Source organism: Bradyrhizobium sp. USDA3010 (assembly GCF_056429065.1).
The window spans coordinates 226,501-281,075 of record NZ_JBWJZD010000006.1; the positions used below are offsets into that span (position 1 = coordinate 226,501).

The window sequence follows — 54,575 nt, forward strand, 5'->3', positions numbered from 1 at the left end:
GGATACCTGATCCCCGGCCGCGATGCGGAATATCAGGCCGTGACCGTCTCGCGCTGCTCGATGGTCTGGCCGCCACGATAGACGATCAGCGCGGCGATGATGCCGAGAACAGCGCCGAACATGAGCCAGTAGGCAGGCGAGGCCTTGTCCTGGCCGGTCATCGCGATCAGCTTGGTTGCGACAAAGGGGGTCGATGTGCCGAAGATGCCCGCCGCCAACGCGAACGCGATCGAGAAGCAGGTGGTGCGGACATGCGCCGGCACGATCTCGACCAGGCATCCCAGCATCGTGCCGCTGTAGACGCCAAAATAGAACGAGAACATCATCTGCACGGCCAGCAGCTTCCCGAGCGTGGGCTCATGCGAGAGCCACGACAGTGCCGGGTAGGCGGTCACGAACGACAGGCTCGCGATCGCGATCAGCACCGGCTTGCGGCCGATCCGGTCGGACAGCGCACCGCCGACCGGATTCCAGATGAAATTCGTCATCGCAACGAGCAGGGTCACCAGCAGCGTCCCGGAGGCCGAAAGGTGCAGCTCCTTGCCGAAGCCGGGCGCATACACCGTGATGAAATAGAACGTCGTGGTGGTCAGAACCGCGATCATCATGCCGAGAATGACGATGCGCCAGTTCTCGATCGCCGAGGCGAACACTTCTCTCGCCGTCGGATGCTTTTTCATGGCCAGGAAGGCCGGCGTTTCCTCGAGCGAACGCCGCAACATGAAGATCACGGGAATGATGAGGCATCCAATGAAGAACGGGATGCGCCATTTGGCGACGCCGCCGCCGATCGCATCCAGGAAGGTGTCGCCCGGAATCGCCTCCCTCAGGACGAAGCCGATCACGGCCGCAACAAAGATGGCGACCTGCTGGCTCGAGGATTGAAACGAGGTGTAGAATCCCCGATTGCCGGGCGTCGCGATCTCGGAGAGATAAACGGAGACGCCGCCCAGTTCGACGCCGGCGGAGAAGCCCTGGATCAGCCGGCCAATCAGCACGATGATCGTTGCGGCAATGCCGATCGATGCGTAGGACGGACAGAACGCAATCACCACGGTGCCAAGTGCCATCAGCGCGAGCGTCACGATCAGGCCCTGGCGGCGGCCGATGCGATCGATGTAGGAGCCGAGCACGATCGCGCCCACGGGGCGCATCAGCGCGCCGAGCCAGAACACGCCATACGCATTGAGCAGGGCCGCGGTCTCATTCTGGGCGGGGAAGAACGCCTTCGCGATGTCCTGCGCATAGAAGCCGAACAGGAAGAAGTCGAATTGCTCGAGGAAATTGCCGCTGGTCGCGCGCAGGATGGCGCCGAGACGCGACTTGATCTGCGGGACTTGCGATGAACTCGACTGCGACATAACGCCCTTTCCTCCCCGTGACAAAACGGCCGGCGCAAATTGTGTCGCCGGCCAAGGCAGTTAACTGCCATATGCGGCAATTTGGCACGGCTGTCCGGCGCGACCAACCCGAAATCACGCCGCCGCTATGGGAAAAAAGCCGTAGGCGGGAATTTGCTGAGAGCGTTTTCGAGCGAAGTGGACACCGGTTCGCGTGGAGAAAACGCGTCAGAACAATAGTCTCGTGCCGCGTGCGCCGCATCAAGCCGTCGTATGCGCCGCGGCGCCGAGCCAGGAGCGGAACGCAGAAAGCTTCGGGGAATCGGCGCGTCCCTGCGGCGTGACCAGATAGAAGCCGGCGTCCGCCGGCAGCGCGATCTTGAAGGGAACCACGAGGCGCCCCTTGGCGATGTCGTCCTGCACATAGGAGGTGCGGCCCATCGCGATGCCGATACCGTCGATCGCGGCTTGGATCGTCACGAACAGCAGGTCGAAGGTCACGCCCGGCTGCTTGGAAATGTCGGTCGGCAGACCCGCCGCGGTCAGCCACAGCCGCCAGTCGTCGCTGTTGGCGTTGCTGGTGTGCAGCAGCACATGGTCCCTGAGGTCTTCGGGGCATTTCAGCGGCCTGGTTCCATCCAGCAGCGACGGGCTGCACACCGGAAACAGCTCGTCCGCCATCAGCCAGTCCGCGCGCAGGCCCGCCCATTGTCCGCGGCCATAGCGGATCGCCGCGTCCACCTTGTCGCGCTGGAAGTCGACCAGGCTGGTCGAGGTGGTGATGCGGACATCGATGCCGGAATGCGCCTCCTGGAACGCCGACAGCCGCGGCAGCAGCCATTTGGCGGCGAGCGATGCCAGCGTCGAGACGGTCAGCACATGATCGTCGTCCCGGCGCAGCAGGCGGTCGGTCGCGAGCCTGAGGTCATTGAAGGCCGCGCGGACGCCGGGAAGGTATTCGGCGGCCTCCGGCGTCAGGCTCAACGAGCGGTTCTGGCGGACGAACAGACGAACGCCGAGCTCTTCCTCGAGGCGCCGGATCTGATGGCTGATCGCGGTCTGCGTCACATTCAATTCGGACGCCGCGACCGTGAAGCTCATATGCCGCGCGGCGGCCTCGAACGCCCTCAGGCCGTTCAACGAAGGCAGGCGGCTGGTCATCTCAGGATGGTCTCCAAATACATGACTTTAATTCATGCGAAGCGGTACAAAGTGTCGTTTGTGAACAGGCCGAATAGCTCCGATATTGCCGCCAACAGGTTACCGATAGGAGCCGCAGATGTCCATTTTCACCCATGAATCGATGACAAATCATCATACGCCTGGGTTGCTGAACCAGGTCAGCGACACGCTGCATGTCTGGTGGGATCGCTATGAGCGCCGCCGCGAGCTGTCGCAGTGGACCGAGCGCGACCTGCACGACATCGGCATGTCCCGCAGCGACATCGTTTTCGAGACCGACAAGCCGTTCTGGCGGGCCTGACAAGGACGCCGTCGCCGGCGCCGCCTCGACCGGGGGGCGCCGGCCAATTCCTTCACCCGAGGAGCGTGTCATGACTGCGCTGCATCTCGACGATCTCAAGCAATACTCTGATGTGCTGCGCGCCAAGAACGGCAGCGAGATCAAGGTGCGCTTCGTCGAGCCGCGCGACCGCGAAGAGCTGCAGGCTTACATCCGCTCGCTCTCCGCCGCGTCCCGTTATAACCGCTTCCTGGGTGCATTAAGCGAGCTGCCAAAGATGGAGCTCGAGCGTTTCATTCACGTCGGCGAGGCTGACCGGTTCACGGTGGTCGCGACGATGGTGGTCGATGGATTTGAGACCATCGTCGGCGAAGCCCGCTACGCCTTCCATGCCGATACGTCGAGCGTCGAGTTCGGCCTGTCGATCGATGACCGGTGGCAGGGCCACGGCATTGGCAAGGCGCTGCTGAAGAATCTTGAATGCCGCGCGGCGTCTTTCGGAGCCGAGCGCATCTTCGGCGACACGCTGCGTTCCAACGCGACGATGATCGGTCTCGCCCGCAAGTCCGGCTATGCCTTCACTGCGAGCCCCGGCGATTGGAAGCTGGTGCGCTTTGCGAAGGAGATCTACGTCGAACCGCAAGACATTCCCTGTGCCAGCTGGCGGCTTGCCGCCACTTCCCGCTCGGCCACGATGTCCTCGCTTGCGGTTTGACTGACTAGGCCCGGTTCTGGCCCCTCCAGAACCGGGCCCTTTTCTTTTTGATTGTTCCGATCCCGTAGCCCGGATGAAGCGGAGCGCAATCCGGGATCAGCTTTCGCCGCGGATAGTCTGCCCCGGATTTCGCTTCGCTCCGTCCGGGCTACGCGCTTGGTTCGCCTCTCCCACGAGGGGAGAGGTGACTTGAAGGGCGCTACGCGCTCAATTGCCCCTAAACACCGGCTTGCGCTTCTCGATGAAGGCCTGCACCGCCTCCTTGTGATCGGCCGTCGTGGTCAGGCGGATCAGCCGCTCGGCCTCGTGGTCGCGCGCGGTGGCGAAGTCGAACTGCAGCGCCTCGTCGAGATTGTCCTTCATGTAGCGCAGCGCCAGCGTCGGGCCTTCGGCCATCGACTTCGCCAGCGCGAACGCTTCGTCCTGCAGCGTCTCGTCCGGTACCACGCGGTTGACGAGGCCGATCTGCTCGCATCTTGCGGCATCGACCTTTTCCGATGTGAACATCAACTCGCGGGCGCGCGAGGTGCCGACCAGACGCGTCAGCAGCCAGGCCATGCCGTAGTCGCCGCTCAGCGCCACGCGCAGATAGCCGGTCGAGATGAAGGCGGATTGCGCCGCGATCCGGAGGTCGCAGGCCATCGCGATCGCAAGGCCGGCGCCCACCGCCGGGCCGGGCAGCGCGGCAATGGTCGGCTTGCGGACCGAGGCCAGCGCACCGGTCAGCAGGCGCTGGCGCTCCTGCAGGTCGGCGACCTTGTCCTCATAGGACATTTCGAGCTTCTTCGGGGCGCGATTGGCGCCCATGCCCTTGACGTTGCCGCCGGCGCAGAACGCCTTGCCCGCGCCGGTGACGAGCAGCACGCCGACCTCGGGATTCTCGCCGCAGGTCCGAATCATCGTGCGCAGCGCCGGCGTCAGCGTGTCCGACAGCGAGTTGCGGGCATCCGGGCGGTTCAGCGTGATGACGGCGACGCGGTCGCGGATCACGCAGAGCAGTTCGTCGGTGCCGGTCTCGATCTTGATTTCAGCGGTCATGGTTCCTCCGGAGGCAATCGTTGCCGTCATTGCGAGGCGCTGCGCCGAAGCAATCCATTTCGCCGCTTGTGGTGGCATGGATTGCTTCGCTCCGCTCGCAATGACGGATGCGGCGGACCAGGTGCGCAAGTTACGCCGCTTGCATGATCTCCGTCATCTCAAAACTTCTCAACCCAGGGCCGCAATTCCAGCTCCCAGCTCCAGGCGCTGCGCGGCTGCTGCAGCACGTTCCAGTAGCTCAACGCGATCGCGTCGGGATCGAGCATCGAATCCGGGCGGTCGGCGGGCTCGGCGCGCGCGGCGCTGCGGATGCCGCCGTCGATCACGAAATGCGCGACATGGATGCCCTGCGGCGACAATTCGCGCGCCATGCTCTGCGCCAGCCCGCGTAATGCGAACTTGCCCATCGCGAACGGCGCCGATTGCGCATAGCCCTTGACGCTGGCGGAAGCGCCGGTGAACAGGATCGCGCCCTTCTTGTTGGGCAGCATGCGCTTCGCCGCTTCCTGCGCGACCAGGAAACCGCCGAACGCTGAGACTGCGATCGCCTGCTCGACCTCGGAGGGAACGAGTTCAACGAAGGGGCCGCGCGAGCGCCCGGAGGCGTTATAGACCACGAGGTCCGGTGTTCCGATCTCGCGCTCGACCAAGCCGAACAGACGCTCGACGTCTTCCGCCTTGGTGGCGTCGCAGGCATAGGCGCGCGCGCCGGTTTCCGTGCAGAGCGCACCGAGCTTCTCGATGCTGCGCGCGCCCAGCGCGACGCGAATTCCCTCCCGCGAAAATAGCCGCGTCAGCGAGGCGCTGAGGCCCTCGCCGGCGCCGACGATCAGGGCGATCTTGTACTTCGGAATATCCATTGGGCTTTCCTTTGCTCGGCCGGAGGAGGATAGTCGTGCCCAAACAAATGAGCACCGCAATCGGGAATTCAATGCAGCCGCACAAGCAGGATCCGAAAACGCCATCCGCCAGCCAGCCGGGCCTGCTCGCGCCCGACACGACGGGAATGAATTTCTACCGGGCCGATCCCGCGCTGACCGATCTTCTGAAGCTGCATCTGCCCGAGGCGTTGTTCCGCCACATCGAGCCGCATCTCGATCGGCTCGGCGGATTGGCCGGCGGCGCTCTCGACGAATGCGCGCGGCTTGCCGACCGCCATACGCCGGTGCTGCACCAGCGCGACAAGTTCGGCCGCGACGTGCAAACAATCGAATATCATCCGGCCTATCGCGAGATCGAGAAGGCCGCGTTCGGCGAGTTCGGCATTCACGCGCTGTCGATTCGCAAGGGCATCATGGGCTGGCCCGACAAATATCCCGTGGTGGCCAAGCACGCCTTCACCTTCCTGTTCAACCAGGCCGAATTCGGCATGGGCTGCCCGATCAACGTCACCGACGGTTGCGCAAAGCTGCTGGCGAATTTCGGCAGCGAGGCGTTGAAGGCGAAATATCTCGACGGCCTGACGCAAACCGACATGAGCAAGCTGACGCAGGGCGGCCAGTTCATGACCGAAAAAGAAGGCGGCTCCGACGTCGGCACGCTGACCACGCGCGCGGTGCAGGAGGGCGACCACTGGCGGCTCCATGGCGAGAAGTGGTTCTGCTCGAACGCCGACGCCAAGGTGGTGATGCTGTTGGCGCGCCCCGAGGGCGCGGGGCCGGGCACCAAAGGTGTCGGCCTGTTCCTGATGCCGCGTTTCCTCGACGACGGCTCGCAGAACCACTACCGGATTGTGCGCCTCAAGGACAAGCTCGGCACCCGCTCGATGGCCTCTGGCGAGATCAAGCTCGATGGTGCGATCGCGTACGCCGTCGGCAAGCTCGACCGCGGCTTCGTGCAGATGGCCGAGATGGTGAACTCGTCGCGGCTCTCCAACGGCGTGAAGTCGACCGCGCTGATGCGCCGTGCCTGGCACGACGCGATCACGGTCGCGAAGGGGCGTGTGGTGTTCGGCCAACGGATCATCGACCTGCCGCTGGCGCGGCGCCAGCTGATGAAGATCATGCTGCCGACCGAGCAGGCGCTGTCGATGAGCTTTTTGACCGCCGATGCGCTCGACCGCGCCGAGGCCGGCAGCCAGGACGCCGCGGCGCTGCTCCGCATCCTGACGCCGACTCTGAAATTCCGCGCCACCCGCGACGCCCGCAAGGTCTGCGGCGATGCGATGGAGATGCGCGGCGGCATCGGCTACATTGAGGAATTCGTCACGCCGCGGCTGCTGCGCGATGCGCATCTCGGCTCGATCTGGGAGGGCACCGGCAACATCGTCGCGATCGATGCGCTGAAGCGCGCGGTCGGACGCCATGGCGCCGACAATGCGCTCGCCGCCGATCTGCATGCGCGGCTCGACGACAGCCCGAACGTGCCCGAGGCCTGGCGCAACCGGCTGCGTGATCTCGGCGACCGCGCGATCGGATTTGCGCGCGAGGTCGCGAGCCGCATCGACAATGAGGGCGATGCGCGGCGCGCCACCAGCCTGCTGTATCACGTCGCGAGCGCCGTAGCGCTGGCTTGGGAGGGCGGGCGTATCCACGAGATGCGTGGCGACGCGCGCCGGCTGCTGCTGTCGCGGATGGTGGTCGATCACCGCGTGACGCCGGGCGATCCGTTCCGGCTTACGGAAAATACCGTTCAGCGCAGGATGACCGAGCACCTGCTCGGCGATCGCGCCGTCGGCATGGCCGAGGTTGGCGAATTGCTCATCGCAGCGTAGGCTGCCGCGCGAGCGCACTTTTCAAACAAACAAGAACGTCAAGGGAGACCCCGATGAAGGCCGCCGTCCTGCATGAAGTCAATCAGCCGCTGGTGATCGAGGATGTCAGCGTACCCAATCCGGGGCCGCGCGAGGTCCTGATCCGCACCGCGGTCGCGGGGCTCTGCCATTCCGACCTGCACTTCATGGAAGGGCTTTATCCGCATCCGCTGCCGGCGGTGCTCGGTCACGAATCGGCCGGCGTGGTCGAGAAGGTCGGCTCAGACGTCAACTACGTGAAGCCGGGCGATCACGTCGTCACCTGCCTGTCGGTGTTCTGCGGCACCTGCGACAATTGCACCACCGGCCGCACCGTGCTGTGCACCGACACTACGGTGAAGATGCTGCCCGGGGCCTCCAACCGCCTGTCGTGGGGCAGGAAGGAGAAGCTCAACCAGTTCCTCAATCTGTCGTCCTTCGCCGAGCAGATGCTGGTGCACGAGAACGCGATCGTGAAGATCAAGAAGGAGATGCCGCTCGATCTCGCCGCGCTGATCGGCTGCGGCGTCATCACCGGCTATGGCGCCGTGGTGAACACCGCGAAGGTGACCGCGGGCGAGACCGTGGCTGTGATCGGCTGCGGCGGCGTCGGCATGGCCGCGATCAACGGCGCGCAGATCGCCGGCGCCGGCCGCATCATCGCGATCGACACCAATCCGGCGAAGCTGCAGCTGGCGACCAAGCTCGGGGCCACCGACATCGTCGATCCTGCGCGCGGAGACGTGGTCCAGCAGGTGCGCGAGCTGACCGGCGGTGGCGTGCAGCACTCCTTCGAGGTGCTCGGCCGCAAGGAAACCGCCGAGCAGGCCTTCGCCATGCTGGCGGCGGGCGGCACCGCGACCATCGTCGGCATGATCCCGTTCGGCCAGAAGATCGAGCTGCACGGCTTCGACTTCCTGCGCGAGCGCCGCATCCAGGGCTCGTCGATGGGCTCCAACCACTTCCGCGTCGACATGCCGCGCCTCGTCGACTTCTACATGCGCGGCAAGCTGCATCTGGAGGACTGGATCTCGGCCAAGCTGAAGCTCAGCGAGATTAACGAGGGTTTTGCCAACATGAAAGCCGGCAAGACGCTGCGCAGCGTGATCATGTTCGATAGTTGAAGTTTCGGCCGTCGTCGCCCGGCTTGACCGGGCGACCCAGTACGCCGCGGCGGAAGTTGTGTGAATCAACTGCGGCCGCGGAGTACTGGATGCCCCGCATGAAGCGGGGCATGACAGCGGAGGGTGAGGCTGCGAACGTCGCCCTCACCGCGCGACGTGCGCGGAGACCGCGAGCCATTTCCCGTTCTGCCTCGCCCAGCAGTCGGTGTAGCGGCCATGCGCGGGCTCACCGTCCGCGCCGGTGTAGCTGGTTTGGGCGTGGATGATGGCGAAATCGCCGAGGATGCGGATCTTGACGTCCTCGGCTTTCAGTCCCTTGATCTTCACCGGAATCGCCGTCTGCTTCAGGAAGGCGGCGCGGTCGACCAGGCTCTTGTCGGGATTGGTGCAGTAGAAGTCCTGCGCCAGGATTTCATCGAAGCGCTTGACGTCGCAGTTCTGAACCGAGTCGACGTAATCCTTGTTGAGCTTCGTCAGCTCTTCGAGGTCCTTGCTCATTGGTGTTCTCCCTGTTGTTCGTCATTGCGAGCGCAGCGAAGCAATCCATCGCCGTGCTCGCTGATATATGGATTGCGTCGTCGCTGCGCTCCTCGCAATGACGGCAGCAGCTCACCTAGTCATCGAACATCTTCGGCGGCACGAAGCCGCCGAACTCGCGCTCGATCAGCTCGGCGAGCTTCAGCGGCGTGCGGTCTTCCAGCATGGGGCCGACGATCTGCACGCCGACCGGCAATCCGTCGGGCGCAAAGCCGGTCGGGATCGCGGTCGAGGGCAGGCCGGGCAGCGTGGCGATGCCGGGCCAGGCGAGCTGGTCGGTATACACATGCGGCTCGCCGTCGATCAGAATTCGCCGCTGCTCCTGGTCGGGCGAATGATCGTGCGGATAGGCCGGCGTCGGCATGATCGGGCAGATCACGGCGTCGAACGATTTGAACAGCTCGCGCCATTGCGCGCGCAGCCGCGCGCGGCCGCCGTCGGCGATCACCCAGTCGCGGTGGCTGAGCGCGATGCCGCGCAGCCGCTCGGCTTGCAGGCTGGTGTCGCTGGCCGGCAGCGTAGCTGCCGCCGCGCAGGCGCCGGCATAGACCTCGGGCGGGAAGGTCGCCCCAAGGAACGACAGCAGGATCCGCATGTAAAGCCGCGACGACGCGGCGAAGTCCGGCAGCAGCGGGCTCGAGCGGGACACCTTCGCGCCGGCCTTGTCGAGATTGCTCGAGAGCTTGTCGATGCTTCCGCGGATCACCTTGTCGGTCGGCAGCACCGGATCGCTGTCGATCACGAGGACGCGGAAATCCTTCAGGGCGGTGTGGCGCGCCGCCGGCAGGTCCAGCCGGTACGCCTTGCCCGCTTCGAGCGGATCGGGACCGGCCATCGCGTCGAGCACGAGTGCGAGGTCGGCCGCGCCGCGCGCCATCGGGCCGATCACGGACAGGTCGCGATCGAACGGCAGCGGCGGCAGCGGCGGCGGGGTGTGACCACGCGACGGCAGCAGCGCGAAGGTCGGCTTGTGCGCATAGATGCCGCAGTGGAATCCTGGCACGCGCAGCGAGCCGCCGATGTCGGAGCCGAGCGACAATGCGCCGTAGCCCGCGGCAAGCGCCGCCGACGATCCGCCGGAGGAGCCGCCCGGCGTGCGGCCGAGGTCGTAAGGGTTGTTGGTGGTGCCGTAGATCTCGTTGTAGCTCTGCCAGTCGGCGAGGGCGACCGGCACGTTGGTCTTGCCGAGGATGACGGCGCCGGCGTCCTTTACCCGCGTGATCGAGAGCGCGTCTTCCGCCGGCACGAAGTCCTTTTGCGGCGGGAAGCCCCAGGTCGTCGGCAATCCCGCGACGTTGAAGGATTCCTTCACCGTCATGGGAATGCCGAGCAGCGGTCTGTGCTCGCCGCGCGCGATCGCGGCATCGGCAGCGCGGGCCGCAGCGAGGCCCCGCTCGAAATCGCGCACGCAAACTGCGTTGATCTTGCCGTCATGGCGCTCGATGCGGCCGATCGCGTCTTCCGCGAGTTCGACTGCCGAGACCAGCTTGTTGCGCAGCGCCTCCGACAGTTCGACGGCGGTCTTGAAACTCCATTGCGATTTGGCCACGGCGTGCTCCCTTGTTCTGGCGGCGATCATGCGCAGAATGGAACGGGCGGGCAAGCCCGGCTTGATCGCAATTGCGCTGGCCGCCTAGCCCGGAAGCATGCGCTGCATGATGCGGTCGCGGTAGATCAGCAAGTGCACCAGCGCGGTCGCGACGTGGAGGCAGATCAGCACCAGCAGAGACCATTCTGCAGCCTGATGCAGGCCGTCGATCGCCTTGCCGGCCGCGGCATTGTCCGAGGCCAGCATCGGCAGCGGCATCACGTAGAAGAACGAGACGGTCCAGCCGCGAAACGATGCAAACAGCCAGCCGCTGATGGTCGTTGCCAGCACGAGAACATAGAGCATCCAGTGCACGGCTTCCGAGCTCAGCCGTTGCCACGCAGGCAGCGAGCTTTCCGGCGCGACCGGGTGCGTCAACCGCCAGATGAACCGCAGCATGATGAGCGCAAGGATGACGATGCCGAAGGAAATATGGAACGTCATGGCGGCGCCGGGTGCCTGACCGCGATGAATGTCCGGCATCAGCCAGCCGATCGGGTATTGCACCGCCAGCAGGGCGACGATCACCCAATGCAGCAGCTTCGCGGTGGTGCCGTAATGCAGACGACCGGTCATAAACTTTCGAGCCGTTTCTGAGATTGTCGAGCTCATCTAATACGGCGTGCTGCGCGCCGACAGATGCGCCATTGGATTGATGGGGCCGCTCGCGCTGGCGCGCTCGCTGCTCTCCTTGGTCCCGGGCACCGGGAAGGCGTATCCGATGATGGTCTTGACCACGAGCCGGTCGGATGCCCGCGTGAGGCCGTAGCCGACGCCGAAGTCGATGTCGACATCACCCACCTTGAAGTCGGTCACCGCGAACAATGTGTGTTGCTGCTCGGCGAGCGGGCTGAAGGCGCCGATCTTGCCGAAATCGGCGTAGTATTCGAGGCCGACATACACATCGTCCTTCAGCTTGCGCGCCACGCGCGCGGCAGGCGCGAAATCCGCCTCGCCATATTTGCCGAAACCGACGTCGACAATCGGGTTGACGATGAATTCATAGTCCGCGTTGCGCATGCCGATGATCGGCCGGATCTCCAGGCCCCAGCGGGTCTGCGCGAATTTCGGCATCTGGTAGCTCAGCTCGAAATTGACGCCGTAGAACAGATTGCGCTTGTCGGCGTTCGGCGAGACGAACAGCGTGCGCAGCTTGAAGGCGTCGGACAGGAATTGCCGGTCCTGCACGGCGAACGGCAGATAGAGCCCGAGCTCCCACCAATCCGTCATGCCATAGGCAAACTCCGGCGTGCCGTTGAGGCTGTGATTGGACGGGAAGCCGCCCGGGAAGGGCGGATCCTTCTGGCCGATGCCGACATAGTTGAGATGCTGCTGGATGGTGAACTGGCCGACCGCCGCGATGCCGGCATTGTAGACCTGGATCTCGTCGGTCGCCTGCGCATGGCTGCTGTATCCGACCGCGGCGAGCGCAATCAGCGCTGCGCGGGCCTTATCTCGACATCGGCGCCGGGATCGCATCGGGAGGCCTCGCCGTCCTACGCCGCGCCAATCAATATGCCGACCGCGAGCACGATCGCGCCGCCGAGCACGATCTGGAACACCGCCTGCAGGAACGGCGTGTCCATGTAGCGCGAGCGGATGAAGGCGATCGCCCACAATTCGAAGAACACGACGATGCCGGCGATCGCAGTCGCGATCCAGAATGCGTTCGGCCACGCGTCGGGCACCAGATAGGGAATGGTGTGGCCGAGACCGCCGAGCGTCGTCATCAATCCGCAGGTGATGCCGCGCAGCCAGGGCGAGCCGCGCCCGGTCAGCGAGCCGTCGTCGGACAGCGCTTCGGCAAAGCCCATGCTGATGCCGGCGCCGATCGAGGCGGCGAGGCCGACCAGGAACGTCTGCCAGTTGTGATGCGTGGCGAAGGCGGCGGCGAACAGCGGCGCCAAGGTCGAGACCGAGCCGTCCATCAGTCCGGCGAGGCCCGGCTGCACATATTGCAGCACGAACATCCGCCGCCGCGTGCGGTCTTCCTCTGCGCGCACATCGGGCTTGAGGATGTCGCCGGTCAGCTTGACCGCGAGTTTCTCGTGGCCCTTCTCCTCTTCGGCGAGATCGCCGAGCAGCCGGCGTACGCCGGTATCCTCAGCCTTTTCTGCAGCCTTGGCATAGAAGCGCTCGGCCTCCAGTTCCATGGTCTCGACTTCCTTGCGGATGGTGTCGAGCGGCAGGTTCTTGGTCAGCCAGATCGGACGCCGGCGCAGAAAGCCTTTGACGTCCTCGCGCCGGATCGGCGGCAGATGCGGGCCGAAGCGCTGCTCATAGGTCTCCAGCAGCCGATGGCGATGGCCGCGCTCTTCCTCCGCCATCTCCTCGAAGATCTTTGCGGTATCGGGATAGCGGCCGGCGAGGTCCTCGGCGAAGGACATGTAGATGCGGCTGTCCTCCTCCTCGGAGGCAATCGCGACCGCCAGCACCTCGCGCTCGGTCAGATCGGCGAAATTCTTCACGGCAGACGCCTTGTTTACAGAGTTTAGAATTAGAATAATTCTAATATTTGTTCGTCGGGCCGAGGTCAATCCTGGATGGGTGCGTCTCTGCCCGTTCGTGATCAAGATCAGGGGAACTAGGCTGTGCTACGTCCGTTCGAGTTCCTGCTGTGCACGAGAGGATGCCATGTACACCGTCAAATTCCGCCTGAACGACGCGCGACTGGCGCCGCGGCGGACGAAACTCGAGATTCCGGGCTGGGCCGGCAACCGTGAGCCGCGCAGCGATGGTTCGCGCGAGCAGGTCTGGCATTGCGTGCCGTTCTCGGAAGGCGCGCAATACGGGATCGAGCTGTTCTATCCCTATGATTTCGAGCTGCGCGTCACCACGAAGGACGGAAGGCTACAACTCGACGCCGATTGGGGTGAGCCGCCGGACAGCGGCGTGCAGTGGCCGCCGTTCCGGAATTTCGGCGACGCGTTCTACACCTATCAGATATTGCTCGATCTCAAGGTCGAGAAGGGCATGGCGATCCGTACCGAACCGCATCCGCGCTTCTACACCGATCGCTCCGACACCGTGCCGATCGCCGTTCCGGCGCTCGTGCGCAATTGGTGGCCGATGATGTTCTTCACGGTGTTCAAGGCGCCGGCGGAAGGGCGCACTCACATTTTCCGGCCGAACGAGCCGTTCGCCCAGATCATCGTGATTCCCGAGGAAGCGAACTTTCAGCTCGAGCAGATGGGCGAGGAGGAGGCCGCCGAACGCGAATTGCAGGCGCGCCGCATCTACAACAATCGCCCCAAACTGGCCGCCGGAACGGAATGGACGTCGTCATCGGACACGGTGTTCGACGGCACATATCGCCATCTGCACCGCGCCGCAAAGGAGAAGGCGCGCAACGATTGAGCGAGATGCCGCATCATAGTTGACGAAACAACGGGGCCCGCGGGCCCCGTTGTGGTATCGCCGATCGGTCGCCATCGCTCAGTAATCGCGACGGTAGAAGCTGTGATGATGATGGTGGTGATGATGGTGATGGTGGTAGCGCCGATAGCGCGGCACCACGATGACCGGGCGCTCGTAGTAGCCGCGGCGATAGTAGCCGTGATGATGGTGGTGGTGGTGGTGATGGTGGTGGTAGTAGTACTGTGCAAGCTGCACGTTCTCGCGGACCGGAGTGGGCGCAGCCTCGTCGAGCGCCTGCAGCTTTGCGGAGGCGTTCGAGATCGGCTCCAGCAGGTCCGCGTATGAGTTCGCCTGCAGAACGTCGGCCGGGTTCGGCCCAGGCGCAGCTTCGGCGGCACCGACCGCACCGAACGCGGCCACCGCTCCCAGAAGTCCAGCGATTTTCCTATCCATCTTTGCTTTCCTCAAAAAGTCGCCGGACCGAGCGCCGGTTTCTAGCAACGCCAATCATTGCCCAATGTTTCGTGAACCGCGCATTAACGCCCTGTGACGGGATCGTGGCGGCAAGCATCCGCATCTGACGCGGGAACGGATGCCGGTTCGCGCGAAGAAAACCTGCCAAGACAAGAATCTAGAGCGACTGATTCGATCAGAACCGAAGTGGCTCTAGCTTGCGCGATCGAGGAACTGCAGCAGCAGCCGGCTCACTTCGTCCGGCTGCTCCTGCTGCACCCAGTGGCCGGCGCCGTCGACCAGATGGCAGCCGATCATTTTGGTACAGGCCCTGGTCTGCATCGTCTCGAACACGCCGGGCCGCTGATAGGTGCCCCAATCCTGCTTGCCCGAGATGAACGCGGATGGTTGTTCGATGCAGCGGCCGCTCCAGGTCTGCAATTCCGGAGTGAACGCGCCTGACGTCCCGCAGCGATACCATTGCAGCCCGCCCTGGAATCCCGTGCGCTGATACTCCGCGCTGTAATAGGCGAGGTCGCGGTCCGGCAGCCATGCGTTGGCGGCGATCGCCTCGCGCGACGGCATCTCCTCGGCCACCGTCGCAGCCATGTCCTTGGCGAGGTCCATCACATAGTAGGTCGGCAGTTTGGCCAGCTCCCCGGCCGACCAGGATTGCAGCGGATACGGCTTGTTGTCTTTCCAGTCCGCGCTCTTGTGATGATAGTAGGCGCGCAGGAAGTCGTGCACGCCCTGTGGGGCGCGATGCATGTCGGCATTGGCCTGATACGTCGAATAGTACCATTGGTAGTGCTTGCGCGGACGCGGCAGCGCCGCCAGCTCGCGATGCACGGGGTCCTCGCTCACGGGTTTCGCGGGCTCACTTGCGGTGTTGAACGGCAGCGACGGCGTTCCTCCGAACGGCGCGCTCATCATGACGACAGCGCGGAACACGTCGGGGCGGATCAGCGCGCACCATGCCGCGACCGACGAGCCGAAATCATGCCCGATCACGGCATCGACGTGCGTGTAGCCGAACGCCGCCACCAGCCCGAGCGCATCGCGCACCAGATTGGGCAGGCGAAACGCGGCGAGATCGCCGTCATACTCCGCGCTCCAGCCTGTGGTGCGGCCATAGCCGCGCTGGTCCGGCGCGATCACGTGGTAGCCGGCAGCGGCCAGCCTCGGCATCACCTTGCGCCAGGAGAACCCCAGCTCGGGAAAACCGTGCAGCAGCAACAGGCAGGGCCGGCCGGCTGTTTCGAAGCCGGCCTCCAGCACATGCATGCGCAGGCCGTTGATCCCGTCGACATAACGCGAGCGGATGGTGGAGGGCAGCGGGACGTCGGGGAGCGTTTCCATCGTGCAGATCACCTGTTGGGCCTCGCCGCACAACCAGCGCATTTTGCTGTATGCTGGCGGCCATTGATTCACGATAGCAACTTTGGCCACGGGATGCATACCGCATGCGCCACGCGAGGATTGCAGAGCTGCCCGGCCGGATGTCGCGTCTTGGCGTGATGATTGTGGCCGCCAGCCTGGTGCTGATGCATGCGGTCCGTGCGGCCGACATCAAGGAGCTCACCGAAAAATTGCCGCGCGCCTATATCGGCGAATTCCTGTGGGATGGCGACAACACGGTGCAGAACGTCGTCATCACCTTCGACAGGGTGCAGGTCCTGAACGAGCAGAACGCGGAAGCCCGAGAGGCTGCGGTTCGTATGAGGTCGGCCGTCTTGTGACCAGGATCGGCGTGCAGATGTTCATCAGGCTGTCCGATCTCGAGGTCGAGATCTTCGAACGGTCGCCCGATGGCAACGGAGCGTTCGAGACCGACGGCAGCCACCGCGGCAAGCTGTCGGAAGATTTTCAGCACATCGACGCGCAATGGACCAGCACGGCATCAGGCAAGCACGGCCAACTGCATCTGCGCGCCGCGGCGTCGGTGGCATGCGGACCGGCGGAGGATTTGTAGGTCGGTGGGTTGGGCGCAAGCGGCGTCCCGCATGCGCTCTTCATCCTCCTGGAGGGCGGGTTCGGATCGCCGCGCGATTTCGGAATATTAGAAATATATCCCCGAGTTGCCCGACGTGTCAAGTTGCCTTGTCGAACGCCGGCAACCGCCAGCTCCTTTGCATGGGGTTGTTTTCGATATTTTGGCCGCGCGCAGTCACGCCCTGGCGGGCGCCTTCGGCCAGTATCTGTCGCGCAGATGCCGCTTCACCAGTTTCCCGGTCGGGGTCCGCGGCAACTCTTGCTCGAAGTCGATGCTCTTCGGGCATTTGATCGGCGACAGATGCTGGCGGCAGAACGCGATCAGCTCGGCCTCGAGCTCCTTGCCGGCCCTGGCGATGTCGTGCGGCTGCACCACGGCCTTGACCTCTTCGCCCATCTCCTCGTTCGGCACGCCGAACACCGCGACGTCGGAGACCGCGGGATGCGTGATCAGCACGTCCTCGGTCTCCTGCGGGTAGATGTTCACGCCGCCGGAGATGATCATGTAGCTCTTGCGGTCGGTGAGATAGAGGAAGCCCTCTTCATCGAGGTAGCCGACATCGCCGAGCGTCGACCAGCCCTTGGCGTTGTAGGCCTTCTTCGTCTTCTCGGGATCGTTGTGATAGCTGAAAACCGGCGCGTCGGCGAAATAGACCTGGCCGATCTGGCCGGTCGGCGCCTCCTCGTCGTTCTCGTCGAGAATCTTGACCTTGCCGACCACGGCGCGGCCGACGGTGCCGCGATGGGTCAGCCATTGCTGCGAGGTCGAGACCGTGACGCCGTTGCCTTCGGAGCCGGCGTAATACTCGATCAGGATCGGTCCCCACCATTCGATCATTTTGGCTTTCACGTCGACGGGGCAGGGCGCGGCGGCGTGGATCGCCCCCTTCAGCGATGACACATTGTAGCGGGCGCGGACCTCGTCGGGCAGCTTCAGCATGCGCACGAACATGGTCGGCACCAGCTGCGACTGCGTCACCTTGTGCTTCTCGACCTGCTTCAGGAATTCCTCGGCGTCGAAATGCTCCATGATGACGGAGGTGCCGCCCAGCACCGTTGCCATCATGTTGAAGCGCAGCGGCGCCGCGTGATAGAGCGGCGCCGGAGACAGATAGATGCTGTCGGCATTCATGCCGCACATGTCGGCGGTGAGAATCCGCAGGAATGGGTTCGGCACGTCGATCCGGTTGCCCTCGAACTCCTTCTTGATGCCCTTGGGCCGGCCGGTGGTGCCGGAGGAATACAGCATGTCGTAACCTGCGACCTCGTCGGCCACCGGCGTGGTCGGCTGCGCGCCGGCCTCCTTGTCATAGGAGCGGAAGCCAGGGGCCGGCTCGTCCATCATGTAGAACAGCGGCTCGCCCTTGATCAGGCCCTTCACCTTGTCGGCGCATTGCGGCGTGGTGATGAACACCTTCGCTCCGCAGTCTTTGATGATGTAGGCGATCTCCTCTTCGGTCAGGTAGCGGCTGATCGCCGTGTAGTAGAGGCCCGAGCGCTGCGCGGCCCAGCAGATCTCCATGAAGGCGAGGCGGTTCTCCATCAGGATCGCGATGTGGTCGCCGGCCTTCAGGCCGAGCGAGCGGAACAGATGCGCGCCCTGGTTGGAGAGCTCGTCGAGCTCACGATAGGTGATCGCCTTGCCGCTGCCCGCCATCTGGTAGGCGATCTTGTTCGGATGGTTGCGCGCGTGGATGGACGGGTGGGTCAAAGATGTTTCCTCAGGTGATGCGTCGTCCCGGCGCAGGCCGGGACCTATAACCACCGTTCTATGTTGTTGAAATGAGTTGGGGCCGCAGCCCGGCATAACCACTTCGACCTGTGGTTATGGGTCCCGGCTCAAGGCCGGGACGACACCTTTTGTGTGACCGCCTGTACGGCTCGTTTTGTCCGTTGATGCGGACTCTCTCTTACAGCCGCTCGACGATCGTGACGTTCGCCATGCCGCCGCCTTCGCACATGGTTTGCAGGCCATAGCGCTTGTTGCGCTGCTTCAGGGCGTGCAGCAGCGTCGTCATCAGCTTGGTGCCGGAGCCGCCGAGCGGATGGCCGAGCGCGATCGCACCGCCATTGACGTTGAGCCGGGCCGGATCGGCGCCGGTGGTCTTCAGCCACGCGGTCGGCACCGAGGCGAAGGCCTCGTTGACCTCGAACAGGTCGATGTCGTCGATTGTCATGCCGGCCTTCTGCAGCGCGCGCTGGGTCGCCGGCAGCGGCGCTTCCAGCATGATCACGGGGTCGCCGCCCATCATGGTGAGGTGATGGATGCGCGCCATCGGCTTGACGCCGAGCGCCTTCAGGCCCTTCTCGTTGACGACCATCACGCCGGAGGCGCCGTCGCAGATCTGGCTGGCGCTGGCCGCGGTCAGCTTGCCGTTCTCGGCGATCAGCTTGACGCCCTTGATGCCGTCGAGGCTGGCGTCGAAGCGGATGCCTTCGTCGATGTGGTGGGTGTCGGTCGAGCCGTCGGCGCGGGTGATTTGCACGGGCACGATCTCGTCCTTGAAGTGGCCGGCTTGCGTGGCCGCGATCGCGCGCTGGTGGCTGTTGTAGGAATATTCGTCGAGCTCGTCCTTCGACAGGCCGTACTTCTCGGCCATCATTTCCGCGCCGGTGAACTGGCTGAAGACGATGTTCGGATACTTCGCCTCGATGCCCGGGCTCTTGTAGTGGCCGAAGCCGTTCTTGGCGGGCAGCGAGGAGGCGAGGCCCATCGGCACGCGGGTCATCGATTCCACGCCGGCGGCGATCACGCAGTCCATGGTGCCGCTCATCACGGCCTGCGCCGCGAAGTGCAGCGCCTGCTGCGAGGAGCCGCACTGGCGGTCGATCGAGGTCGCGGGCACGCTCTCCGGCAGCTTCGAGGCCATCACCGCGTTGCGCGCGACGTTGTTGGACTGCTCGCCGGCCTGCATCACGCAGCCCATGATCACGTCCTCGACCTGCGCCGGGTCGGCACCGGATCGTTCGACCAGCGCATCGAGCACGGTCGCGGCCAGATCGGCCGGATGCCAACCGGAAAGACGCCCTCCCTTGCGGCCGCCGGCGGTGCGGGCGGCGGCGACGATATATGCCTCGGCCATGTCTGATCTCCCTGATGTTTTTCTGGATTGGGCGGTTTCAAGATTGGGCCGGATTTAAGGGGCGGCTCAGCATTTAGTCAATCAATCAATTAACTCTTGAGTGCAGCCCCGCCATGGGCTTATGTGCGGCCTCGATTTACCGGCGAGCCAGGAAGCAGCTGAACAGCCGGCGACACAGAGCGGGACCAGAGCGCAGTTGAATACTAGCGTACCGACGAAACTTCCGGCCGGCAAAAATGCCACTGCCGACAAGCTATTGGTCGCGGCCAGCGAGCTGATGATCGAGCGCGCCTCGATCGAGGTGTCGCTGTCCGATATCGCGCAGAAGTCGGGCGTCAACGCCGCGCTGGTGAAATATCATTTCGGCAATAAGGACGGGCTGTTGCTGGCGCTGCTCGCGCGCGACGCCGCCACCGAGATCTCTCAGCTCGAATATCTCATCAGCCAGCCGATCACGCCGTCGGCGAAACTGCGGCTGCATATCGGCGGCATCATTCGTGCCTATCACCAGTTCCCCTATATGAACCGGCTGATCCATTATCTGCTGCACGAGAGCTCGACTGCTGCCGCGAACGAGGTGTCGAAATTCTTCGTCGCGCCGCTTTTGGATTTTCATCGCCGGCTGCTCGCCGAAGGCATCAAGGCCGGCGAATTCCGCAAGATCGATCCGGTGCTGTTCTACACCAGCCTGATCGGCGCCTGCGATCACCTGTTCTTCGGCCGCCACGCGATGTCGCGCGCGGTCGGCGTCGGTCCGGTCACCGACGAGGTCTGCCGCGAATACATCAAGCACATGGAAGCCTTGATTTTCGGCGGCGTGCTCAATCCCGATAAGGGAACGGCAGCGGTCGCCGCCGGATAATAAGTTCGAAGTCTAGAGAAGAAACGCCCAAGGAAAGGTTGCTCCCATGCAGTTGAAAGACGTTGCCGTTCTCATCACCGGCGGTGGCTCCGGCCTCGGCGCCGCGACCGCGCGCGCCATGGCCGCCAAGGGCGCCAGGATCGGCGTGATCGACCAGAACAAGGAAAACGCCGAGAAGGTCGCCGCCGAAGTGAAGGGCGTTGCCCTGCACGCCGACGTCACCGACGAGGAAGCGATCAAGGCGGCGATCGCCAAAGCCGAGGCCGCGCACGGCATCGCGCGCGTGCTGATGAACTGCGCCGGCATCGGCGGCTCGCAGCGCATCGTCGGCAAGGACGGCGTCTATCCGCTGGCGAAGTTCGTCCGCATCATCAACGTCAATCTGATCGGCACCTTCAACGTGCTGCGCCTGTTCGCCGAGCGGCTGGCGACCGAAGCCCCGATCGGCGAGGAGCGCGGCGTCGCGATCAACACCGCGTCGGTCGCGGCTTATGAAGGCCAGATCGGCCAGATCGCCTATTCGGCCTCGAAGGGCGGCGTCGTCGGCCTCACGCTGCCGGCCGCGCGCGACCTCGCGAGCCTGAAGATCCGCGTCAACACCATCGCCCCCGGCCTGTTCCTGACGCCGCTGCTGATGGGTCTCAACGAGGAAGCCCGCAAGAGCCTCGGCGCCCAGGTGCCGCATCCGGCCCGCCTCGGCGACGCCTCGGAGTACGGCAACCTCGCGGTCCACATCGTCGAGAACCCGATGCTCAACGGCGAAACCATCCGCCTCGACGGCGCCATCCGGATGGCGCCGCGCTAAGCCACAAGCTCGACTGTTGTCCCGGCGAAAGCCGGGACCCATACTCCGCGGCGTCTGTAACAGGCAAACCTGGCAGACGCCGCGCAAGAACACCAAAAGCCTGTGGTTATGGATCCCGGCTCGCGCTTCGCTTGGCCGGGACGACGGTCGGGAGGACCATGCGCGTGTCTCAGCCGCTGCTGATCGAACATCACGACGGAACAGATTGGGTCACGCTCAATCGCCCGGAAAGCCTGAACGCGCTCGACCCCTCGCTGATCGATGCGCTCAACGTCTACTTCCAGGGCCTGCAGCGCAATCGCGACACCCGCGTCGTGGTGCTGAAGGGCGCCGGCGCGAATTTCTGCGCCGGGCTCGACCTCAAGCATGCGATGGCGCGCCGCGGCGGGCAGGCCGAACCGCCCGGCGTCACCGAGTCGCTGGACTCTCAGCGCCGCATTGCCGACATCGTGATGCTGATGCGGCGCTGTCCGCAGCCGATCATCGCGCTGGTGCAGGGCGCGGCGGCTGGCGGCGGCTTCGCGCTGGCGCTCGCGGCCGACATCCGCATCGCGGCGAAGAACGCGCGGATGAACTGCGCCTTCATCAAGCTCGGCCTCGGCGGCTGCGACATCGGCACCAGCTATTTCCTGCCGCGCCTCGTCGGCGTGTCGGTCGCCTCCGAATTGATCCTCACCGGGCGCTTCATCAACGCGGACCGCGCGCTTGCCGTCGGTCTTGTGTCTGAAGTGGTCGAGGCGGCCGATCTCGACGCTGCGGCCAATCCTTATGTCGACGCGATGATGACGGCCTCGCCGGTCGGCCTCCGCCTCTCGAAGGAGTGCATCAACATGAGCGTCGATGCCGGCTCGATCGAAGCCGTGATCGCGATGGAGGATCGCAATCAGGTGCTGTGCAGCCGCTCGGAAGATTTCCAGGAAGGCATCAGGGCCTTTCTCGAGAAACGAAAGCCTGTCTATATCAGGCGCTGAGAACAGATCCTCAAAAGGACGAGAATTCCGGGAGACGCAAAATGGATGGAGACGCGGCGATGCTGACGAAGCCTGCCTTTCGCAAGGTGGATTGGCTCGCGCGTGACATCGCGGTCGAGCGGCGCGCTGACGGGACCGTCGTCCTGAAGTCGCGGATCCCGTTGCAGGCCTACGAGACGCACATTCCGGCCTATCTTGCCAAATGGGCGGCACAGGCGCCGGAGCGGATATGGCTGGCGCAACGCGGTGGTCCCGACCGGCAGTGGCGCAAGGTCTCCTATCGTGAAGCCAAGCGCACCGTCGATGCGTTGACGCAGGGCCTGCTCGATCTCGGCATCGCCGACGACCGGCCGGTCGCGATCCTGTCCGGCAACTCGATCGAGCACGCGCTGATGACGCAGGCTGCGATGCAGGCGCGGCTGCCGGCCGCGCCGGTGTCGCCGGCCTATTCGCTGATGAGCCAGGATCATCTCAAGCTCAAATACCTCTTCAACCTGATCAAGCCCGCCGTCGTGATGGTGCAGGACGGTCCGACCTTCGAGAAGGCGCTGAAGGCGATCGATCTTACCGGCATCACGGTTATTCACGTGCAGCGTCCCTGCGAGGGGATCAAGAGCGTGTCCTTCGCCGAGCTCGCGGCAACGCCGGCGACGGCTGATGTCGGCGCGTCGATCGCGAAGATCACGCCCGCGACCGTCGGCAAGCTGCTGTTCACCTCGGGCTCGACCGGCATGCCCAAGGCCGTCATCAACACCCAGCAGATGATGTGCGCCAATGCGGCGATGATGATGCAGGTGCGCCCGCGGGAAACGGCTGGCCCGATCCCGACCGTGCTCGACTGGATGCCGTGGAATCACACGATGGGCGGCAACGCCGCGTTCAATCCGGTGCTGGTCGACGGTGGTACGCTCTATATCGACGACGGCCGGCCGATGCCGGGCCAGTTCGAGGAGACCATCAGGAACCTGCGCGAGGTGTCGCCGACCTATTACGCCAATGTGCCGGCCGGGTATGCCGCGCTGGCATCCGCGATGGAGAAGGACGAGGCTCTGTGCGCGAGCTTCTTCAAGAACCTCTCGATCATGGCCTATGGCGGCGCGCGGCTGCCGGACGATCTCTATGACCGGATGCAGGCGCTGGCGGTGAAGACATCAGGCGAGCGCATCGTGTTCTACACCGGCTGGGGCTCGACCGAGACCGCGCCGACCTCGACCGGCACCTATTGGGACACCGAGCGCGTCGGCCTGATCGGCCTGCCGTTCCCCGGCGTCGAGCTGAAGATGGTGCCGTGCGGTTCGAAATACGAACTACGGCTGCGCGGCGTCAACGTCACGCCGGGCTATTTCGGCCAGCCGGACCTCACCGCGAAGATGTTCGACGAGGAGGGCTTCTACTGCATCGGCGACGCCGGCGTGTTCGTGCACCCCGAGGATCCGTTGCAGGGCATCATCTTTGCCGGCCGCGTGGTCGAGGACTTCAAGCTGACCACAGGCACCTTCGTCCATGTCGGCTCGCTGCGCACCGATGCGATATCCGCTGCGACGCCGGTCGTGCATGACGCACTGGTGGCGGGGCAGGACCGCGAGTTCATCGGCCTGTTGTGCTGGCCGAACCTGCATGCCTGCCGCCAGCTGGTCGGCAATGCGGATGCGACCTATGAGGACGTGATCCGGCATCCCGAGGTGGTCGCCTGTCTCAGGAAAGGCTTGCAGGCGCACAATGCATCTTGCACCGGCAGCAGCATGCGGATCGCGCGTGCGATGCTGATGGTCGAGCCGCCGTCGATCGACGGCAACGAGCTCACCGACAAGGGCTACATCAACCAGCGCGCCGGCCTCGAACGCCGCGCCGCGCTGGTGGAGAAGCTCTACGCCGGCAAGCCCGGCGATGACGTGATCATTTTGAACTGATCGTAGGATGGGTAGAGCGTAGCGAAACCCATCATCTCTGACCAAGCCATCGATGGGTATCGCTTCGCTCCACCCATCTGACGACGCCAACGAACAACAGCAACGCGGGTAAGCGCCATGAATTTCGATTTCTCCGACGAACAGAAGCAGATGCGCGACGAGGCGCGGAAGTTCCTCAGCGAGCAGTGCCCGCCGAAGGCCGTGCGCGAGGTGCTTGACGGCAAGGCGCCCTACGACAAGGCACTCTGGAAAGGCCTCGCCGAGATGGGCTTTCTCGGCGTCGCGATTCCGGAGCAATTCGGCGGCGCGGGTGCCGGCCATCTCGAGCTCTGCGTGATTGCGGAAGAAATGGGCCGCGCGCTGGCGCCGGTGCCGTTCTCCTCCACCGTGTATCTTGCTGCCGAGGCGATCATGATCGCAGGCAGTGACGCGCAGAAGCAGAAGTGGCTGCCGAAGATCGCTTCCGGCGATGCCATCGGTACGCTGGCGCTGTTCGAGGGCAAGGGCAATCCGTCGCCGAAGGCGGTCAAGGTCACGGCCAATGGCGGCGTGCTCAACGGCGTCAAGAAGCCGGTCGCCGACGGCGCGATCGCCGATTTCGCCGTTGTCGCCGCCCGCACCGGCTCGAGCGGTCGCGAGTCGGACATTTCGTTGTTCATCGTCGATCTCAAGGCCGGCGGCGTCGAGGTCAAGTCGCTCACCAACATCGATCTGACCCGCGGCCAGGCCGAGATCACCTTCAAGGACGCCAAGGCCGAGCCGCTCGGCACCACCAGCGAGGGCTGGGGTGTGATCACCCAGGTGCTGGATCGCGCAGCCGTGTTGACGGCGTTCGAGCAGGTTGGCGGCGCCGACCGCACGCTGGAGATGGGCCGCGACTACGCGCTCGACCGTATCGCGTTCGGCCGTCCGATCGGCTCGTTCCAGGCGGTCAAGCACATGCTGGCCGACATGTATGTCTCGGCGACCCTGGCGCGCTCGAACTGCTACTACGGTGCCTGGGCGCTCTCGACCAATGCCGGCGAATTGCCGGAAGCGGCCGCCGCCGCGCGCATCAGCGCGACCCAGGCGTTCCAGCACTGCGCCAAGAACAACATCCAGGTCCATGGCGGCATGGGCTTCACCTGGGAGTTCGACTGCCACATGTACTACCGCCGCGCCAATGCGGTGGCGCTCGGCCTCGGCAGCCTGTCCTATTGGGAAGACGCCCTGATCGACCGCATGCGCAAGAAGAACGCGGCGTAGTTCCACGATTCGTCGTTCCGGGATGCGCGAAGCGCAGACCCGGAATCCAGAGGTTGGGAATCGAGATTCCGGGTTCACGCTTCGCGTGCCCCGGAATGACGGAAAGAGATCAGGATGAATTTCGACGACACCCCGCAGGAGGCCGCATTCCGCGCCGAGGCGAAAGCCTGGATCGCGGCCAATGCGCCGAAGCAATATGAAGACGAGCTGCGCAAGGCCTCACTCGGCCGCGTTCAGCTCAAGGGCGCCAACATCCTCGAGGTCGCCAAGGCCTGGCAGAAGAAGAAGGCCGACGCCGGCTGGGCCTGTCTGCACTGGCCGAAGGAGTATGGCGGCCGCGGCTCGTCGCCGATCGAGCGCGTGATCTGGCAGCAGGAGGAGGGCCCGTTCGGTCGCCTCAGCTCGATGTTCATCATCGGCCACGGCATGTGCGGGCCGACCATGATGGCGTTCGCCGGCGAGGAGCAGAAGCGCAAATATCTGCCGCCGCTCGCCTCCGGCGAGAAGGTCTGGTGCCAGCTGTTCTCCGAGCCGGCCGGCGGCTCCGACGTCGCGGGCCTGCGCACCCGCGCCGAGAAGCAGGGCGACGAATGGGTGGTCAACGGCCAGAAGATCTGGACCTCGGGCGCGCATTACTCCGATTACGGGATCCTCTTGACCCGCACCGATCCCAATGTCGCAAAGCACAAGGGCCTCACCATGTTCTTCCTGGACATGAAGAGCCCGGGCGTCGAGGTCAGGCCGATCAAGCAGGCGAGCGGCGCCTCCGACTTCAACGAGGTCTATTTCACCGACGTGCGGATTCCGGACTCGCAACGGCTCGGCAATGTCAATGACGGCTGGAACGTGTCGCTGACGACGCTGATGAACGAGCGTATGTCGATCGGCGCCGGCGTCGCGACCGGCTTCCCCGAGCTGTTCGACTTCTGCAACAGCTTGATGCTGGAGGACGGTCCCGCGATCGAGAACCGCGCGGTGCGCGCAAAGCTTGCGAACTGGGCGGTGAAGGCGAGCGGGCTGAAATACACCAGCATGCGCGCGATCTCCGCGCTCTCCCGTGGCGAGCGCCCCGGGCCGGAGAACTCGATCGGCAAGCTGGTCGCCGGCTCGATGATCCAGGACGTCGCGACCTACGCGCTCGATCTGCAGGGCGCCGCCGGCGCGCTGAACGGACCCGAGGATGCCGAGGTCGCCGGCAAATTCCAGGCGATGCTGCTGCGTGCGCCGGGCACCCGCGTCGAGGGCGGCACCGACGAGATCATGCGCAACATCATCGCCGAGCGCGTGCTGGGCCTGCCCGGCGACATCAGGGTCGACAAGGACGTTCCCTTCAACAAGATCCCGACCAAGGGAAGAGCTTGAGCAATCGTAGGGCGGGTTAGCGCAGCGTAACCCGCCATTTCGCAACAACGTTTCGATGGAATCGGTGGGTTACGCCTTCGGCTAACCCACCCTACGCAAAAAGAGGTTCGCCATGAATTTCGACGACACGCCGCAGGAAGCTGAATTCCGTAGCCTCGCCCGCAACTGGATCGCGGCCAACGCGCCGAAGGAGTTCGAGGAAGAGCTCTCGAAGTCCTCGCTCGGCCGCATCAGGCTCGCCAGGCACGACATGGTCGAGGTCGGCAAGGCCTGGCAGAAGAAGAAGGCGGAGGGCGGCTGGGCCTGCCTGCACTGGCCGAAGGAATATGGCGGCCGTGGCGCCACCCCGATCGAGCGCGTGATCTGGCAGCAGGAAGAGGGCGTCTACGGCAAGCTGACCCAGCCGTTCCAGATCGGCGAGGGCATGTGCGGCCCGACGGTGATGGCCTGGGGCAGCGAAGAGGCCAAGCGCCGCTATCTGCCAAGGCTCGCCTCCGGTGAGGAGATCTGGTGCCAGCTGTTCTCCGAGCCGTCGGCCGGCTCCGACGTCGCCGGTCTGCGCACCCGCGCCGAGAAGAAGGGCGACAACTGGGTCGTCAACGGCCAGAAGATCTGGACCTCCGGCGCGCATTACTCCGACTACGGCCTTCTGATCGCGCGCACCGATCCGAATGTGCCCAAGCACAAGGGCCTCACCATGTTCTTCCTCGACATGAAGAGCCCCGGCGTCGAGGTCAGGCCGATCAAGCAGGCCAACGGCATGCAGGAGTTCAACGAGGTCTATTTCACCGACGTCGTGATCCCGGACAGCCAGCGCTTAGGTGCGGTCGGCGAGGGCTGGAGCGTGTCGCTGACCACGCTGATGAACGAGCGCATGTCGATCGGATCGCGGCTTGCGACCGGTGTCCCCGAAATGTTCGAGTTCTGCTCCAATCTGATGCTGGAGGATGGCCTTGCGATCGACGATCCGGCGGTGCGCTCCAAGCTTGCGAGCTGGGCGGTGAAGGCGAGCGGGCTGAAATACACCAGCTATCGCGCGATCTCGGCGCTGTCGAAGGGCGAGCGGCCCGGTCCGGAAAATTCCATCGGCAAGCTGGTCTCCGGCCTGATGCTGCAGGACATCGCGACCTATGCAATGGACCTCGAGGGCGCCGCGGGTAGCCTCACGGGCACCGACGAGGAGCAGGCCAACGGCCAGTTCCAGCAGATGCTGCTGTCGTCGCCCTCGATGCGTATCGCCGGTGGCACCGACGAGATCCTGCGCAACATCATCGCCGAGCGCGTGCTCGGCCTGCCGGGCGACATCCGGGTCGACAAGGACGTGCCCTACAACAAGATCCCGACCAAGGGCCGCTGAGCATGGATGCCACCACCAAGCCGCGTTTCGCGGCCGAAGACCGCATCGGCGCGCTCGAGGAGCTGCTCAACGAGCGCTACTCGGTGCGTGCGTTCCAGCCGCGCGAGGTGCCGCGCGACGTCATCGAGCATATTTTGACGACTGCGCAGCGCACGGCGTCCTGGTGCAACAGCCAGCCCTGGCAGGTCCTGATCGTGTCCGGCGAGGCCAAGGAGCGCTTTCGCAAGGCGATCTATGCCGAGGCCTCGCGCGGCCTCGGCGAGGACTACGACTTCACGCCGCCGCGTGAATATGTCGGGGTCTATCTGGAGCGCCGCCGCGAAAGCGGGTTCCAGCTCTACAACACGCTCGGGATCGCGCGCGGCGACAGGGCGGCCTACGCCAAGCAGGCGCTGGAGAATTACAATTTCTTCGGCGCGCCGCACATTGCCGTGATCCACACCGACGAGCCGCTCGGCATCTATGGCGCGATCGACTGCGGCGGCTATGTCTCGAACTTCATGCTGGCCGCGCAGGCGCTCGGGCTCGGCACCATTCCGCAGGCCGCGATTGCGCGCCATTCCGGCCTGATCCGCCGCCATTTCAACCTGGGCGACGATCGCCGGGTTGTCTGCGGTATCTCGTTCGGCTATGCGGATCATGCGCACAAGGTGAACAGCTACCGCACGTCGCGCGCGACTGTGGCGGATACTGTCACATTTGTGGATGTATAGTTTCCTCAGGGCGGGAAGGTCGGTTCACCCTCCCGCCGAGGACAAGAAGAAACGACAAGAAGAACGACTAGAACAACAATGGCGAATAACGCCTCCCTGACGCCGGCGGAGATCAGCTGGCAACTGCACCGTCTGCCTGCGCTTGAGCGTGACGCGTTCATTGCCGCGCATTGTTTGGGACAGCCCGTTGCCTGGAAGACCCGCTTCTTCGACGCGATCGACTGGGGCGCGGGCTCCGTGCTGCAATTCAGCTTCCTGCAACGCGGCTGGCACCGCCATTCCCGGCTCGACAACCCGATCTATGCCTATATCGACATCGAGCAACATCCGGAAACACGCGGCCTGCGCCGCGGCCGGCGGATCGATCTCGACGGCACGATCAAGGGCGTCGACTTCGTGACCGGGATTACGCTCACGCTCGACCGGTTCGAGATCCTGCCCGTCAACTTTCTCGACCGCTTCGTCATCAGCTCGGACAGCCGGTATTAACGGCGCGCCGCGCGGCGCGGCGGCGCGTTCGCATAGCGCGCGGCCATCGCGCCCGCCAGCTCCGCCATCTTCTCGCGCAACTCCGCGGGCGCGATCACCTCGGCCTCGGCGCCGAGCCGAAGCAGCTCGGTTGCCGCATGCCACACTGTCTTGCCGACCGGCATGGTGGCGATCCGCCAGCCGTCGGGCTCAGTGCCATCGGCAAGCCGCATCCGTGCCTTCACGTAAGGGTGGGCCAGAGCATCGAACAGTTGCAGCCCCAACGGTGACAGCCGCACCGTGGCCTCGTTCGGATGCAACTCGGCCTCGAGCCGCGCGATCGAGGCGCGCCAATAGGTGGAGAGATCGAACTCCGCCGGCCGCGCGAACGGCGTCTCCAGTGCGGTGCAATCCAGCACCCGCGCGACCCGGTAGGTGCGCACATTGCCGTCGACGAGGCCGGCGAGATACCAGCTGCCGCCCTTCAGTACGAGGCCGAGCGGCGCCACGCGCCGCCGCTTCTCGGCTTTCCAGCTTTGGTAGCGGATCTCGATCAGGGTCTCGCGCAGCACGGAGCTTGCGATGGCGCGCAGATGCTTCGGCTCCTCGGTCTCGCCGAACCAGCCCGGCGCGTCGAGATGGAAGCGCTGCTGCATGCCCCGCGCGTTGGGGCGAAGATTCTCCGGCAGCGCCGCCATCAGCTTGGTCTGCGCCGCCGCCATCGCGGCATCGAGGCCGAGCGCGGCGGCGGGGCCGGGCAGCCCAGCCATGAACAGCGCCTCGGCCTCGCCCTGCGATAGCCCGTTCAGCCGCACCCGATAGCCGTCGAGCAGCCGGTAGCCGCCCTCGGCACCGCGGTCGGCATAGACGGGGACGCCGGCAGCCGAGAGCGCATCGATGTCGCGATAGATCGTGCGCACCGAGACCTCGCAGGCTTCGGCCAATTCGGGCGCGGTAACCTGTCCCCGCGCCTGCAGGGTGGTGAGGATGGAAAACAGCCGGCTCGCACGCATGGGAAGATCATACCTGACACAAGATGTCAGGTATAGGCGGACATAAGGAGGCCACGCCCCTGACGGCGCAAGGAGACCCGCTAATGACCACCGCTGCCACCACCGACCGCCTCACGCTGTATTACTCGCCGCAGAGCCGCGCCACCGGCACCCGCGTGCTGCTGGAGGAACTCGGCGCGCCCTATAATCTGCACGTCCTCAACATGAAGGCAGCCGAGCAGCGCAAGGACGCCTACCTCGCGATCAATCCCCTCGGCAAGGTGCCGGCGATCCGCCACCGTGACGCGCTGGTCACCGAGCAGGTCGCGATCTTCATCTATCTCGCCGATCTGTTTCCGCAGGCGGGCCTGACGCCCGCGCTGAACGACCGGCGCCGCGGCCCGTACCTGCGCTGGATCGCCTATTACGGCGCCTCGTTCGAGCCGGCGGTGATCGACCATTTCATGAAGCGCGAGCCGGCGCCGATCACGCAGTCGCCCTATGCCGATTACGACACCATGCTGGGCACGCTCGAGGCGCAGCTCGCAAAGGGGCCCTATCTGCTCGGCGAAGAGATCACGGCGGCCGACATCCTCTGGGGCATCGCGCTTAGCTGGACCATGATGTTCGGCATCGTGCCGAAAAGGGACGTGTTCGTCCGCTATGCCGAACGCATCGCCGCGCGCCCGGCTTTCATCCGGATCTCGAAGGCCGACGACGAAATGGCGGCGCAGCATGCAGCAGCCGCCGGAGTGTGATACGGATCGTGTCGATGGCGAAACAGCTGTACAGCACCAACTGCTTCAACACCCTGATCCGCGTCGCCGAGGATTGCCCGGCGCAGTGCGGCGAGGAGCCGCAGCCGCGTGGCGGCCAGCCCACGGTCGCCGTGCTGCAATTCCGGATGATCGCAGGCGCGCCCTACAAATACACCTCCGACGACGTCGTGTTCGCGACCTCGGCGGCCGGCCGCGCGCTCGATGCGAAGGCGGCGAAGAAGGCGCGCAGCCTCGCCCGCGAGACGTTCTTCTCGCGCGGCCAGGCCTGCATGCGCGCCTCGCCGCTCGGCAAGCGGTTCGGCTGGGGTGTCCACGCCGACGCCGAAGGCCGCATCGCGATCTACGCCGTCGACAGCAAGCGCTACCAGGCGCTGGCCCGCGACCCGGAGATCGCGCAGACGCGCGCGATGCGGTCGAAGCGAGCGTGAGGGGGCGGCGAACGCCGACTCGCACACAGCCAGTCCCGTCATCCTGAGGTGCGAGCGGAGCGAGCCTCGAAGGATGCACGGCCACAGTGGGGGCCGTCGACCCTTCGAGACGCGCGTTCCGCGCTCCTCAGGGTGACGGGAGTGATGGCGTGATGCGTTCGGTCAAAACCGCGGTGGCCGCTTCTCGGCGAACGCCTTGATGCCTTCCTTGATCTCGTCGCCGCGCATGCTGTCGCGGTGGCGCTGGTCGGCGGCGGCCTCATCCAGCGCGCCGCGGGCGAATTCGTTGATTGCGCGCTTCATGCCGGCCATCGCCTTGGGCGCATTGCCGGCCAGGATCGTCGCGAGCTTGTCGACCTCCTCGTCGAGCAGGTCGAGCGACACCATGGCGGTGAGGTAGCCGATCCGCAGCATCTCCGGCGCCGTGATCTTCTGCGCGGTCAGGAACAGCATCTTGGCGTTGTCGACGCCAAGCCTCGTGACGTAGCGCCGGATTCCGCTCTTGTAATAGTGCAGCCCGAGCCGCGCCGCCGGCATGAACATCTCCGCGGTATCGACGCCGATGCGGAAGTCGCAGGCGAGCGCGAGGTCGGTCGAGCCGCCATAGACGCCGCCATTGAGCCGGCAGATCGTCGGCACGCAGAGATCCTCGAGCCGGTTCACCACCACCTCGAACGCCGAACCCGCGCTCTGCTGCTCGCTCTCGCTCACCGCGCGCTCGGCGACCGAGTTAAGGTCGTAGCCGGCGGAGAATGCGCGGCCGGTTCCGGTCAGCACCAGCACGCGGATCGCGGGATCGGCCTCGATCCGGTCGAACAGCCTGACGAGGTCGCCGAGATCCTCGGCCTGCAGGCGGTTGAGATGCTTCGGCCGGTTGAGGCGGATCGTGGCGCGGGCGCCGGCAATTTCGAGCACGGGTCCGCTGGCGGTGTCGGCCGCGTCGGCCATCTTGGTCTCCATCATTGGTTCTCACGTTCGCGCCGCTTCGCCTCGGCGTCGATGGTCTCGGCGAGATCGGGATGCCTTGCCATCAACAGGCGGAAATCGACGAGGTCAAGCACCAACAGCCGGGTCACCTTGCTGGTCGAGACGCTGGCGCCCCGCTTGGCGTTGCCGAGCAGCGCCATCTCGCCGAAGAACGCGCCTTCGCCGAGCTTCACCTTGCGTCCGGGCAGGTCGACCTCGACTTCGCCGGCGGCGACGAAATACATGCAGTCGCCATTGGTGTCCTTGCGGATGATCATGGTGCGCGGCGGCAGGTCCATGGTCCGCAGCACCTGGGTGACGTCCGCGATCGCGGCCGGGCCGAGATGCGCGAAGAACGGCACCTTGCTCACGGTCTCCCAGGTTCTCAGGAAATTGTCGCGACGGGTTTCGGCGGCAAAGCCGGTCGCCAGAATACCGGTCCACAGCCCGAACACGCCGAGGCCCGAAATCATCACCATGGCAGCGACCATGCGGCCGAGCGGGGTGATCGGCACCACGTCGCCATAGCCTGTCGTGGTCAGCGTCACCACCGCCCACCACAGCGCCGCCGGCACGCTGCCGAAGGTCTGGGGCTGGACGTCCCGCTCCAGGAAATATTCGGCGACGGAGGCCAGGAACACCACCATCAGGAAGATCACCAGCACGCTGAGCAGCGGGCCGGATTCCACCACGAGCACGCGCCGGAGCTGGCGCAGGCCGGGAATGCCCGGCACCACCTTGAGCACCCAGAGCACGCCGAGCAGCCATGCGGTCTTCGGCTCGATGCCGCTGAGCAGGGCCAGCGGCACCGCCAGCGCGCCGACCGCATCGACGACGCCTGCGCTGGATAGCGCGTAGAACCAGAGCTTGTCCTGCCGCCGCATGTGCCGCAGCCGCACCAGCCATTCGAACACGAAATAGGCAAGGCAGGCCCACAGCAGCGCATCGACCCAGTGCGGGACCGCGTCATAGGCCGGCGTGACCGTCAGCAGCGTCATCATGGCGACACCGACCGTGACTGCGACATAGGCCGCCGTGGTCATGTTGCGGCCGGCGGTGGCGGAAATGAAGCGCGTCAAGGCCGGAAGGACGAGCGGCTTGGACATCGGAACGGAGCTTGCCTGTCGCTGAACTGCTGGAATTGAGGCCCCGGCGAATGGCGGAGCCTGTGTCACAACGTGCCTCTCCCGGTTGAGGCCGTCAACGCGCAGGCGGTGGCGGGATGGTCGCGGCGAAAGTCCCAAATGTTGGACGAATGGCCTAACCATGTTGGCCCGCTTTTGCGCCCGCGAATGTGAGAAATCAGACAAATCGTCGCTTTTTCACCGTATATCAGGGATGCTGGTCACCGATGCGACCTCGGCCGGAATGAAGCGACTAATAAGGCGATCTTGTTCACTTCTTGAGAAATTGGTTGGTTTCCGATGGATACCTCACATCTCGCGGAGCACGCCGGCGCCGCCGGCAGTTTCTTCGCATCGATCTTCGTGGTCGCCACGCTGTCGATGCGGACCATGATCCCGTTGCGCGTCTTTGCCATCCTGACCAACATCATCCTGATCGCGACCGCCGTCCCGACCCATAATTACGCGACGCTGATTCTGCATGCCGTGCTGCTGCCGGTGAACACCTATCGGCTGCACCAGATGCTGCAGCTGGTCCGCAACGTGAAGAAATCGGTCAACAGCGATCTGTCGATGGATTGGCTCAGGCCGTTCACGACGGAGCGCAAATGCACCGCGGGCGAAGTCCTGTTCTACAAGGACGAGAAGGCCGACAGCATGTTCTACATTGTCAGCGGCCGCTTCCGCCTGGTCGAATCCGGCATCGAGCTGCCGGTCGGCGCCCTCGTCGGCGAGTTCGGCATGCTGTCGCCGTCGAACACGCGCACCCAGACGCTGGAGTGCGTCGAAACCGGCATGGTGCTGTCGGTGACCTATGACCAGGTCGAGCAGCTCTACGTTCAGAACCCGGCGTTCGGCTTCTACCTTCTGCGTCTGTTCAGCGCCCGCCTGTTCGAGAATATCTCGACGCTCGAGCAGCGGCTCGCGCAGCACGCCACCCCTCAGGTCGCTGAGCCAAAACCTGCATGAGCCCCGCGACGAGTTCTGGAGGCGCCGCAGTGCCGGATGACGACAGTCTGCTGGCTTCGCTTCGTTACCTGTTTGCCGATATCATCGGCGATGAGGACGAGGGGCCGCCGGTGCTGCCCGACGCCTGCCCGGACCACCTCAGGCCGGCGGTCACCGATGCCATCCATCTGTTGATCGCCTATCAGAGCACCAGCTACGCCCAGCTCTATATCGACCGGCTCAAGCGCTTCGTCGGCCGCCGTGGCGTTGACGACGCCTTGCTTGCCGAGATCGCGCGGCTGATGGCCGAGCGCATGGCCTATGAGGACGCGATCCGCATCGCGCAGCTCAAGCTCGGCGAAGTCAACGCGGCGGGCGGCCTTGCGGCGCGCTCGGCCGACGACGTCAAGAAGCTCCGCTTCGACGAGTTGATCGACGCCCTGCCTGCGATGGTCGCCGATCCGATCCTCGCCGTGCTCGATCAGCTCGGCTGGCGCCGCCGCCGGGTCTCGATCCGCTTCAGCGCCAACACCCGCTTCAGCGTTCGCCGGCTCCGGATCGAGGCGGGCCTGAAGCGCTGGCGGCTGTTCTCGGGGCGCTACGCCAAGGAACGTATCTGGGTCGAGCGCTGGCTGCACATGATCGACCGCAGCCTGACCAAGCAGCCGGGCGCGGCCTCAGCGATTGTGCAGACCGCGACCATGATCCAGGGCTACGGTGATCCCTATCGCCAGGGCATCGCGGACTGGCACGTGATCATCGACGGACTGGTCAAGCCGACCTTCGACGGCGTGCTCGCGCTTCCCGATCTTGCCGCCGCCATCACCGAGGCCCGCGCCGCCATCATGCCCGATCCACGGCAGGCGTCGCTGAAGCGCAAGATCGCCGAGATTCGCGCCCGGGTGCCCGTAACGTCCTAGTGCCAGGCTATCCACGTCATTGCGAGCGAAGCGAAGCAATCCATCGATCCGCGTATGGGGAGGGATGGATTGCTTCGTCGCTTTGCTCCTCGCAATGACGGGGAGGCGTTCGTAACCTACCGCTTGATGTGCGGCGGCTCGTCGTAGCCGCGGCGGCTGGAATAGAACAGCAGACCCATCAGGCCGACGCCGACCGCGACCAGCAGGGTGATCCCGATCGTGAACATGACGATGCCGTAGGTCGGCACCGGTGCATCGGGCACCATCAAGCCTTCGAACGCGTAGGCGCCGACGGCGGCCAGGATGACCAGCAGGCCGACGCTGATTGCAATGCGCATGCGTAGCTGCCTCTGCCAAAGGCCGAGAGTAGGGCAGGTTGCAGCGGCTATTCCGCCGCGGCGGCGACTTTGGCCAGCGCCTGCTGTCCGGCTTCCATCAGCTCGGGGAGCGTCGTCCTGCCGCTCTTGGCGCACTTGATGATGTATCTGGCAACGCGCTTGCGGGTGTCGTGTTCCTCGCCGTGCAGCGCATCGGCGCATACGCGATCGAGCGCAAAGTTCATGGCGGCGAGCGTACGTGAGTCAAATCTTTCCTCGATCATCGCGGCCCTCCCTTTGGACCGGTGTCCGGCCGCGGCTATTTGCGGAGCGTCAGCCAATCGCTGACTTCCATCACCGTCTCGGTTTGTTTGGCTTTCTTGATCAGCGTTTCGCGTTCTCGTCCCGGCGGCAGCTTGCGTGCCGCAAGGCGTGCATTTTCGGCAAATTTTTGCAGGCGGTCCTCGAATGACCCGGGGGGACGCGCCCTGTTGCGTTTCTTCTTGATCATGCCGCCTCCGAACTGGAACGAGCAATTTTAGGCATGTTGCCCGGAGGCCGTCGTTAACCCATGACATCGAGCGAACTGAAAAAATCACGCCGAAAGATCGCAAGCGCGACTTAGAGATCGCAAGAGCGATCATGCGATCGCAGGAACGATCTTCGGCGCGCCGCGTAACACCGATGCGTTCGCTGCTTTGCTCCCCGGAAAGCGGTGGACCACTCCGGTGACGGGCCTCGGCGAATTTTATCGCCGGGGCCCGCATAGCTTCAAGGGATATCAGCCAAGGAGTTTAGCAATGCCACATTCCAATCACGGTATCGTCAAGGACGACAAGGGTCAGGAGCAGCCGGCCGACAAGGAGCGCGCACAGAGCGCTCACAAGACCGAGCCCCGAAAGCCGCCGACGCGCGAAGCGACGCGTGATCCGAAACTGAACGACCCCGACAAGACGCCGGGCTCCGGCATGAAGTCTGACGATCGCGGCGATCCTCCAACGGGCTGAGACAAGCATTTTGCCGTGCAGCAAGTGGCGCAGTGCGGCAGGAACGACGGTCCGGCTCCGTCGTTGGCCTTGCGAGACAGCCTTGGGACATCAATGGAGAACTGACATGGCAATCGACGAGAAAGAGGTCGGAAACCTGATCGGCAGCGACAAGGTCGAGGGCACCGCGGTCTATGGATCGGACGAGCGCAAGATCGGCTCGATCGAACGCGTGATGATCGACAAGCACAGCGGACGGGTGTCCTACGCCGTGCTCGGCTTCGGCGGTATCCTCGGGCTCGGCAACGACCATTATCCGCTGCCCTGGCAGTCGCTCAAATACGACACCAGGCTGGGCGGTTATGTCACCGGCGTGACCGAGAGCCAGCTGCGCGGCGCGCCGAAATACGGCAGCGAGCGAGACTGGAATTGGGCCGATATCGGCACCACACGCGCAGTGAATGATTACTACGGCGTGCCGTTCGTCTGAGCGGCGACGAATCCCCGAGGGTCCCGCGCTTAAAGGGGCGGGGGCCCTCGGTGCTGAGTTGTACGACGCCTGAGGACGTAGCCGTTACGGCTTCTGGCGTCTGTACACTAGTGAACATACGTCAATAGCTGTGCAATGTAACATACGTTGTTGAAATCGGCCCGGCGGTTACTCGATTAGATATCCGGGGAGACCAATGTCGTTGGCGTCGCTAGTCCGGAAATTGGAGCAGTTCGTACGGCTTTCGCTGGCAGACCATGCCATCCTCAATCGCGCCTCGACCGAGCGCATCCGGCACTTCGGGCCGCGCGTCGATATCATCCGTGAGGGCGAGAAGCCGAAGGACGTCCACTTGATCCTGTCCGGCTGGGCCTACCGCTACAAGCAGCTCGAGGACGGCCGGCGCCAGGTGGTGGCGTTCTTCCTGCCCGGCGATATCTGCGACGTGAACGTCTTCATCCTGCGCGAGATGGATCATTCGATCGGCACCATCACCGCGGTGTCGATCGCCGACCTCTCCCGCGAATTCTTCGACAAGGTCGCAGCCGAACATCCGCGCATCGTCACCGCGTTCTGGTGGGAAACCCTGGTCAACGCGGCGATCCAGCGCGAATGGACCATGAGCCTCGGCCAGCGCACGGCGCTCGAGCGGATGGCCCATCTGCTCTGCGAGATCTGGCTTCGTTTGCGGCTGGCCGGTCTGACCCAGGGCAACAGCTGCGACTTCCCGCTGACCCAGGGTGATCTCGCCGACGCCACCGGGCTCTCCAAGGTCCACGTCAACAGAACCTTGCAGGAGCTGCGCGCCGACGGCCTGATCGTGCTCAAGGGAAAGACCCTGGCTGTCCCCAATCTCGATCGGCTGATGCGGGCAGGGCTGTTCAACCCGAACTATCTGCATATGGACCATGAGGGGCGGCAGCTCGATGCGGTCGGGATGACCGACGCCGCGGCGGGGTGATCGGGCCGCCACCGGAGGCCGTGCCAAAATTCCCATTGGCAAACGCGCCAGGGAAGCGTCAACTTCATCCGGCGTAAGGCTGGGGAGCAGATGACCGAAACAGCGCGCGAATATATCGACTTTTGGGTGGAGAATAGCGTCCACGCAGCCGAGCAGTTTGGAACGCCGGGCGCGACGCAGGACGTCGAGGAATTGGTGCGACGGCTCATTGCCGGCGCCGGAGGGCAGGGCATCACGGAGGCGGCCATGCGGGACGAGGTTGGCGATATCGCCGACTACATCCGGGAAAAATTGAAGGCCGCCAACAAGGCCGAAAGCGGTCGGCAGCAGTAGTCGCAGCAGCCAAGCTGCATTCGAGCGAGATGCTTTTCCAGTGACGTCGTCGTGCGCCCTCTGTTCGAAAGAGAATGAGAGTCACGCCTCGCATGATTCACGTCGCGAGTTTGCAGAGAGTGAATCACGGCTTGTTCAACAGACGCAGTGTCGTCCTGGCGAAAGCCAGGACCCATTACCCCAATTCCCAATTGTTGCGCGGCGCTGGGGCCGCGATCCCGTTCAGCACCGAAAGCGGTGGTACTGGGTCCTGGCCTTCGTCAGGACGAAAGCAGTGGATTTGGCGCGACCGCAGGGACGGGCGTGTATGTGGCGCAACCGCCTTCACCCGTTCGCGGTCTTCACCACCACGAGATTGTCATCGACTGCCGGCGGGTGGCGCTTGAGATGGTCGCGGCGCAGCGCGATCTCGTCGCGGACCAGTTCGTAGCCGAGCTTGAACGTGTCAAGGCCGTCGCCGGAAACGGTGCCGTCGCGCAGGCCGATCACCGCGCCGCGCAGGATCGCCTCGAGCTCGTCCTGCAATTCGTCGAGATGTTCGGCGCAGGTGGTGTGCTCGACGCGCTCGCCGATGTCGAGGATCCGGCCCGCCAGTTCGCTGGCCTTCTCCGGCGCGACGCGGGTGATCTTGGTGTAGATCCCAGCGAAGATCGAGCCGATGATGCTGAGCGCGGCGGCGCCGAGATACATCACGTCGCTGTAGCGATCCATGAACGATTTGGTATCGTCGTTGATGTATTCGGCCGCGCCCTGATGGGCGACGATGAAGGCGTCCTTGTCGGTCGCCGCCGGCTCGATCCTGGAGGCGAAGCCGTCGTCGAGCGCGAGCTCGGACTTGTTCTCATAGACGATGCGCGCGAGTTCGGCCGCCGTGGTCGTGGACATCGAGGATTGCGCGACCAGCAACCATTCCAGCCCGATGGTGTCGACGTCGTCGTCGGGGATCGCCGGCGAGGACGACAGCATGCCGGTCGAGACCGTCTCCTCCGAGATCGCCGGATATTTGCGCGCCAGCGCCTTGGCTTCGTCGATCGCGTTCAAGGTGAAGCCGCCGGCGCGCTTGGCATATTGCTCGTAGGTCTTGTCCTTGATGATCTTCGAGGCATGCTCGATCACGACCACGGCGGCAAAGCCGGAGGCGAACAGTTTGTCGAGCGGCGTGTTCGGCGGCGCCTGCTGCACCCGCTGCGCCGCATCCGGGCTGTCGGAAATCTCGAGCGCGCTGCGGACGAAATTGACGCTGTTCTCGCCGTCGCCGACGACTGCGATCTTTCTCCTCTTCAGTTCGGTCAGCGACTTGATCTTCCTGCCGCCGGGGCTCAGCACCAGTACCACGTCATGCTCGAGGATCGCGATGGCGCGGGCGCGGGGCGGCACCTTTGCATCGGTGCGCAGGATCGTGAGCGTTGCGGCGCGGCGATCGAACTGCACCAGCGCCTTGGGGTTGTCGGGGTTCGGCGCGATCTTCAGCCGCAGCCGCGACGAATTGTTCTTCAGCACGGTGGCGAGGCGGGCGGCGAACTTGGCCTCCGGGCCCTTGGCATCGCCGACCGCAAACACCAGCGTTTCCGAATTGCGCAGCCAGAGGCGGCCGCCGATCACGGTGATCGCGCTCAAGAACAGCGTCAGCATGGTGAAGATGATGATCTGCGCGCGGTTGCTCTTGGCGACCGGAGGGCGTGGTCGCGGCGGCACCGGCGAAGGCGCGGAGGCTTCGGCACTCATGGCTGATCACCTGGCTCATCACCCATCCGGGACGGCCCGTTGCCGCAACGGCGCGGCGCTGCCCGGCGAATCCGTAAATGACTATAAAAGAAAGAAAATTTCCTGTGCCGCCGACGGTATACCTCCCCGGCGGGAATGCAAACCGGCCACCCGCCGTAACCTTAATCCCGGTTCGCCTGCGCCGCGATGCCACATGACCATCGCCACTATCGACGGCCGAACCCAGATGTGATTTTCGGGGGACCGCAGGTGCATTCCGCCGCCGGAGATGTCATAAATGACACAAGCTCCGCTTTGCGGAATTGTGCTGACGGCCTGACCCGGATTTCTTGCAATCACATTCATCGAAGTAAAAGGGCGTCAGCTTGTTGTTTCCTTCCATGTCATCGTCGGTGTCGGTTGGTGCCCTGGTGGGATGGATGTTGCTTCTCACCGCCAAGCACATCATCGCTGACTTCATGCTGCAGAACGCCTGGATGGCGATCGGCAAGGATCAGAAGACCGGCTGGGCCATGCCGCTGCTCGCGCATTGCCTGGTCCATCTCGCGGTCGCGCTGGCGCTGATCCTGGTGGTGGCGCCGCGGTTCTGGTACGTCGCCTTCGTCGACTTCGTGATCCACATCATCGTCGATCGCTGCAAGGGCATCTGCGCCTCGCATTTCGGCGTGACGCTGGAGTCCGGCCATCCCTGGTTCTGGACCCTGATCGGGGTCGACCAGGCGCTGCACCACCTCACCGGATTCGCGCTGTCGATCTACATGGCCGCGAACTAAGCGGCGCGCGGACGCCGCGTCCCACGTCCTGTCCCTCACCACGACCCTGCGGCTTGCTACGGGCGGATGTGATTCGCGTGCAACGGGCAAGGGCCCCCGGAGGCGACCGCAGGCCGTGGTTAACCTTTCGTTAGAGGATTGCGCGGCATCTTCCCGATCGAGGGGGATTTGCAAATGTTTTCAAGCCGCGACGCGTTCGAGAACGATGCCTGCCCAGTTGCGGACGACCTGCTCGGCCAGATGTACCGCGCCAGTCCGAACGGGCTTTCGCTGCTGGTTGCCAATGTCGCGCCCGACGTCAGGGCGATGCTCGCGCTGTTCTGCTATCGCCGCAGCCATCTGCATGCACTCGCACTCGCGATTGCGTCGAGCTGCAGCGAGTGGGAGCTGGTCAATTCCGGCGGCCGCGTCGGGTCGACGCTGTACGCATTGTCGCGTGAGCCGGCTCGCGCTGCGACCGTGTCGCATGGCGGCCGCAAGCCGATCACGCTGTCGACCAAGCCGCTGTCGAGCTTCGCGCCTGTTGTCGACGACGAGCTCGACGACGAGGACGTCAGCGAGACGGTGACTGTGACGGCTTAAGCAGCACTCAATCCGGCTGCGCGCTGGGGATGAGCGGCAGCCCGTGGCGGCGCCGCGCCATTGCGCATTCCGCGTCGCCCGGCAAGCAGGTGCGGCACACCTCAGGCCGCACCGCATAGACCTCGCAGCGCGTGGCCTCTCCGACCCGGCCCGACAGCGCCGAGCAGCGGTCGCCCTCGCAGCGCATCCCCGACTGTCGCGCGTTGACGAATTGCGCTGGGATCAGATCGAGCTGCGCGTCGTCTTCCACGGTGAAGCGCGGCCAGTTCTCCGAATAGCTGCAGCAGGCGCCGCAGGACTGGCAGGGGCTCGCGTCCGCCGCGTCGATCGCGTTGCCGGTCATCAGGTGTCCCTCGGTGCTTCCCACACCAGGCTGCGCCGCCAGCGCGCCCTGAGCAGGTCGCGCCGCTCCGGATATTTCTCGTCGTGATAAACAGCGGTGACCACGCGGTCGGTGCGGAAGCTGCGGAAATCCTTGCGCAGCTCGCACCAGGCGGCGAGCAGCCGCACCGCTTCGTGATAGCCGACCGCGATCGGCCAGATCGTGCGCTCGCTATCGCGACCATGCTCGTCGCGATAGTTGAGCGTGATCTTCTTGCCTTCGTGGATCTGGCTGCGGGTCCTGACCATGTCGATGCGGTCGGGCTCCCGGTTCCAGGCGGAGCGGGCTCGGCTCGCCGGCTCCAGCACGAACGGCCGCAGCCGGTCGGGCACGGTCTCGGCGATCTTGGCCATCAGGTCCTCGGCCGCGCGCGCCAGCGCCGGATCGGCGTGACCGACCACCCATTGCGCGCCGAGCACGCAGGCCTCGATCTCGTCGGGTGTGAGCATCAAGGGCGGCAGGTCAAAACCCTTCTCCAGGATGTAGCCCATGCCGGCCTCGCCGCGGATCGGCACCCGCTGCTCGATCAGGCTGGCGATGTCGCGATAGATGGTCCGCTTCGATGTCTCGAGTTCGGCTGCGATTGCATCCGCGGTCAAAGGCTTACGGGTGCGGCGGAGCACCTGGATGATCTGAAACAGCCGGTCGGCGCGTCTCATGGCAAATTCTCTTGGTCGCTCTCTTGACGGGTGTCTTAGCGGTGTTTTGGCAGCTGTCTTGACGAGTGTCTTGACGGGTCTCGCGGTCTCTCGGCGCGTCGGTTTTTCGCGCCCCCTGGCACTGCTGCTGACAGCATGTTGGCAGCAGGTGGGGGCTATATCAGGACAACACCTCAAGTGAAGGGAATTTGTCCATGACGAATCTTGATGAACTCGGTTTCCGGCAGGCGCAGAGCTTTGCGCTGGAACAATTGGTCACGGTCTACTCCACCTCCGGCGACCTGCGCTGGGCCCTGGTCGCGCTGGTCGCACAATCGATCACCGCAGCCTGGTCCTACGGGCGGGCACGGCTGGTCAAGCGCGTTCGTGAGGCGGTTCGCCGCCTCGCGCCCGCAGGCCCGCTCGACAGTGAATGCCACTACTGCTGACACCATGCTGGCAGCAGGGGGCGGCTAGCTTCAATTCACGACCACAGGCGATCGGGAGCTTCATATGATTACGCTTTTTGGCTTTGGCACGGGCTTCGGCTTGCCGGAAATCAGCCCCTTCGTGACCAAGACCGAGGTCCAGCTCAAGATGGCCGGGCTCGACTACCGGAAGGAGAAGGCGATGCCGCCGGCTTCCCCAAAGGGCCAGCTGCCGTTCATCGCCGATGACGGCGAGACGATCGCCGATTCGACCTTCATCCGAGCCCATATCGAGGGCAAATACGGCTTCGATTTCGACGCGCCGCTGAGCCTGCAGGCGCGGGCGCAGGCCTGGGCCTTCGAGCGCATGATCGAGCATCACGTCTACTGGGCGCTGGTCGGCGCGCGCTGGGTCGACGACACCAATTTCGCCAAGGGGCCCGCGCATTTCTTCGACGGCGCGCCCGATCATCTGCGCGACAAGCTGCGCGAGGACGCCCAGTTCCGCGTCGCCGAGAACTATCTGTTGAGCGGGCTTGGCCGCCACGGCCCCGACGAGGACGTCGATCTCGCGATGCGCTCGCTGTTTGCGCTGTCGGTGCAGCTCGGCGACAAGCCCTATCTGATGGGCAATGCGCCGTGCGGGACCGATGCCACCGCATTCGGCGCGCTGGCCGGAATCCTGACGCCGTTCTTTGATTCGCCGCTGCGCGAGCGCACCGAGAAATTCGACAATCTCACCGCCTATGTCGGCCGGATGATGCAGCAATACTATCCGGAGTTCGCCTGGGCGCCGTTGCAGCAGCAGGCGGCCTAAGCTGGCGCAGCAGGTGCGGGGTCGCCCTTCAACGCGGCGAGCTCTGCCTGGAGCTCGGCGATGCGCTGATCGCGTGAGGCCAGCGCTGCTGCCACATCGGCCGCGTCGAACTTCTGCGGGATGTGCTGCGGGCAGTTGGTGTCCCACGCCGCGACCTTGAACAGGATCACCTGCTCAGGCCGCGCGCGATAGCCCTGCGGCATCAGCGACCGCGTCAGCGCCGGGTCGTCTTCCACGACCCGTGCCTCACCCCAGATCTTCACGCGTTGCCGGTAAGCGTAATTCATCACGAAGATGTAGGCCTTCGGGTTCTCGGAGAGATTGCCCTGGGTGATGAATTGCCGGTTGCCGCTGTAGTCGGCGAAGGCGATGGTGTGCTTGTCGAGGACCTTGATGAAGCCCTTCGGCCCGCCGCGGTGCTGGATATAGGGCTGGCCGCCGGCCGAGGCGGTGGCGAGATAGAAGCTGTTGGTGTTGGCAAGGAAGGCCGCCAGGTTCTCGTCGACCTCGGTCTGCCAGCCGCCACGGGCCTCGACCTCGGCATAGGTCCCGCGCGACCCCTTGCGGGTCTGGATTTCCTTCACCGCCGGGGTGAACCCGACATCGCTCGAATAGCTGCGAACCTCTGACATCTCAGCCTCCCGCCCACGGGCGACAAAGCGGCCGTCCTCGGCCCCTAAGATGGGTATTTCCGGATCGTAGGCAATCTGGTGCATTGACACTTCACTGTTGCCGATTATGCAATAGTGCCATGGACCGGATCGACGCCATGCAGGCCTTCGTCGCGGTGGCGGACCTCGAGGGGTTTGCCCCCGCCGCCCGCAAGCTCGGCCTGTCTCCGTCCGCCATCACGCGGCTGATCGCGGCGCTGGAGGAGCGGCTCGGTGCGCGGCTGCTGCAGCGGACCACGCGGCAGGTGACGCTGACCGACGCCGGCTCGCGCTACCTGGAGCGGGCGCGGCGGATCCTTGCCGACGTCGAGGAGGCCGAGGACGCGGTAGAGAGCGAGCGCACCCGCCCCGAAGGCCGCTTGGTGATCTCGGCGCCGTTCGGCTTCGGGCGGCTCCATGTCAGCCCGGTCGTGACCGCCTATCTCAAACGCTATCCCGACGTCGGCGTCGACCTGCGGCTGTCGGATCGCCGGATCAACCTGGTCGAGGACGGCGTCGACCTCGCGGTCAGGCTCGGGCATCTGCCGGATTCGACGCTGGTGGCGCGGCATGTCGGCCAGATGCGCCGCATCGTGGTGGCTTCGGCCGGCTATCTCAAGCTTCGCGGCGAGCCGAAGCGGCCGGCCGACCTCACCGCCCATGACACCATTCAGTTCGGCGCCATGACCGCGACGCCGGATTGGCGCTTCATGGAGGATGGCCAGGAGATCCGCATCACGCCGACGCCACGCTTCACCAGCAATAGCTCGGACGCTGCCATCCAGTACGCCGAGCAGGACGGCGGACTGACGCGCGTGATGGCCTACCAGGCCGCCGAATCGCTGAAGGCGCGGCGGCTCAGGATCGTGCTCGCCGAATTCGAGCAGCCGCCGGTGCCGATCCATGTCGTCTACCCGACGTCCCGGCTGTTGTCGGCCAAGGTGCGGACCTTCATCGATCTCGTCACCGAGATGACCGACTGGCACTTCGGCTAGCGCGAGACGCTTAGCTAACTGGCGCCTTCTTCGGCACCACGCGGAATGTGCCGCTGGCGCGCGCGATCGTCACGCCGTCGGCCTTGATCAGGCTCTGTGCGAAGCAGATCGTGCTGCCGGTCTTGATCACATCGCTCTCGATTGCGAGCCACTGCCCGACATTGGCGGAGCCGACGAAATCGACCGTGAGCGAGATCGTGACATATGATGTGGTCCAGCCGGTCGCCTGGCCGCAGCTATAGCCCATCGCGTTGTCGGAGAGTGCCGCGATCAGCCCGCCATGGATCAGGCCGCGGCCGTTGGTGTGCGGCCTCGCCAGCCGCAGGCCGATGATGACGGACCGCTCGGTTTTCTTCTGGTAAAGCGGCTCCCAGGGTTCGGTGAGCGGGCTCTTGCGGAACAGCGGCTCGAAGCCCTCGGGGACGTCTTGGGAGTTGTCTTGGGGAATGTCGGGGGCGACTTGCGTATCGGGGGTCATCTCTGGCTCGCGTATGGCGTGGCGTTGACGCCATTGAACGCGATGTCGACCGCGGTTTCACCGCCTACAAAGTTTTAAACGGGATTTGCAGGGGCGTTTGAAAGTGGGTCCGGCCTGTCGCCATACCCCTCGCCGTCATCGTCCGGAGAGGCCACGGCGGACTGGATACCCCGCATGCGCGGGGTATGACAGCTGAGGGCATGACGGCGAGATTGCTCGACGGAAAACGGCGACCTAGCTAGAACGGCAGCCCCACATAGTTCTCCGACAGCGAGGTCGACGCCGCCTTCGAGCTGACGAGGTAGTCGAGCTCGGCGATCTGGATGCGCGCGGCGAATTCGCCCTCGTCGGGGAATTTGTGCAGCATCGAGGTCATCCACCAGGAGAAGCGCACCGCCTTCCAGACCCGCGCCAGCGCCTTGGCCGAATAGAAGTCGAGGCCATCAGAGGATTTCTCGTCGTAATATTCGCGCAGCGCCTGCGACAAATAATGCACGTCGCTGGCCGCAAGGTTCAGCCCCTTGGCGCCGGTCGGCGGCACGATGTGCGAGGCGTCGCCGGCGAGGAACATGCGGCCGAACCGCATCGGTTCGGCGACGAAGCTGCGCAAGGGCGCGATGCTCTTTTCGATCGAGGGGCCGGTGATGATTTCGTCGGCGGCCTTCTGGTCGAGGCGCCGCTTCAACTCATCCCAGAACCGCTCGTCCGACCATTGATCGACATGATCGTCGAGCGGGCACTGCACGTAATAGCGGCTGCGATGGGTCGAGCGCATCGTGCACAGCGCAAAGCCGCGCTCATGGTTGTTGTAGATCAGCTCCGGCGAGACTGGCGGCGTCTCCGAGAGGATGCCGAGCCAGCCGAACGGATACACCCGTTCATAGCTGGTGATCGCCGACGCCGGCACGCTGGCGCGGCTGACGCCATGGAAGCCGTCGCAGCCGGCGATGAAATCGCAGGCGATGTCGTGGGTGACGCCGTCCTTGACGTAGGTGACGCGCGGATGGTCGGTGTCGAAATCGTGCGGTTTGACGTCGGCGGCGGAGTAGACCGTGGTCAGGCCGGCCGCCTTGCGGGCGTTCATCAGATCGAGCGTGACTTCGGTCTGGCCGTAGATGGTCACGGTCTTGCCGGTCGCCGCATGCATGTCGATGCGGTGCCGCGCGCCGCCGAAGGCCAGCTCGACGCCGTGATGAACCAGGCCTTCCTGGTGCAGCCGGGCGCCGGCGCCGACGCTGTCGAGCAGCGACACGGTGCCTTCCTCGAGCAGGCCGGCGCGGATCCGCCCCAGCACGTAATCCGGGGTCTGCCGCTCGAGAATGACGTTGTCTACGCCGAAAGTATGAAGTAGTTGCCCAAGCAACAGTCCGGCCGGACCTGCGCCTATGATTGCTACTTTTGTCCGCAACACCTGCTCCTCCCGATCGGATAGGCTTTCAGCAGGCGCCCGCGCCGGGGCGGTCGCCATCAACTTGCCAAGGCAACTATATCATATAACAGTTTTGGCAAGGCGGATTTGCACGGGACCTGCGTTCGCCGCAGCGCAAGATGCCGGAAGAGCCGGGTGCGACGAGGCGTCCTCCCTGCGGATTTCATCTTGAATATCCGCGCGAATTAGATAACATGTTAAGTAATGAGACCGGGCACGAAGCCCGTCCTGGAGAGGAGGAGAGGTGATGAGGAAGAGTTTGTTGGCGCTGCTGATGGCAGCCGCCGCCATCGTGCCGGCCGCAGGTCCTTCGCAGGCGCAGGACAAGACCGTCAATCTCAAAGTGTCGCTCTGGGTGCCGCCGGCGCATCCGCTGGTGCCGGCGACGCAGGCCTGGGCCGCCGATATCGAGAAGGCATCGGGCGGCACCATCAAGGTCACCGTGTTTCCATCCGAGCAGCTCGGCAAGGCATTCGACCATTACGACATGGCGCGCGACGGCATCGCCGACGTCACCTATGTCAATCCCGGCTATCAGCCCGGCCGGTTCCCGATCGCGGCCGCAGGCCAGCTCCCGTTCGTGTTCTCGGACGGCAAGAAGGGCACGCTGGCGCTGAACGAGTGGTACCACAAATACGCGCCGACCGAAATGAAGGACACCAAGCTCTGCTTCGCCTTCATTCACGATCCGGGCGCGCTGCACGGCAAGAAGAAGATCCTGCTGCCGAGCGACCTCTCCGGCGTGAAGGTGCGACCGGCGCAGAGCACCATCGGCGAGATGGTGAAGATGTTCGGCGGCACCAATGTGCAGGCCTCCGCCCCGGAATCGCGCGACGCGATCGAGCGCGGCGTCGCCGACGAGATCACCTTCCCCTGGGGATCGATCTTCCTGTTCGGCATCGACAAGGTGGTGAAGTACCACATGGACGTGCCGCTCTACACGACGGTGTTCACCTACAACATCAACCTCGCCAAATATAATGCGATGTCGGACGCCCAGAAGAAGGTGATCGACGATCATTGCACGCCGGAATGGGCCTCCAAGGTCACCGATCCCTGGACCGATTTCGAAGCCAACGGCCGCACCAAGATGAAGGCGCTGCAGGGCCACGAGGTCTATCCGCTGACGGCGGATCAACTCGCCGAGTGGAAGAAGGCGGTCAAGCCGCTGCGCGACAGCTGGGCCGAGGCCGTGAAGAAGGCCGGCGGCGATGCGGAGAAGATCGAAGCCGATCTGCAGGCCACGCTGAAGAAGTACGAGGCGGGGATCTGATCCCGTTGCCCCTCCACCTCGCCCCGCTTGCGGGGAGAGGTCGGATCGCATCGTCAGATGCGATCCGGGTGAGGGGGTACAGGTCTCACCGCCTTCACGACTCGTGGAAGCAGCCCCTCACCCCAACCCTCTCCCCGCAAGAGCGGGGCGAGGGAGCTCATCGAAGCAACGCATGACGCAATCTGCCGAAGTTTCCCAGGACGGCGCGATCACCGGTCCACCCGAGCCGGTGCGCAAGAATTTCATGGACCGCTTCATCGATTCGATCGAATGGGTGGCGGCCTTCTTCGTCGGCGTCGTCGCGCTCAACACCTTCACCGCGGTGTTCATGCGCAAGTTCTTCGCGGTGACGATCCCCGACTACTACAATTTCGGCCAGTTCCTGCTCGGCATCCTGATCTTCTGGGGCATCGCGGCGACGAGCTATCGCGGCACCCACATCACCGTGGATCTGGTCTGGGCCAATGCCTCGCCGCGCTATCAGCGCTGGATCGACATCTTCGCGACGCTGGTGCTGCTGTTCGTGGTGACGGTGCAGACCTATACGCTGGTCGACAAGGTGATCGACACCAGGAACAGCCACATCGTCACCATGGATCTCGGCGTGCCGGTCTGGCCGTTCTTCCTGGTGTCGTGGCTCGGCGACGTCTCGGCGGTTTTGCTGATCGCGATCCGGACCTACCGCCTGATCTTCCATCCGGAAGATATCCATGATGCCAAGATCAAGACCGCGGAGTAGACGGCCATGAGTCTCGATTTGAGTCCCGAGGCCGTCGCCGTCATCGGCTTCGTCTGCCTGTTCGCGCTGATGCTGTTGCGTGTGCCCGTCGGCATGGCGATGGGCCTCGTCGGCATCACCGGCTTCGGCTATCTCACCGGCTTCGCTCCGGCGCTGAAGCTGGTCGGCCAGACCACGATGCGCACGGTGACGGATTATTCCTTCGGCGTGATCCCGATGTTCCTGCTGATGGGCGCCTTCGTGTCCGTCTCCGGCATCAGCCGCGAGCTGTTCCGCGCCGCCAACACCTTCGTCGGCCACTGGAAGGGCGGGCTCGGCATTGCGACCATCGCCGCCTGCGGCGGCTTTGCCGCGATCTCGGGCTCGTCGGTTGCGACCGCCGCGACCTTCTCGGCGGTGGCCTATCCCGAGATGCGCCGCTTCGGCTATCCGCAATCGTTCTCGACCGGCGTGATCGCGGTCGGCGGCACGCTCGGGGCGATGCTGCCGCCATCCACGGTGCTCGCGGTGTACGGCATCATCACCCAGCAGGATATCGGCAAGCTGTTCATCGCCGGCGTGGTGCCGGGCCTGCTCGCGATCGCGATGCACATGATCACGATCGGCATCATCGGGGTGACGCGGCCGGGCTTCCTGCCGGCAGGCAAGAAGGCGTCGTGGCACGAGCGCGCCATGGCGATGCGCGACGTCTGGTCGCCGCTGCTGCTGTTCCTGTTCGTGATCGGCGGCCTCTATGGCGGCTTCTTCGTCCCGACCGAAGCGGGCGCGGTCGGCGCGGTCGGTGCCTTCATCATCGGCATCCTCAGAGGCAAGCTGACCAAAGACGGCATCCTGCAATCGCTGCTGCAGGCGACGCGCACCGCGGCGGCGGTGTTCACGGTGCTGATCGGCGCGCTCTGCTTCGGCTATTTCCTCACCATCACCCAGACGCCGCAGAACGTCACTGAATTCCTCACAGGGCTCGGCATCGGCCCTTACGGCGTGCTGGCGCTGATCCTCCTGATGTATCTGGTGCTCGGCTGCCTGATGGACGCGATGGCGATGGTGATCCTCACCGTGCCGATCGTGTTTCCCGTCGTGACCGCGCTCGGCTTCGATCCGATCTGGTTCGGCATCATCATCGTCATGACGGTGGAGCTCGGCCTGATCCATCCGCCGGTCGGCATGAACGTGTTCGTGATCAAGAGCGTGATCAAGGACGTCAACATGTCGACGATCTTTGTCGGCGTGCTGCCGTTCGTGATCACCGATCTGATCCGGCTGGTGATCCTGATCCTGTTCCCGCTGCTCGCGACCTGGTTGCCGCAGCGCATGATAGGTTAGGCATGATCCCGGAAAAGTGGGACCCGGTTTTCCGAAAAGGATCATGCCTCAATAAATAGGTTCTCCATGGTGCCTGAGCTTCAGACCAGATACGTCTTCACCATCACCGCCCGGATCGCGGAGGAGACGTCCGCCGGCGACATCGGCACCGGCGTCCGCCGCATCATTCCGATCATCGGCGGCGAGGTGAGGGGCGAGGCCGTCAACGGCAAGGTGCTGCCGTTCGGCGCCGACTTCCAGATCGTCCGGCCCAGCGAGCTGATCGAGCTGGAGGCAAAATATGCCTTCGAGACCGACGACGGCGCCGTCGTCTATGTCGAGAACAAGGGCATCCGCTTCGGGCCGGTCGATCTGCTCGAGAAACTGAAGCGCGGCGAACCGGTCGACCCGAAGCTGATCTACTTCCGCACCGTGCCGAAATTCGAAACCGGCGCCGAAAAGTACCGCTGGCTGATGGAGCACATCTTCATCGGCTCCGCCGCCCGCCACGCCGACCGCGTCGTGATCGACGTGCATCAGGTGTTGTGAGGCTCCGCTGTCATCCTCCCCTGGAGGGGGAGGATCGACGCGCATGAAAAATGCGCGGCGAGGTGGGGTGATCTCTCCACACGGGCGCTGTCCGGGTGGAAAGACCGTCACCCCACCCCGTCTCACATTCCACTTCGCTTCATGTGAGCCGACCCTCCCCCTCCAGGGGCCTTCCAGGGGAGGGTGAAGTCCCGCGCCGCCACGCGCGTCTTGACTCCTGCGATGATAGTTATAAAACATAACTATTCTAACCAGGAACCAATAACGCCATGGGAAACGCTGCCGACGCGGGTGATGCCTCGCTGCTCAGGATCGAGACGCGAGGGGCGGTGCTGACCGTCGGGCTCAACCGGCCCGCCAAGCGCAACGCGCTGAACGACGGCATCATCCTTGCGCTGCGGGACTGCTTTTCCGCGATTCCCGACGCAGTCGGCGCCGTCGTCATCCATGGTGTCGGCGATCACTTCTCATCCGGCCTCGATCTCTCCGAACTGACCGAACGCGACGCCACCGAGGGGCTGGTGCATTCCCAGATGTGGCACCGCGTGTTCGACCGCATCCAGTATTGCCGCGTGCCGGTCATCGCAGCGCTGAAGGGCGCCGTGATCGGCGGCGGGCTGGAGCTTGCCTGCGCCGCGCATATCCGGGTCGCCGAGCCGTCGGCCTATTTCGCGCTGCCCGAGGGCCAGCGCGGCATTTTCGTCGGCGGCGGCGGATCGGTGCGACTGCCGCGCCTGATCGGCGTGCCCAGAATGGCGGACATGATGCTGACCGGCCGGGTCTATTCGGCGACCGAGGGCGCCGCCTACGGCTTCTCGCAATATCTCACCGAGGCCGACGGCGCGCTGCCGAAAGCGCTGGAGCTTGCGGAGCGCGTTGCCGCCAATGCGCCGCTGACCAACTTTGCCGTGTTGCAGGCGCTGCCGATGATCGCCGAGGCCAATCCGCAGACCGGCCTCTTGATGGAATCGCTGATGGCGACGGTGGCGCAGAGCGACAAGGAGGCCAAGAAGCGCATCCGTGCCTTCCTGGATCGCAAGACTGCCAAGGTGAAGCCGACATGAGCGCCAAGGCTGATATATCTGCGTCTGCGTCCACTGCGAGTGCGCATCCGCTGCGGCCGATCTCGTTCGGCAATCCCGATGTCACCGTCGAGCGCCGCGCCGACGGCACGATCTATCTTCGGCCGAAAGTCAGTCTCGCCGATTATCCCGTTCGCCTCACCGACCGCCTGCATCACTGGGCAAGCGCCGAGCCGAACCGGGTGTTCATGGCCGAGCGCGCAGCCGGCGGCGGCTGGCGCCAGATCACCTACGCGCAATTGCTGGTGACGACCCGACGCATCGCGTCCGCACTGATCGCGCGCGGGCTGTCGGCCGAGCGGCCGATCGCGATCCTGTCCGGCAATTCGATCGATCACGCACGGATCGCGCTCGGTGCGCTCTATGCCGGCATTCCGTTCTGTCCGGTGTCGCCGGCCTACTCGCTGGTGTCGCGCGACTACGGCAAGCTCAGCTTCGTCATCAAGCTGCTGACGCCGGGCCTCGTCTTCGTCGATGACGGCGACAAATTTACCGACGCCCTGCGCGCCAATGTCGGACCCGATGTCGAGATCGCCGCGAGCCGCGGCGCCGTACCCAGCCGCGAGGTGACGCGGCTCGCCGATCTGATGGCAACGCCGGAGGATCCGCGGCTCGACGCGACCCACGCCGCGATCGGTCAGGATACGATCGCGAAATTCCTGCTGACGTCAGGCTCGACCGGCAATCCCAAGGCCGTCATCAACACCCAGCGCATGATCTGCGCCAACCAGGTGATGCTGCGCGAGACATTGGCGTTCCTGAAGGATGAGCCGCCTGTGATCGTCGACTGGCTGCCGTGGAATCACACGTTCGGCGGCAACCACAATGTCGGGCTGACGCTCTTCAACGGCGGCTCGATGTATCTCGATGAGGGCAAGCCGATGCCCGGCGGCATCGAGGAGACCGTGCGCAACCTGCGCGAGATCTCGCCGACGGTCTATTTCAACGTGCCCAAGGGCTATGAATCGCTGCTGCCCTATCTGCGCGACGATGCAGGTCTGCGGGCGAAATTCTTCGAGCGGCTGCATGCGATGTTCTTCTCGGGCGCCGCGCTGTCGCCGTTCATCTGGAACAGCCTCGATGCGCTCGCGGTGCAGGAGACGGGCTATCGCGTGCCGATGCTGACCGGGCTCGGCGCCACCGAGACCTCGCCGTTCTTCATGTCGGTGCGGCCCGATACCAGCCGTTCCGGCCATGTCGGGCTTCCGGTGTCGGGCAATGACGCGAAGCTGGTGCCCAACAACGGCAAGCTCGAGGTGCGGGCCAAGGGGCCGAACGTGACGCCCGGCTACTGGCGGCAGCCCGAGCTGACCGCCAAGGCATTCGACGAGGAGGGCTTCTACAAGTTCGGCGATGCGCTGAAGCCCGCCAACGCCGGTGATCTCGCTGCCGGGTTCGATTTCGATGGCCGCATCGCCGAGGATTTCAAGCTCGCGAGCGGCACCTGGGTCAGCGTCGGTCCGTTGCGGGCGCGCTTCGTCGGCACCTGCGCGCCGCTGGTGCGCGACGTCGTGATCGCTGGGCTCAACCGCGACGAGCTGGCGGCGATCGTGATCCTCGATCTCGATGGCTGTCGCCTGATCAATCCACAGCTTGCCTCTGGCGACATCGCGGCCGCGGCCGACGACCCGCTGGTGCGCGCTGCCTTCCGGGAACGTTTCGCGCGGGTCCTTGCGAGCGCGACCGGTTCGTCGAACCGGATCGCGCGGGCGATCCTGCTCGACACGCCGCTGTCGATCGATCGCGGCGAGGTCACCGACAAGGGCTCGATCAACCAGCGCGCGGTGCTGGAGCATCGCACTGACATCATCGAAGCGCTCTATGCGCCGGTGCCGCCGGCATCGGTGATCAAACTCGTCTGACCATTCAAGGAGAGAATGCCATGCAGTTGAAGGATCAGGCCGCCATCGTCACCGGCGGCGCATCGGGATTGGGCGCGGCGACCGCACGCCGTCTGGCCGCGCAGGGCGCCAAGGTCGCGGTCTGCGACCTCAACGCCACGCTCGCCGAGACCGTCGCCGCCGAGATCGGCGGCATTGCGGTGGTCTGCGACGTGGCCGATGCAGCCGCTGCCGAAGCCGCGGTCGCTGCCGCGGCCAAGGCGCACGGTCCGGCGCGCGTGCTGGTCAACTGCGCCGGCATCGGGGTGGCCAAGCGCGTGATCGGCCGCGAAGGGCCGATGGCGCTCGCCGACTTCGACAAAGTGATCAAGGTCAATCTGATCGGCTCCTTCAACATGCTGCGGCTTGCGACATCAGAGATGGCGAAGCTCGAGCCGCTCGCGACCGGCGAGCGCGGTGTCGTGATCTCGACGGCTTCGGTCGCGGCCTATGACGGCCAGATCGGGCAGGCGGCCTATTCGGCTTCCAAGGGCGG

Annotated in this window: 61 protein-coding genes (1 of these 61 running past the window's edge); 36 read left to right on the forward strand and 25 right to left on the reverse strand. The window is 64.7% G+C overall.

What is annotated here, in order from left to right; all coding sequences use genetic code 11:
* Positions 1-32: 32 nt before the first annotated feature.
* Together tcuC and AC066Y_RS12695 are read right to left on the reverse strand one after the other, a co-directional pair.
* Positions 33-1,361: a tricarballylate/proton symporter TcuC gene (gene tcuC, locus AC066Y_RS12690; RefSeq protein WP_478274158.1), complete on the reverse strand. Its 1,329-nt coding sequence runs from the start codon at positions 1,359-1,361 to the stop codon at positions 33-35.
* A gap of 240 nt (positions 1,362-1,601) precedes the next feature.
* The gene (locus AC066Y_RS12695) at positions 1,602-2,501 is read right to left on the reverse strand and encodes a transcriptional regulator GcvA (RefSeq protein WP_478274159.1); all 900 of its coding nucleotides are present in this window, start codon (positions 2,499-2,501) and stop codon (positions 1,602-1,604) included.
* A 118-nt stretch (positions 2,502-2,619) separates the two neighbouring features.
* On the opposite strand from AC066Y_RS12695, the gene AC066Y_RS12700 reads away from it, so the two are divergent.
* On the forward strand, positions 2,620-2,823 hold the full coding sequence (locus tag AC066Y_RS12700; RefSeq protein ID WP_298373485.1) for a DUF1127 domain-containing protein: 204 nt from the start codon (positions 2,620-2,622) through the stop codon (positions 2,821-2,823).
* A gap of 70 nt (positions 2,824-2,893) precedes the next feature.
* Positions 2,894-3,517 carry an N-acetyltransferase family protein gene (locus AC066Y_RS12705; protein ID WP_478274160.1) on the forward strand — a complete coding sequence of 208 codons (624 nt, stop codon included), beginning with the start codon at positions 2,894-2,896 and terminating at the stop codon, positions 3,515-3,517.
* A gap of 207 nt (positions 3,518-3,724) precedes the next feature.
* On the opposite strand, the gene AC066Y_RS12710 is transcribed toward AC066Y_RS12705, so the two are convergent.
* Complete coding sequence (locus AC066Y_RS12710; RefSeq protein ID WP_478274161.1) at positions 3,725-4,555, reverse strand: enoyl-CoA hydratase; 831 nt, start codon at positions 4,553-4,555, stop codon at positions 3,725-3,727.
* 158 nt (positions 4,556-4,713) lie between these two features.
* Positions 4,714-5,415 carry an SDR family NAD(P)-dependent oxidoreductase gene (locus AC066Y_RS12715; protein ID WP_176528692.1) on the reverse strand — a complete coding sequence of 234 codons (702 nt, stop codon included), beginning with the start codon at positions 5,413-5,415 and terminating at the stop codon, positions 4,714-4,716.
* 71 nt (positions 5,416-5,486) lie between these two features.
* Between AC066Y_RS12715 and AC066Y_RS12720 the strand changes: the two genes are divergently transcribed.
* Together AC066Y_RS12720 and AC066Y_RS12725 are read left to right on the forward strand one after the other, a co-directional pair.
* Entirely contained in the window at positions 5,487-7,268 is a 1,782-nt protein-coding gene (locus AC066Y_RS12720; RefSeq protein WP_478274238.1) for an acyl-CoA dehydrogenase family protein, read from the forward strand.
* 53 nt (positions 7,269-7,321) lie between these two features.
* The gene (locus AC066Y_RS12725) at positions 7,322-8,410 is read left to right on the forward strand and encodes a Zn-dependent alcohol dehydrogenase (protein ID WP_176528693.1); all 1,089 of its coding nucleotides are present in this window, start codon (positions 7,322-7,324) and stop codon (positions 8,408-8,410) included.
* A gap of 144 nt (positions 8,411-8,554) precedes the next feature.
* Here the strand turns inward: AC066Y_RS12725 and AC066Y_RS12730 are convergent, their stop codons facing one another.
* The 5 genes from AC066Y_RS12730 to mbfA all read right to left on the reverse strand — a co-directional run bounded on the left by AC066Y_RS12730 (position 8,555) and on the right by mbfA (position 13,003).
* Complete coding sequence (locus tag AC066Y_RS12730; RefSeq protein ID WP_212311766.1) at positions 8,555-8,908, reverse strand: nuclear transport factor 2 family protein; 354 nt, start codon at positions 8,906-8,908, stop codon at positions 8,555-8,557.
* A gap of 115 nt (positions 8,909-9,023) precedes the next feature.
* Positions 9,024-10,496, reverse strand: a complete 1,473-nt coding sequence (locus tag AC066Y_RS12735; protein ID WP_478274162.1) for an amidase — start codon at positions 10,494-10,496, stop codon at positions 9,024-9,026.
* A gap of 84 nt (positions 10,497-10,580) precedes the next feature.
* Complete coding sequence (locus AC066Y_RS12740; protein WP_176528696.1) at positions 10,581-11,111, reverse strand: cytochrome b; 531 nt, start codon at positions 11,109-11,111, stop codon at positions 10,581-10,583.
* 36 nt (positions 11,112-11,147) lie between these two features.
* Positions 11,148-12,014, reverse strand: coding sequence for a hypothetical protein (locus AC066Y_RS12745; protein WP_478274163.1), 867 nt, complete (start codon positions 12,012-12,014; stop codon positions 11,148-11,150).
* A 17-nt stretch (positions 12,015-12,031) separates the two neighbouring features.
* The gene (gene mbfA / locus AC066Y_RS12750; RefSeq protein ID WP_173640298.1) at positions 12,032-13,003 is read right to left on the reverse strand and encodes an iron exporter MbfA; all 972 of its coding nucleotides are present in this window, start codon (positions 13,001-13,003) and stop codon (positions 12,032-12,034) included.
* A gap of 166 nt (positions 13,004-13,169) precedes the next feature.
* Between mbfA and AC066Y_RS12755 the strand changes: the two genes are divergently transcribed.
* Positions 13,170-13,892 carry a hypothetical protein gene (locus tag AC066Y_RS12755; protein ID WP_478274164.1) on the forward strand — a complete coding sequence of 241 codons (723 nt, stop codon included), beginning with the start codon at positions 13,170-13,172 and terminating at the stop codon, positions 13,890-13,892.
* Positions 13,893-13,970: 78 nt separating this feature from the next.
* On the opposite strand, the gene AC066Y_RS12760 is transcribed toward AC066Y_RS12755, so the two are convergent.
* Positions 13,971-14,345, reverse strand: a complete 375-nt coding sequence (locus tag AC066Y_RS12760; RefSeq protein WP_478274165.1) for a hypothetical protein — start codon at positions 14,343-14,345, stop codon at positions 13,971-13,973.
* 213 nt (positions 14,346-14,558) lie between these two features.
* Positions 14,559-15,704, reverse strand: coding sequence for an alpha/beta fold hydrolase (locus tag AC066Y_RS12765; RefSeq protein WP_478274166.1), 1,146 nt, complete (start codon positions 15,702-15,704; stop codon positions 14,559-14,561).
* A 104-nt stretch (positions 15,705-15,808) separates the two neighbouring features.
* Between AC066Y_RS12765 and AC066Y_RS12770 the strand changes: the two genes are divergently transcribed.
* Positions 15,809-16,084 (forward strand): hypothetical protein, encoded by a 276-nt coding sequence (locus AC066Y_RS12770; protein WP_478274167.1) that lies wholly within the window; start codon positions 15,809-15,811, stop codon positions 16,082-16,084.
* The gene (locus tag AC066Y_RS12775; RefSeq protein WP_478274168.1) at positions 16,081-16,317 is read left to right on the forward strand and encodes a hypothetical protein; all 237 of its coding nucleotides are present in this window, start codon (positions 16,081-16,083) and stop codon (positions 16,315-16,317) included. The genes AC066Y_RS12770 and AC066Y_RS12775 overlap by 4 nt, the downstream gene beginning before the upstream one ends.
* Before the next feature lie 195 nt (positions 16,318-16,512).
* Here AC066Y_RS12775 and AC066Y_RS12780 read toward each other — a convergent pair whose 3' ends face one another.
* The gene (locus AC066Y_RS12780) at positions 16,513-18,048 is read right to left on the reverse strand and encodes an acyl-CoA synthetase (RefSeq protein ID WP_478274169.1); all 1,536 of its coding nucleotides are present in this window, start codon (positions 18,046-18,048) and stop codon (positions 16,513-16,515) included.
* Positions 18,049-18,247: 199 nt separating this feature from the next.
* Entirely contained in the window at positions 18,248-19,420 is a 1,173-nt protein-coding gene (locus tag AC066Y_RS12785; protein WP_478274170.1) for an acetyl-CoA C-acetyltransferase, read from the reverse strand.
* 196 nt (positions 19,421-19,616) lie between these two features.
* Here AC066Y_RS12785 and AC066Y_RS12790 point away from each other — a divergent pair, with 196 nt between their 5' ends.
* The 9 genes from AC066Y_RS12790 (at position 19,617) to AC066Y_RS12830 (ending at position 29,134) form a co-directional block, all read left to right on the forward strand.
* A complete protein-coding gene (locus tag AC066Y_RS12790) occupies positions 19,617-20,282 on the forward strand; it encodes a TetR family transcriptional regulator (RefSeq protein WP_478274171.1) in 666 nt (221 codons plus the stop codon).
* A 46-nt stretch (positions 20,283-20,328) separates the two neighbouring features.
* Positions 20,329-21,087 (forward strand): SDR family NAD(P)-dependent oxidoreductase, encoded by a 759-nt coding sequence (locus tag AC066Y_RS12795; protein WP_029077953.1) that lies wholly within the window; start codon positions 20,329-20,331, stop codon positions 21,085-21,087.
* Positions 21,088-21,251: 164 nt separating this feature from the next.
* Positions 21,252-22,058 carry an enoyl-CoA hydratase/isomerase family protein gene (locus tag AC066Y_RS12800; protein WP_478274172.1) on the forward strand — a complete coding sequence of 269 codons (807 nt, stop codon included), beginning with the start codon at positions 21,252-21,254 and terminating at the stop codon, positions 22,056-22,058.
* A 41-nt stretch (positions 22,059-22,099) separates the two neighbouring features.
* Positions 22,100-23,968 carry an AMP-binding protein gene (locus AC066Y_RS12805; RefSeq protein ID WP_478274173.1) on the forward strand — a complete coding sequence of 623 codons (1,869 nt, stop codon included), beginning with the start codon at positions 22,100-22,102 and terminating at the stop codon, positions 23,966-23,968.
* Between the two features lie 117 nt (positions 23,969-24,085).
* Positions 24,086-25,213, forward strand: coding sequence for an acyl-CoA dehydrogenase family protein (locus AC066Y_RS12810; protein ID WP_478274174.1), 1,128 nt, complete (start codon positions 24,086-24,088; stop codon positions 25,211-25,213).
* Positions 25,214-25,327: 114 nt separating this feature from the next.
* Positions 25,328-26,575 carry an acyl-CoA dehydrogenase gene (locus AC066Y_RS12815; protein ID WP_478274175.1) on the forward strand — a complete coding sequence of 416 codons (1,248 nt, stop codon included), beginning with the start codon at positions 25,328-25,330 and terminating at the stop codon, positions 26,573-26,575.
* Positions 26,576-26,687: 112 nt separating this feature from the next.
* Positions 26,688-27,932, forward strand: coding sequence for an acyl-CoA dehydrogenase (locus tag AC066Y_RS12820; RefSeq protein WP_478274176.1), 1,245 nt, complete (start codon positions 26,688-26,690; stop codon positions 27,930-27,932).
* A gap of 2 nt (positions 27,933-27,934) precedes the next feature.
* Positions 27,935-28,645 (forward strand): nitroreductase, encoded by a 711-nt coding sequence (locus AC066Y_RS12825; RefSeq protein WP_478274177.1) that lies wholly within the window; start codon positions 27,935-27,937, stop codon positions 28,643-28,645.
* 78 nt (positions 28,646-28,723) lie between these two features.
* Positions 28,724-29,134 carry a hypothetical protein gene (locus AC066Y_RS12830; protein WP_478274178.1) on the forward strand — a complete coding sequence of 137 codons (411 nt, stop codon included), beginning with the start codon at positions 28,724-28,726 and terminating at the stop codon, positions 29,132-29,134.
* On the opposite strand, the gene AC066Y_RS12835 is transcribed toward AC066Y_RS12830, so the two are convergent.
* Positions 29,131-30,126, reverse strand: a complete 996-nt coding sequence (locus AC066Y_RS12835; protein ID WP_478274179.1) for a helix-turn-helix transcriptional regulator — start codon at positions 30,124-30,126, stop codon at positions 29,131-29,133. The genes AC066Y_RS12830 and AC066Y_RS12835 overlap by 4 nt on opposite strands.
* A gap of 83 nt (positions 30,127-30,209) precedes the next feature.
* Here AC066Y_RS12835 and AC066Y_RS12840 point away from each other — a divergent pair, with 83 nt between their 5' ends.
* The gene (locus tag AC066Y_RS12840; RefSeq protein WP_478274180.1) at positions 30,210-30,863 is read left to right on the forward strand and encodes a glutathione S-transferase family protein; all 654 of its coding nucleotides are present in this window, start codon (positions 30,210-30,212) and stop codon (positions 30,861-30,863) included.
* Between the two features lie 14 nt (positions 30,864-30,877).
* A complete protein-coding gene (locus AC066Y_RS12845) occupies positions 30,878-31,312 on the forward strand; it encodes a DUF6157 family protein (RefSeq protein WP_478274181.1) in 435 nt (144 codons plus the stop codon).
* A gap of 162 nt (positions 31,313-31,474) precedes the next feature.
* Here the strand turns inward: AC066Y_RS12845 and AC066Y_RS12850 are convergent, their stop codons facing one another.
* Complete coding sequence (locus tag AC066Y_RS12850) at positions 31,475-32,260, reverse strand: enoyl-CoA hydratase/isomerase family protein (RefSeq protein WP_478274239.1); 786 nt, start codon at positions 32,258-32,260, stop codon at positions 31,475-31,477.
* 11 nt (positions 32,261-32,271) lie between these two features.
* Entirely contained in the window at positions 32,272-33,384 is a 1,113-nt protein-coding gene (locus AC066Y_RS12855) for a cyclic nucleotide-gated ion channel (protein ID WP_478274182.1), read from the reverse strand.
* 318 nt (positions 33,385-33,702) lie between these two features.
* On the opposite strand from AC066Y_RS12855, the gene AC066Y_RS12860 reads away from it, so the two are divergent.
* Together AC066Y_RS12860 and AC066Y_RS12865 are read left to right on the forward strand one after the other, a co-directional pair.
* Positions 33,703-34,371 (forward strand): Crp/Fnr family transcriptional regulator, encoded by a 669-nt coding sequence (locus AC066Y_RS12860; protein ID WP_176528717.1) that lies wholly within the window; start codon positions 33,703-33,705, stop codon positions 34,369-34,371.
* A 29-nt stretch (positions 34,372-34,400) separates the two neighbouring features.
* Positions 34,401-35,270: a DUF6537 domain-containing protein gene (locus AC066Y_RS12865; RefSeq protein ID WP_478274183.1), complete on the forward strand. Its 870-nt coding sequence runs from the start codon at positions 34,401-34,403 to the stop codon at positions 35,268-35,270.
* Between the two features lie 116 nt (positions 35,271-35,386).
* On the opposite strand, the gene AC066Y_RS12870 is transcribed toward AC066Y_RS12865, so the two are convergent.
* The 3 genes from AC066Y_RS12870 to AC066Y_RS12880 are packed head-to-tail and all read right to left on the reverse strand — an operon-like array spanning position 35,387 to position 36,098.
* On the reverse strand, positions 35,387-35,608 hold the full coding sequence (locus tag AC066Y_RS12870) for a hypothetical protein (RefSeq protein ID WP_478274184.1): 222 nt from the start codon (positions 35,606-35,608) through the stop codon (positions 35,387-35,389).
* Positions 35,609-35,655: 47 nt separating this feature from the next.
* Positions 35,656-35,871 (reverse strand): hypothetical protein, encoded by a 216-nt coding sequence (locus AC066Y_RS12875; RefSeq protein ID WP_478274185.1) that lies wholly within the window; start codon positions 35,869-35,871, stop codon positions 35,656-35,658.
* Between the two features lie 35 nt (positions 35,872-35,906).
* Positions 35,907-36,098, reverse strand: a complete 192-nt coding sequence (locus AC066Y_RS12880; protein ID WP_478274186.1) for a hypothetical protein — start codon at positions 36,096-36,098, stop codon at positions 35,907-35,909.
* A 289-nt stretch (positions 36,099-36,387) separates the two neighbouring features.
* On the opposite strand from AC066Y_RS12880, the gene AC066Y_RS12885 reads away from it, so the two are divergent.
* The 4 genes from AC066Y_RS12885 (at position 36,388) to AC066Y_RS12900 (ending at position 38,357) form a co-directional block, all read left to right on the forward strand.
* Complete coding sequence (locus AC066Y_RS12885) at positions 36,388-36,594, forward strand: hypothetical protein (RefSeq protein ID WP_478274187.1); 207 nt, start codon at positions 36,388-36,390, stop codon at positions 36,592-36,594.
* Positions 36,595-36,700: 106 nt separating this feature from the next.
* On the forward strand, positions 36,701-37,063 hold the full coding sequence (locus tag AC066Y_RS12890; RefSeq protein WP_478274188.1) for a PRC-barrel domain-containing protein: 363 nt from the start codon (positions 36,701-36,703) through the stop codon (positions 37,061-37,063).
* A 202-nt stretch (positions 37,064-37,265) separates the two neighbouring features.
* Positions 37,266-38,024, forward strand: coding sequence for a Crp/Fnr family transcriptional regulator (locus AC066Y_RS12895; RefSeq protein WP_478274189.1), 759 nt, complete (start codon positions 37,266-37,268; stop codon positions 38,022-38,024).
* Between the two features lie 90 nt (positions 38,025-38,114).
* On the forward strand, positions 38,115-38,357 hold the full coding sequence (locus tag AC066Y_RS12900) for a hypothetical protein (RefSeq protein WP_478274190.1): 243 nt from the start codon (positions 38,115-38,117) through the stop codon (positions 38,355-38,357).
* Positions 38,358-38,681: 324 nt separating this feature from the next.
* Here the strand turns inward: AC066Y_RS12900 and AC066Y_RS12905 are convergent, their stop codons facing one another.
* On the reverse strand, positions 38,682-40,082 hold the full coding sequence (locus AC066Y_RS12905) for a TAXI family TRAP transporter solute-binding subunit (protein WP_478274191.1): 1,401 nt from the start codon (positions 40,080-40,082) through the stop codon (positions 38,682-38,684).
* Between the two features lie 419 nt (positions 40,083-40,501).
* On the opposite strand from AC066Y_RS12905, the gene AC066Y_RS12910 reads away from it, so the two are divergent.
* Both AC066Y_RS12910 and AC066Y_RS12915 read left to right on the forward strand, forming a co-directional pair.
* Positions 40,502-40,855 carry a DUF3307 domain-containing protein gene (locus AC066Y_RS12910; RefSeq protein ID WP_083991990.1) on the forward strand — a complete coding sequence of 118 codons (354 nt, stop codon included), beginning with the start codon at positions 40,502-40,504 and terminating at the stop codon, positions 40,853-40,855.
* 174 nt (positions 40,856-41,029) lie between these two features.
* Positions 41,030-41,437 carry a hypothetical protein gene (locus tag AC066Y_RS12915; protein WP_478274192.1) on the forward strand — a complete coding sequence of 136 codons (408 nt, stop codon included), beginning with the start codon at positions 41,030-41,032 and terminating at the stop codon, positions 41,435-41,437.
* A 7-nt stretch (positions 41,438-41,444) separates the two neighbouring features.
* On the opposite strand, the gene AC066Y_RS12920 is transcribed toward AC066Y_RS12915, so the two are convergent.
* Together AC066Y_RS12920 and AC066Y_RS12925 are read right to left on the reverse strand one after the other, a co-directional pair.
* Positions 41,445-41,780 carry a YkgJ family cysteine cluster protein gene (locus AC066Y_RS12920; protein WP_478274193.1) on the reverse strand — a complete coding sequence of 112 codons (336 nt, stop codon included), beginning with the start codon at positions 41,778-41,780 and terminating at the stop codon, positions 41,445-41,447.
* Entirely contained in the window at positions 41,780-42,478 is a 699-nt protein-coding gene (locus tag AC066Y_RS12925) for a helix-turn-helix transcriptional regulator (protein ID WP_028336549.1), read from the reverse strand. Before AC066Y_RS12925 ends, AC066Y_RS12920 begins: the two co-directional genes overlap by 1 nt.
* A 194-nt stretch (positions 42,479-42,672) precedes the next feature.
* On the opposite strand from AC066Y_RS12925, the gene AC066Y_RS12930 reads away from it, so the two are divergent.
* Together AC066Y_RS12930 and AC066Y_RS12935 are read left to right on the forward strand one after the other, a co-directional pair.
* Positions 42,673-42,906, forward strand: coding sequence for a hypothetical protein (locus tag AC066Y_RS12930; protein WP_478274194.1), 234 nt, complete (start codon positions 42,673-42,675; stop codon positions 42,904-42,906).
* Positions 42,907-42,970: 64 nt separating this feature from the next.
* Positions 42,971-43,702, forward strand: coding sequence for a glutathione S-transferase family protein (locus AC066Y_RS12935; RefSeq protein WP_478274195.1), 732 nt, complete (start codon positions 42,971-42,973; stop codon positions 43,700-43,702).
* Here the strand turns inward: AC066Y_RS12935 and AC066Y_RS12940 are convergent.
* Positions 43,699-44,334 carry a pyridoxamine 5'-phosphate oxidase family protein gene (locus tag AC066Y_RS12940; protein WP_478274196.1) on the reverse strand — a complete coding sequence of 212 codons (636 nt, stop codon included), beginning with the start codon at positions 44,332-44,334 and terminating at the stop codon, positions 43,699-43,701. The genes AC066Y_RS12935 and AC066Y_RS12940 overlap by 4 nt on opposite strands.
* Before the next feature lie 119 nt (positions 44,335-44,453).
* Between AC066Y_RS12940 and AC066Y_RS12945 the strand changes: the two genes are divergently transcribed.
* Positions 44,454-45,347 carry a LysR family transcriptional regulator gene (locus AC066Y_RS12945; protein WP_478274197.1) on the forward strand — a complete coding sequence of 298 codons (894 nt, stop codon included), beginning with the start codon at positions 44,454-44,456 and terminating at the stop codon, positions 45,345-45,347.
* A 10-nt stretch (positions 45,348-45,357) separates the two neighbouring features.
* Here AC066Y_RS12945 and AC066Y_RS12950 read toward each other — a convergent pair whose 3' ends face one another.
* The gene (locus tag AC066Y_RS12950) at positions 45,358-45,825 is read right to left on the reverse strand and encodes a PaaI family thioesterase (RefSeq protein WP_478274198.1); all 468 of its coding nucleotides are present in this window, start codon (positions 45,823-45,825) and stop codon (positions 45,358-45,360) included.
* 238 nt (positions 45,826-46,063) lie between these two features.
* The gene (gene pobA, locus AC066Y_RS12955) at positions 46,064-47,233 is read right to left on the reverse strand and encodes a 4-hydroxybenzoate 3-monooxygenase (RefSeq protein ID WP_478274199.1); all 1,170 of its coding nucleotides are present in this window, start codon (positions 47,231-47,233) and stop codon (positions 46,064-46,066) included.
* A 268-nt stretch (positions 47,234-47,501) separates the two neighbouring features.
* Between pobA and AC066Y_RS12960 the strand changes: the two genes are divergently transcribed.
* The 7 genes from AC066Y_RS12960 to AC066Y_RS12990 all read left to right on the forward strand — a co-directional run.
* On the forward strand, positions 47,502-48,527 hold the full coding sequence (locus AC066Y_RS12960) for a TRAP transporter substrate-binding protein (protein WP_176528734.1): 1,026 nt from the start codon (positions 47,502-47,504) through the stop codon (positions 48,525-48,527).
* Between the two features lie 229 nt (positions 48,528-48,756).
* A complete protein-coding gene (locus tag AC066Y_RS12965) occupies positions 48,757-49,266 on the forward strand; it encodes a TRAP transporter small permease (RefSeq protein ID WP_478274240.1) in 510 nt (169 codons plus the stop codon).
* A gap of 18 nt (positions 49,267-49,284) precedes the next feature.
* Positions 49,285-50,589 (forward strand): TRAP transporter large permease, encoded by a 1,305-nt coding sequence (locus AC066Y_RS12970; RefSeq protein WP_420971961.1) that lies wholly within the window; start codon positions 49,285-49,287, stop codon positions 50,587-50,589.
* A 66-nt stretch (positions 50,590-50,655) separates the two neighbouring features.
* Positions 50,656-51,117, forward strand: a complete 462-nt coding sequence (locus AC066Y_RS12975; protein WP_478274200.1) for a DUF3237 domain-containing protein — start codon at positions 50,656-50,658, stop codon at positions 51,115-51,117.
* 269 nt (positions 51,118-51,386) lie between these two features.
* Positions 51,387-52,181 (forward strand): crotonase/enoyl-CoA hydratase family protein, encoded by a 795-nt coding sequence (locus AC066Y_RS12980; protein WP_092119504.1) that lies wholly within the window; start codon positions 51,387-51,389, stop codon positions 52,179-52,181.
* Positions 52,178-54,061: a feruloyl-CoA synthase gene (locus tag AC066Y_RS12985; protein ID WP_478274201.1), complete on the forward strand. Its 1,884-nt coding sequence runs from the start codon at positions 52,178-52,180 to the stop codon at positions 54,059-54,061. Before AC066Y_RS12980 ends, AC066Y_RS12985 begins: the two co-directional genes overlap by 4 nt.
* A gap of 20 nt (positions 54,062-54,081) precedes the next feature.
* A protein-coding gene (locus AC066Y_RS12990) for an SDR family NAD(P)-dependent oxidoreductase (RefSeq protein ID WP_478274202.1) crosses the window boundary here: on the forward strand, positions 54,082-54,575 show its 5' portion. It continues 268 nt past the right edge of the window; 494 of the gene's 762 nt are visible here — the first part of the coding sequence; the start codon lies at positions 54,082-54,084; the stop codon falls past the right edge of the window.

Coding starts and splice junctions, on each gene's coding strand:
- tcuC (WP_478274158.1), bottom strand. CDS start 1,361: ATGTCGCAGTCGAGTTCATCGCAAGTCCCGCAGATCAAGTCGCGTCTC.
- AC066Y_RS12695 (WP_478274159.1), bottom strand. CDS start 2,501: ATGACCAGCCGCCTGCCTTCGTTGAACGGCCTGAGGGCGTTCGAGGCC.
- AC066Y_RS12700 (WP_298373485.1), top strand. CDS start 2,620: ATGTCCATTTTCACCCATGAATCGATGACAAATCATCATACGCCTGGG.
- AC066Y_RS12705 (WP_478274160.1), top strand. CDS start 2,894: ATGACTGCGCTGCATCTCGACGATCTCAAGCAATACTCTGATGTGCTG.
- AC066Y_RS12710 (WP_478274161.1), bottom strand. CDS start 4,555: ATGACCGCTGAAATCAAGATCGAGACCGGCACCGACGAACTGCTCTGC.
- AC066Y_RS12715 (WP_176528692.1), bottom strand. CDS start 5,415: ATGGATATTCCGAAGTACAAGATCGCCCTGATCGTCGGCGCCGGCGAG.
- AC066Y_RS12720 (WP_478274238.1), top strand. CDS start 5,487: ATGCAGCCGCACAAGCAGGATCCGAAAACGCCATCCGCCAGCCAGCCG.
- AC066Y_RS12725 (WP_176528693.1), top strand. CDS start 7,322: ATGAAGGCCGCCGTCCTGCATGAAGTCAATCAGCCGCTGGTGATCGAG.
- AC066Y_RS12730 (WP_212311766.1), bottom strand. CDS start 8,908: ATGAGCAAGGACCTCGAAGAGCTGACGAAGCTCAACAAGGATTACGTC.
- AC066Y_RS12740 (WP_176528696.1), bottom strand. CDS start 11,111: ATGACCGGTCGTCTGCATTACGGCACCACCGCGAAGCTGCTGCATTGG.
- AC066Y_RS12745 (WP_478274163.1), bottom strand. CDS start 12,014: ATGCGATCCCGGCGCCGATGTCGAGATAAGGCCCGCGCAGCGCTGATT.
- AC066Y_RS12755 (WP_478274164.1), top strand. CDS start 13,170: ATGTACACCGTCAAATTCCGCCTGAACGACGCGCGACTGGCGCCGCGG.
- AC066Y_RS12760 (WP_478274165.1), bottom strand. CDS start 14,345: ATGGATAGGAAAATCGCTGGACTTCTGGGAGCGGTGGCCGCGTTCGGT.
- AC066Y_RS12765 (WP_478274166.1), bottom strand. CDS start 15,704: ATGGAAACGCTCCCCGACGTCCCGCTGCCCTCCACCATCCGCTCGCGT.
- AC066Y_RS12770 (WP_478274167.1), top strand. CDS start 15,809: ATGCGCCACGCGAGGATTGCAGAGCTGCCCGGCCGGATGTCGCGTCTT.
- AC066Y_RS12785 (WP_478274170.1), bottom strand. CDS start 19,420: ATGGCCGAGGCATATATCGTCGCCGCCGCCCGCACCGCCGGCGGCCGC.
- AC066Y_RS12795 (WP_029077953.1), top strand. CDS start 20,329: ATGCAGTTGAAAGACGTTGCCGTTCTCATCACCGGCGGTGGCTCCGGC.
- AC066Y_RS12805 (WP_478274173.1), top strand. CDS start 22,100: ATGGATGGAGACGCGGCGATGCTGACGAAGCCTGCCTTTCGCAAGGTG.
- AC066Y_RS12810 (WP_478274174.1), top strand. CDS start 24,086: ATGAATTTCGATTTCTCCGACGAACAGAAGCAGATGCGCGACGAGGCG.
- AC066Y_RS12815 (WP_478274175.1), top strand. CDS start 25,328: ATGAATTTCGACGACACCCCGCAGGAGGCCGCATTCCGCGCCGAGGCG.
- AC066Y_RS12820 (WP_478274176.1), top strand. CDS start 26,688: ATGAATTTCGACGACACGCCGCAGGAAGCTGAATTCCGTAGCCTCGCC.
- AC066Y_RS12825 (WP_478274177.1), top strand. CDS start 27,935: ATGGATGCCACCACCAAGCCGCGTTTCGCGGCCGAAGACCGCATCGGC.
- AC066Y_RS12830 (WP_478274178.1), top strand. CDS start 28,724: ATGGCGAATAACGCCTCCCTGACGCCGGCGGAGATCAGCTGGCAACTG.
- AC066Y_RS12835 (WP_478274179.1), bottom strand. CDS start 30,126: ATGCGTGCGAGCCGGCTGTTTTCCATCCTCACCACCCTGCAGGCGCGG.
- AC066Y_RS12840 (WP_478274180.1), top strand. CDS start 30,210: ATGACCACCGCTGCCACCACCGACCGCCTCACGCTGTATTACTCGCCG.
- AC066Y_RS12845 (WP_478274181.1), top strand. CDS start 30,878: ATGGCGAAACAGCTGTACAGCACCAACTGCTTCAACACCCTGATCCGC.
- AC066Y_RS12850 (WP_478274239.1), bottom strand. CDS start 32,260: ATGGCCGACGCGGCCGACACCGCCAGCGGACCCGTGCTCGAAATTGCC.
- AC066Y_RS12855 (WP_478274182.1), bottom strand. CDS start 33,384: ATGTCCAAGCCGCTCGTCCTTCCGGCCTTGACGCGCTTCATTTCCGCC.
- AC066Y_RS12860 (WP_176528717.1), top strand. CDS start 33,703: ATGGATACCTCACATCTCGCGGAGCACGCCGGCGCCGCCGGCAGTTTC.
- AC066Y_RS12870 (WP_478274184.1), bottom strand. CDS start 35,608: ATGCGCATTGCAATCAGCGTCGGCCTGCTGGTCATCCTGGCCGCCGTC.
- AC066Y_RS12875 (WP_478274185.1), bottom strand. CDS start 35,871: ATGATCGAGGAAAGATTTGACTCACGTACGCTCGCCGCCATGAACTTT.
- AC066Y_RS12880 (WP_478274186.1), bottom strand. CDS start 36,098: ATGATCAAGAAGAAACGCAACAGGGCGCGTCCCCCCGGGTCATTCGAG.
- AC066Y_RS12885 (WP_478274187.1), top strand. CDS start 36,388: ATGCCACATTCCAATCACGGTATCGTCAAGGACGACAAGGGTCAGGAG.
- AC066Y_RS12890 (WP_478274188.1), top strand. CDS start 36,701: ATGGCAATCGACGAGAAAGAGGTCGGAAACCTGATCGGCAGCGACAAG.
- AC066Y_RS12900 (WP_478274190.1), top strand. CDS start 38,115: ATGACCGAAACAGCGCGCGAATATATCGACTTTTGGGTGGAGAATAGC.
- AC066Y_RS12905 (WP_478274191.1), bottom strand. CDS start 40,082: ATGAGTGCCGAAGCCTCCGCGCCTTCGCCGGTGCCGCCGCGACCACGC.
- AC066Y_RS12910 (WP_083991990.1), top strand. CDS start 40,502: ATGTTGCTTCTCACCGCCAAGCACATCATCGCTGACTTCATGCTGCAG.
- AC066Y_RS12915 (WP_478274192.1), top strand. CDS start 41,030: ATGTTTTCAAGCCGCGACGCGTTCGAGAACGATGCCTGCCCAGTTGCG.
- AC066Y_RS12920 (WP_478274193.1), bottom strand. CDS start 41,780: ATGACCGGCAACGCGATCGACGCGGCGGACGCGAGCCCCTGCCAGTCC.
- AC066Y_RS12925 (WP_028336549.1), bottom strand. CDS start 42,478: ATGAGACGCGCCGACCGGCTGTTTCAGATCATCCAGGTGCTCCGCCGC.
- AC066Y_RS12930 (WP_478274194.1), top strand. CDS start 42,673: ATGACGAATCTTGATGAACTCGGTTTCCGGCAGGCGCAGAGCTTTGCG.
- AC066Y_RS12935 (WP_478274195.1), top strand. CDS start 42,971: ATGATTACGCTTTTTGGCTTTGGCACGGGCTTCGGCTTGCCGGAAATC.
- AC066Y_RS12940 (WP_478274196.1), bottom strand. CDS start 44,334: ATGTCAGAGGTTCGCAGCTATTCGAGCGATGTCGGGTTCACCCCGGCG.
- AC066Y_RS12945 (WP_478274197.1), top strand. CDS start 44,454: ATGGACCGGATCGACGCCATGCAGGCCTTCGTCGCGGTGGCGGACCTC.
- AC066Y_RS12950 (WP_478274198.1), bottom strand. CDS start 45,825: ATGACCCCCGATACGCAAGTCGCCCCCGACATTCCCCAAGACAACTCC.
- AC066Y_RS12960 (WP_176528734.1), top strand. CDS start 47,502: ATGAGGAAGAGTTTGTTGGCGCTGCTGATGGCAGCCGCCGCCATCGTG.
- AC066Y_RS12975 (WP_478274200.1), top strand. CDS start 50,656: ATGGTGCCTGAGCTTCAGACCAGATACGTCTTCACCATCACCGCCCGG.
- AC066Y_RS12980 (WP_092119504.1), top strand. CDS start 51,387: ATGGGAAACGCTGCCGACGCGGGTGATGCCTCGCTGCTCAGGATCGAG.
- AC066Y_RS12985 (WP_478274201.1), top strand. CDS start 52,178: ATGAGCGCCAAGGCTGATATATCTGCGTCTGCGTCCACTGCGAGTGCG.